The sequence below is a fragment of the Rhodococcoides corynebacterioides NBRC 14404 genome (assembly GCF_001894765.1).
Lineage (GTDB): Bacteria > Actinomycetota > Actinomycetes > Mycobacteriales > Mycobacteriaceae > Rhodococcoides > Rhodococcoides corynebacterioides.
The window spans coordinates 56454-113192 of the sequence record NZ_BCWV01000005.1; the positions used below are offsets into that span (position 1 = coordinate 56454).

Sequence of the window (56739 nt, forward strand, 5' to 3'; positions counted from 1 at the left end):
CCGCACTCCACGCGCGTGTTCGACGCCGTGGCCGCGGCGGGCGTGCCCCGCATCCACTTCGGCGTCGGCACCGGTGAACTGCTCGGCGCGATGGGGGAGGCCGGCGCGGACGTCGTCGGGGTCGACTGGCGCATTCCGCTCGACGTCGCCGCGACGCGGGTCGGCCCGGGCAAGGGTCTGCAGGGCAATCTCGACCCCGCGGTGCTGTTCGCGGGTCCCGACGCCGTTCGCCGTCAGGTCGAGCGCATCGTCGGCGAGGCCGACCGCGCGCTCGCGGCGGGAGCGACCGGGCACATCTTCAACCTCGGCCACGGCGTGCTCCCGGCCACCGATCCCGACGTGGTGACGTCGGTGGTGGAGTTGGTGCACTCGCTGTGACCACCGTGGCCGTTCTCGGCGCGGGCATCAGCGGCCTGGTCGCGGCCCACCGGTTGCGACGGATCCTCGGGCCGACGGCCCGCATCCTGCTGGTCGACGACGCCGAGCGGGACGGCGGCAAGCTGCGGACCGTGGACGTCGGGGACGTCCCCGTGGACGTCGGTGCGGAAGCGTTCGTCGCCCGCCGCCCCGAGATGCCGGCTCTGCTGGCCGAACTGGGTCTGAGCGACCTGCTCGTGCGCCCGTCGACGACCGCTCGTCCCCTGGTGCGGTCCGGCGGGTCCCTCCACGCGCTCCCCGTCGGGACGCTCATGGGCATTCCTGCCTCGGCGGAGTCGGTGGCGCACCTCGTCGACGAGGACACCGTCGCGCGGATCGAGGCGGAGGCGACAACGCCGCTCCGGTGGACGCCGGGCGACGACGCCTCCATCGGGGATCTGGTCTCGGAGCGGTTCGGGCCGCAGGTCACCGCACGCAGCGTCGATCCGCTCCTGGGCGGGGTGTATTCCGGCCTGTCCGTCACCACCGGCGTGCGCGCGGCTCTGCCCGGTCTCGCGGCGGCGCTCGACGCGGGGGCCACGAGTCTGACCGACGCGGTGCTGCGGGCGCGCCCCGCGCCGGCGCCGGGCCCGGTCTTCGGTGGGTTGCGCGGGGGCTATCGACCGGTCCTCGAGGCCCTGGCCGACGCGGCCGACGCCGAGCGCGTCGTCACGCGGGTGGGGTCCGTGACGTCGACCGGAGCGGGGTGGACCGTCGACGGCGTGGGCACGGTCGACGCCGTCGTCGTCGCTCTTCCCGCACCGGCCGCCGCCGCCGCTCTCGCGGCCTTCCCGGCCCTCGCGGGACACCTCGGCGCGATCGAGCTCGCGTCGTCCGCCGTCGTCGCACTGCGATTCGACGGGGTCGATCTGCCCGACAACTCCGGCGTCCTCGTCGCGACCGGCGAGCCGCGGCACGACGGGGAACCGTTGCGGGCCAAGGCCTTCACCCTGTCGAGCCGGAAGTGGCCGCACCTCGCCGACCGCGGCGGCGAGTTCGTGCGCGCGTCCTTCGGCCGCTACGGCGACGCCGCGATCGTGGACGAGCCGGACGACGTGCTGATCGATCTGGCGCGGCGCGATCTCGCCGACGTCCTCGGGGTGGACGCCGCCCCGACCGCCGCCGTCGTCCAGCGGTGGCACGGCGGGCTGCCGCAGTACCGTCCCGGCCATCTGCGCGTCGTGGCCGACGTCGAGGCCGCGGCGGCGGAGCTGCCCCGACTCGAACTCGCGGGCGCGTACCTCCACGGGGTCGGGGTGCCCGCGTGTGTCGCGGTGGCGAGCGCTGCGGCGCAGCGCACGGCCGCCGCACTCGCCTGACCGCGGGGTCAGCGCGTGAGGATGCGCTCGAGATCGTCGAGGACCGCCTGGCCGCCCTTCGGTCCGACGCCGGTGATCCACGTCGACTGATCCACCGGGTGAGGGTTCGGGAACACTGCCGGGTCGGCGACGATCGGCGCCGGCAGCGGCGTGTCCGCGCCGGGGTCGACGGTGGTGACCAGCACCAGGTCCGCCTCGGCCTGCGACACCAGTTCGGGGGAGAGGTCGACGCTGATCTCGTCGCTCCATTCGGGGCGGGCCGGGGTGGTGAAGCCGGCGCACTCGAGCGTGCTGCCGGCGAAGGACAGCGGGCCGTAGAGGGTGAGAACGTCGTCGCGCGGGCGGATCAACTGAGCCGTCCGGCCGGCGGTGTCGTGCGCGGCCGCGACCTCCGCGCACCGGGCGGTGTACTCGTCGAGTACCTCGTCCGCGCGGTTCTCGCGGCCGAGTGCACGGCCGACGAGGCGCACGTTGCCCTGCCACGGGTCGGATTGCGACGCCATGAAGACGGTCGGTGCGATCGCCGCGAGCCGGTCGTAGAAGTCCCCGTGCCGGGTGTCGGTGCCCAGGATCAGATCGGGCTCGAGGGCGGCGATGGCCTCGAGACGCGGTTCGGCCACCGTCCCCACCGTGGGGATCTGCTCCGCCTCCGGGCCGAGGTACGCCGGGACGCCGGTGGCCTCGCTCAGCACGGTGGTGCCGACGGGGATGACACCGAGGGCGACGGAGGTGTCGAGCTCGACGGGCTCGAGGGTGATCACGCGGACGGGATCGGCGGGCACCTCGGTGGCGCCGCGGGCGTGGTCGACGGTGCGGGTGGCGTCGGGTGCGCTCTCCTCGGCGCCGGGCGACGAGCATGCGGACAGCACGAGCGAGGCGGTCGCAACGGCCGCGATCACGAGGGCGACGGGGCGCACGGAACTCCTGACGGTCGAGGTGCTGGGCAAGGGCAGCCTAACCTCATGTCGGCCTCCGGTGGGCAGCACGGTCGGTGACACGCCTGACAGTTCGAGCATCGACGCCGGGTGGCACGATGAGGCCATGGCACGTCTCGACTTCGACAAGCTCAACTCGACCCTGCGGTACTCGATGCACTCGGTCTTCACCGCCACACCCGGAGCGCTCGGTGAGGACCGCGCCGAGGCGCTCGCGGAGGCGCGTGCCTTCTTCGACGAGTTGGCCGAGACGGACGTCGTGGTCCGCGGGATCTACGACGTGTCGGGGCTGCGTGCCGACGCCGACTTCATGATCTGGTGGCACGCGGAGAAGATCGAGGACCTGCAGGCCGCGTACGCCCGGTTCCGCCGCGCGACGCGACTCGGCCGCGCCAGCACCGCCTTCTGGAGCAACGCCGCCCTGCACCGTCCCGCGGAGTTCAACAAGTCGCACGTCCCGGCGTTCATCGCGAACGAGGAGCCCGGCGCCTACATCTGCGTGTACCCCTTCGTCCGGTCGCTCGACTGGTACCTGCTGCCCGACGAGGAACGGCGCACCATGCTCGCCGACCACGGCAAGGCGGCCCGCGGCTACAAGGACGTGCGCGCCAACACCGTGCCGTCGTTCGCGCTCGGCGACTACGAGTGGATCCTCGCGTTCGAGGCGCCGGCGCTCGATCGCATCGTCGACCTCATGCGCGACCTGCGCGCCACCGAGGCCAGACGGCATGTGCGCGAGGAGGTTCCGTTCTTCTCCGGCCCGCGCGTGAGCATCGAGCAGCTGGTCGAGTCCCTGCCGTGACGGGCGCACCGGACGCCGTTCTCTTCGACTTCTCCGGAACCCTCTTCCGGCTCGAGGAGGACGAGAGCTGGTTCGCCGACCTGCGTGTCGGTGACGACGAGGAGATCGACGGCCACTACCAGGCCGAGCTGATGCGTCGACTCACCCAACCCGTCGGCGCCACGGTCACGTTGGACGACGAGGGTCACCGGGCCTGGGAGCGTCGGGACCTCGACCCCGCCATGCACCGAGCGGCGTACCTGGCCGTACTGGCGGCGTCGGGCGTGCACCGCCGTGAGCACGCGGACGCGTTGTACGGACGCGTGATCGACCCGGACTCCTGGACCCCCTACCCGGACACCGCCCGGGTGTTGCGCGCACTGGCCGACCGCGGCATTCCCGTCGCGATCGTCAGCAACATCGCGTTCGACCTCCGTCCGGCGTTCGCCCGGCTCGGCGTCGACGACGCCGTCACGTCCTTCGTCCTGTCCTACGAGGTCGGGGCCATCAAGCCGGACCCCGACATCTTTCGGGCCGCTCTGGGCGATGTCGGCGTTCCGGCCGAGCGCGCCCTCATGGTGGGGGACAGTGAGGAGGCCGACGGCGGCGCGCGCGCGGTGGGCGCCGCCTTCGGGCTCGTCGACCCTCTCCCGACCGTCGACCGTCCCACCGCACTGCTCGACGTCCTGGCCGCACACGGACTCGACCTGCGGTGACCGCCCGCGCGACACCCCACGGCGACGACCGGTGCGTTCCGCACATGGCCCACTACGGGCGCTTCTCGGTCGAGACCGACGGCACCGACGTCGTCGCCGTGCGACCCGTCGCGGAGGACGGTGATCCGTCCCCGCTGATCGGCAACGTCCCGGGCTCGGTCACCCACCCGTCGCGCATCCGGCGACCGGCGGTGCGACGCGGGTGGCTCGAGCACGGACCGGGTCCGACGACACTGCGTGGCAACGACTCCTACGTCGAGATGGACTGGGACGAGTTCGTCCCGCTCCTCGCGGGTGAACTCCGCCGGGTGATCGACCGTCACGGCAACGAGGCGATCTACGGCGGCTCCTACGGGTGGGGGAGCGCGGGGCGGTTCCATCACGCGCAGAGTCAGGTGCACCGGTTCCTCGACACGATCGGCGGCTACACGCGGTCGGTGGGCAACTATTCGCTCGGCGCCACCAACGTGGTCATGCCGCACGTGATGGGCAGCCACTGGAAGCTGTTCTCACGCTCCACGTCCTGGGACGTGATCGCCGAGCACACCGATCTGCTGGTGGCGTTCGGCGGCGTGCCGATCAAGAACACCTTTGTCAATCACGGTGGGACGAGCCACCATCCGACCCGCGACGCCCTGCATCGACTGCGGGCGCGCGGTGGGCGGATCGTGTCCATCTCGCCACTGGCCGACGACCTCGAGGGCCCCGCCGAGCGCCTCGCGCCGCTCCCCGGGTCCGACGTCGCGCTCATGCTGGCGCTGGCGTACGTCCTGGCGTCGAACGGGTGGCACGACACGGACTTTCTCGCGCGGTACACGGTCGGGTACCACCGGTTCGAGGACTACCTGCTGGGGAGGGCCGACGGCGTTCCCAAGTCGCCGGAATGGGCCGAGGCCATCACCGGCATCCCCGCGTCGGTCACCGAGGACCTGGCTCGGCGTATGGCCCGCAGCACCACCATGATCACGGTGACGTTCTCGTTGCAGCGCACCCGCCACGGTGAGCAGGCCCCGTGGATGGGCATCACGCTGGCCGCCATGCTCGGCGGAATAGGCGTTCCGGGAGCCGGTTTCGGCCACGGCTACGGCTCGATGAACGAACCCGGCATCGGACCGGTGCCGTACCCGTTGCCGACGCTGCCGCAGGGCACCAATCCGGTGCCGACGTCGATTCCCGTCGCGGCCGTGTCCGACATGCTGTTGAACCCGGGTGCCCCGTACGACTACGACGGCGAGCAACGGGCGTTCCCCGACATCCGACTGGTCCACTGGGCGGGCGGCAACCCGTTCCACCATCATCAGGATCTCGGTCGACTGCGCGAAGCGCTGGGACGCCCGGACACCGTGATCGTCCACGATCCGTACTGGACGCCGATGGCCAAGCATGCGGACTTCGTCGTCCCGTCGACCACGTCGCTCGAGCGGGACGATCTGAGCTGCACGCGCAACGACCCGTGGCTGGTCGCCATGCCGGCCGCGGTGCCCCGCTTCGCCGACAGCCGGGACGACTACGAGACCTTCACGCTGCTGGCCCGCGAGCTCGGCGTCGAGCAGGAGTTCACGGAGGGGCGCACCGCGGCGGAGTGGCTCCGGCATCTGTACGAGCCGTGGCGCGGGTTCGCCGCCGCCGCCGGCCGGGTCACCCCGCCGACGTTCGACGAGTTCTGGCGGGACGGGGCGTTCCGAATGGACACCGAGGACGATCTGACGCTGCTCGAGGACTTCCGGAACGACCCCGAGCGGGCGCCGCTCCGCACCCCGAGCGGTCGCCTCGAGATCTTCTCCGAGACCATCGACGGCTTCGGTTACGACGACTGCGCCGGCCACCCCCGGTGGTACGAGCCTCGGGAGTGGCTGCGAGGAGAGCGCGCGGAGCGCTTCCCGCTGCATCTCGTGGCGAACCAGCCGAAGACCCGCCTGCACAGCCAGCTCGACCACGGTGCGGTCAGCCGGGCGTCGAAAGTCCAGGGACGCGAGCCGATCCGGATGCATCCCGACGACGCGCGGGCGCGCGGACTCGACGACGGCGACGTCGTGCGGGTGTTCAACGACCGCGGCGCATGCCTGGCGGGCCTACGGATCGACGACGGCCTGACGCCGCGGGTGGCACAGCTGTCGACGGGTGCCTGGTACGACCCGCTCGACCCTGCCGACCCGCGGTCGATGTGCGTGCACGGCAACGTGAACGTGCTCACCGAGGACCGCGGCACCAGTTCACTGGCGCAGGGCTGCACCGGCCAGCACGTCCTCGTCGAGATCGAGAAGTGGACGGAGGCACTGCCTCCCGTGCGCGCCCACCGACCGCCGGCGTTCGCGGAACGACCTCAGAAGTAGACGCGGGAGATGACCTGCGCGACCAGCGCGGGCTTGTCCACACCCTCGATCTCGACGGTGGAGTCCACGGTCATCTGCACGGCGCCGTCGGCCAGGGTGTCCGCCGAGCCGAGCACGGCGACCAGACGGATGCGCGACCCCACCGGCACAGGGTGGACGTACCGAACCTTGTTGCTGCCGTAGTTCACTCCCATCCGGGAGTTCTCGACGGCGTACGTCTGCCAGGACAGCATCGGCAGCAGGGACAGCGTCAGGTAGCCGTGGGCGATGGGTCCGCCGAACGGGCTCTCCTTCGTGGCCCGCTCGACGTCCACGTGGATCCACTGGTGGTCGCCCGTGGCATCGGCGAAGGTGTTCACCCGCTCCTGAGTGATCTCGAGCCAGTCGCTGGTCCCGATGGTCTCGCCGACCGCGCCGGTGATGTCGTCTGCCGAGGTGAAGGTACGCACCCCCCGGACCCTAGCGGCCCGGGGTGCGCGGGGTGTCACTTCGTGTCGGGGACCAGGGTCAGCGAGATCGAGTTGATGCAGTACCGCTGGTCGGTCGGGGTCGGGTACCCCTCGCCCTCGAAGACGTGTCCGAGGTGGCTGTGGCAGTTGCGGCACAGCACCTCGACGCGCTTCATGCCCATCGATCGGTCCTCGCGCAGGATGACCGCGTCGGTGTCGGCCGGGTCGTAGAAGGACGGCCAGCCGCAATGGGACTCGAACTTGGTCGTGCTGCGGAAGAGTTCGGCGTCGCACGCGCGGCAGCGGTACACGCCCTCGGTGGTGGTGTCGGTGTACTCACCGACATAGGGGCGCTCGGTACCGGCCTGGCGGAGCACGGCGTACTCGGCGGCGCTCAACTTCTCCCGCCACTGCTCGTCGGTGAGGTCGTAGGCCGGTCGATCGGTGTTCGTGTCACGAGCGGAAGTCATGCGACCACGCTAATGCGTGTCGGCCGCGCTCGCCGTCGTCGCAGGTGAGGCGGTGCGCACCGAGGGGCGAGCGGTGAGGAAGTCGGGGTCGATGCCGTCGGCGAGACGTCCCTCCCGCTTGGCGGTCAGGTACCGGTTCACCAGCACCGCGAAGACCACGACGATGAGCAGCGACCATCCCCACGTCACGCGCAGGTACTCGAGGGTGCGCCCGAACTCGGGGAACCGGCCCACCAGCCAGCTGTCGTAGCTGAGGAATCCGTACGCCGCGAGCCACGCCGGCCAGTTGCGCATCACCGAGTTGCGCAGCACCACCGACATCAGCAGCGGGAACAGCATCATCGAGTAGTACATCTGGCCGAGCGACGCCAGCAGGAACGAGGCCACCAGCAGCAGTCCGCCCGCAGTGACGACGAAGAAGAGTTCGTCGTGGCGGTAGTACTTCCACAGCAGCCAGAGCGAGACCGCGACCATGGCCGCGAACACCACCCGAAGACCGACGACGAGTCCGGCGGGGAGTCCGTAGTAGAGGCCGTTGCCCACGATCGAGCTGTTGAAGTAATCCCGCGTCTCGAGCAGGTAGGGCACGGTGTGCGAGACGAAGGCGAACGGATCGACCGACAGCGGCAGGGCCAGCAGGGTCAGGACCACCGGGACCCCGATCGCGGTGACGACGACGCGCCATTCCTTCCGCACGAGCGGGAGCAACAGCAGCGGTGCCAGGGTGGGTTTCACCGCGATCGTCAGCCCGATCGCCGCGCCCGCCCAGTACTGCCGCTTCCGCAGCAGCAACATCATGAAGAGCACTTCGCCGAGCAGGAGCAAGCCGTTGATGTTGGTGAAGATCAACGTGTTGGTGACCGTCTCCGTGGAGAACGCCGCCAGAAGAACCGCAGGGGCGGCGACGGACGTGACCGACAGATCGAAGAGGCGAAGCAGGAGGTACAGCGCGGCGACGACGGCGACGGCGTTGATGCCGATGTACAGCCAGCGGGCCTTCTCCGGATCGAGGACCGCGATGGGCGCGATCAGCAGCGTGCCGCTGGGCGGGTAGAGATAGTGCGGATCGACCGAGTCGAAGTTCGCCACGTAGACCTCACGCCGGTTGAGGAACGCCAGCGCGGCGTCGTAGACCGGTCGGAAGTCGTCGGTGATGTTGCCGTTGACGGCTTTGACGATCACCCGGTTGACGGCGGTGAGAATCGCGATGGGCCAGAGGGCGTAGGTGAGGACCTGCGCAGTGGTCCGCCCCGTCCTCGGTTCGAGGGCACCCAGTGCGGACGAGACCGGCGATTCACGGAAAGACACGAGGGGGACGGTACCGCGAGCCTCAGGCAGGACAGGCATTCCCGCCCGTCGGCACGTCGCCCGCGGAGAGGTACGTCGTCACCGCCGCGCGTCCGCAGGCCGAGCCCACCAGCACGGGGTGCCCGAGGCCGTCCCAGGTCACGGTGGCCGTCCGGGTTCCGGCCGAGCCGAGGGCACCGGTGACGGTGGGCAGCTGCTCGGTGCCCGAGACGGCGTCGCCCCGGCCGCTCAGGATCAGCACCGGGACGCCGGGTGCCGACGGCACCGGCGGGGGCGGCGACGACGGCCAGGCGGAGCACACCAGGAGCGAGCGGGCCGCCACGGCACCGAACGCGGGGTAGAGCGACGACCACGCCGACGACAACTCACGAACGCGATCCGGCCCCGGCCACTGCTGACCGTCGGTGCAGCGGCCGACGAACACGCCGTCGGTGGCGGTGAAGGAGCGCGCCAGGTCGACCTCGCGGGTCAGCGCGCTGGTGTCACCCGACCGGGCGGCCGCCAGGGTGTCCGACGCAGCGCGAAGGCGATCGACGGCGTCGGCGGTCCGGGGGTAGGAGAGCAGGGTCACGACGGCGTCGCGCACGGTCGCGCCGGACAGCGGCGCGAACTCACCGGCGTCCGCCCGCGCGAACAGGTCGACGACGGCGGACCGGGGGTCCGCACCCAACGAGCACGCCAACGCCGCGCAGCGCGTCGCGAACTCGGTCAACGCACTTTCCCGCGCGCGGACCACCTGCTCAGCGGCCGGCACGGCGTCGGTCACGACGTTCGCGGGGGAGTCCAGCACGAGGCGCGCGACGTGATCGCCGTAGGCCGAGGCGTAGGCCAGCGCGACGAGGGCGCCGTTGCCCGATCCCACGAGGGAGAGTGCGGTCACACCCCAGGCGCGGCGCAGTGCCTCGAGATCGTCCGCGCTGTTGGGGAGCGCGAACGCCAAGGCGTCGGGCTGCAGGAAGTCGGTACAGGCGATGGTCGCGTCACGAGCGAGCGCGGCGGTCGCCTCGACGGGATCGTCGCCGGGGGAGTACTGCCCGAGGTCGACGAGAGCGTTGCGGGTGGACGTCGCACCGGAGTAGCAGTCGAACGGCGCCGAGTTGCCCGTTCCCCTGCGGTCGACTCCCACCACCGGGTGTGCGGCCAGCAGTGCGGTGTCCGGCTGGGCGGCCAGGGCGGCGACGTCGGCGAACGACGGTCGATCCGTTCCCGACGTGTAGACCATGGGAACCGCGTCCGCGGGGGTGCTGGTGGTTCGCACGCGTGTCACCGCCAGCTCGAACGTGCCGTCCGAGGCCACCTCGGTGTCGATCGGCGTCGTGACGGTGGCGCACTCCACCACGGTGTTCGGCGCGGCCGTGACCCCGACGGTCGCGGTCAGGCGGGCGGTGCAGTCGCTCCAGTTCAGCTCGGTCACCGGAGCTTCCAGCGCCCGCGGTTCCGCAGGCGCGGTCGACGACGTGGGAGCCGTACCCCCGTCGGTCCCGCCGTCCACGGCCACGTCCGGTCGCGCGGACGGGCCCGCACCGCACGCGCCGAGCAGGACCGCAGCGACCAGCACCGAGCCGACGGAAGCGGGAAGCCGTCCGGCTCGGCGCGTCTGCATGCACACCAGCGTGCCAGAGACCCGTCCGGTCACCGGGTGCGGTCGCGGACCCACCGAATCAACACGGTGCCGTCGTCGTCCAGCAGAACGTGGGCGGGCGACATCGCGCGCGGTGTGGCGGTGTCGGAGGCCGCGATACGGCCGGCGTCGCCCGCCGCGACCATCGGGCTGGTCGTCAGACACACCTCGTCGACGACGTCGTCGGCGAGCAGGGTGGAGAACAGTCCGGGGCCGCCCTCGCACAGCACCCGACGCAGCCCGAGGCGGTCGAGTACGGCGACGACGCCGTCGCCCGTGACGTCGCCGTCCAGTTGCTCGACCCGAGCGCCCGCGTCGCGCAGGGCGCGCACCCGGTCGTCGTCGGCCGCGGCGGAGACGACGACGACCGGGGGGACCTCGGTGTCGGTGATGACCGACCACCCCGGTTCGACGGACGCCGACCCGCTCACGATCACCACGGGCGGCACCTCGGCCTGACCACGCTCGCGGCGCGCCGCGCGGGTCGACTCGTCCACCTTCACACCGCCGTAGTCCTCGGCGGACACCGTCGACGCCCCCACCAGGACGGCGTCGGTGAGGTCGCGCAGCGTGGTGAAGACGGCGTGGTCGGCGTCCGTGCCGAGGCCGCCGCTGCGCCCGTCGACGGACACGGCCCCGTCGATGCTCGAGACGAAGTTGACGCGGATGCGCACGCGATCGAGCGTGGCCGGATAGGCGTAGAGATCGACGAGGTCGTCGTCGGTCACTGTGAGGTAGGTCCCATTATCGATACGCTGCACAAAAGGCATCCCACCACGTCGTTAACCTCGTCGTCATGCCGATACGTCTGGTCGATCGCAATCCCGTGGTGCCCGCGGACCAGCTGATCGCCAACATGGTTCCGCCCACCATGTTCGACGATGTCAGTTTCGCCTCGTACATCCCCGATCCCGCCGAGCCCACGCAGGCCGAGGCCGTGGCCAAGGCGGAGGAGTTCGCCGGGAAGGTCGGCAAGATCCGATCGGGCGGCAAGCGCGGGCTGTTCGGCAAGAAGACGCAGGCCACCGGGGCCGGGCTCTACCTCGACGGCGGTTTCGGTGTCGGCAAGACCCACCTGCTGGCGTCGATCTACCACGCCACGCCGGAGCCCAAGGCGTTCGGCACGTTCGTCGAGCTCACGCACGTGGTGGGCGCACTCGGGTTCACCAAGGCCCTCGAGGAGTTCTCGAACCACAGCGTGCTGTGCATCGACGAGTTCGAGCTCGACGATCCGGGCGACACCATGCTCGTCTCCCGCCTGTTGACGGAGCTGTCCGGGCGCGGCGTGTCCATCGTCGCCACGTCCAACACGCTGCCGGGTCAGCTGGGCGAGGGACGGTTCGCCGCTCAGGACTTCCTCCGCGAGATCAAGAAGCTCGGCTCCATCTTCGAAGCGGTGCGCGTCGACGGTCCGGACTACCGGCATCGCGACCTGCCGCCGGCGCCGGACCCGTTGTCGGCCGAGGATCTCACCGCGGCGGCCGAGCGCATCGAGGGCGCCTCGTTGGACGACTTCGACGAGCTGGTCAAGCACCTGAGCACGCTGCACCCGTCGCGGTACGGCAAGTTGATCGAGGGCGTCGAGCAGGTCTTCGTCTCCGGCGTGCACGCGGCGCCCGATCAGTCGGTGGCGCTGCGCATCGTCGTGCTCGCGGACCGGCTGTACGACGCCGGCACTCCGGTCACCGTGTCCGGCGCCAAGCTCGACGAGTTGTTCACCGAGGAGATGCTGCAGGGCGGATACCGCAAGAAGTACCTGCGCGCCACGTCGCGACTGCTCGCACTGTCCCGCTTCGCGTCCGTCTGACGCGCGGCGCTCGCGCTACAGGACGCGCTCGTAGACGAAGTCCTCGTGCAGGACGTCGCCGAGGGCGAACCGGCGTTGTCCGACGGGGACGAACCCGCACTTGCGATAGAACGCCTGCGCCCGAGCGTTGACGTGGTTGACGCCGAGCCACAGCGACGCTCGACCTAGCTCGCGCGCGAGGTCCACCGCCGCCTGCATGAGGGCACCGGCCGCACCGCTGCCGTGCGCCGCGGGGTCGGCGTACATCTTGTTCACCTCGACGGCGGGAGTGTCGCGTACTGCGGCGCGCACGTCGGGGTCCTCGGACGGCCGGAGGCCCAGCATCGTGTACCCGACCAGAGTGCCGTCGCGCTCCGCGATAAGAACGCGGCGTTCGTCGTCCGCCAGATAGCCGCGAAAGGCGTTCTCCGACAGCGCCGTCGACACGAAGTGTCGAATGTCGGCATCCTCGGTGCCCGGTGGGCACGCGAGGGGGAAGGTGCGGGCCGCCAGGGCGGCGAGCTGGGGGATCTCCGACGGGTCGGCGGGGCGGACGGTGGCTGCGCCCGTCATGCCGCGCCGCGGTGCCGGGACTTGCGGGCGCCGTCCGTCATGGCGTCGACGGTGTCCTTGGCTTCGCGGAGCGGCATGCCGGTACGCCGACGCAGGAGCGCCATGGCTTCGGCGGTGCGGTGCTCGCCGACGAGGGCGGTGGCCTCCGTCCGCGTCTCGGCGTCGACGGCGTGACCTGGTTCAGGGTTGACCGCGGCGGCCGCGGATCGGTGTCGCAGGGCGAACCACGTGACGACGACGGCGAGGTCGACCACGACCAGGGCGACCACGAACCACACCCAGCTCGACATGGTCTCCAGTGAACCACCTGCAGGGGAGTGCCCGGCGCCGGTTCGGGCGATCGACCCCGACGCGCCGGTGTGAGTCCGCTTTCGTGGTGGGGTACAGGTGGCACAGGCGACAATCAGGCACGCCGACGAAGGAGTGAGATGACGGAGCGCATGACCGAGCAGTGGTTCCTGGCCCGCGCGGATCGGGTGAAGGCCGCGGTCCAGACGGCGGTCGACGAGGCCGGGGCGTACGGCAGCGACCAGCTCGTCGCCGACCACGAGTGGATTCGATACGTGCACGACCACGTGCACGTCGTCGAGGAGGACGGTCAGCGGGTGGTCGACGACCAGGCCACGACGCGCCGGCTCGAGGAGTTGGCTGAGCGTTATCGGGTGTGAACGGTCGTTTTTCTGTCGTCGCGACGCGGCCATAGCTTGAGACGGCCTGAGGGAACGAGGCCCATAGGGCGACTGATCATTTTGCGGGCTCATCCCAATCGGGGGTGTAGGAGTTGGGGTCTGAAGCCGCCGGTCTCGAGCAGGCTTCGGGCGATGTAGTTGGTCAGGTTGCGGAACCCGAGTGCGGAGCCGCGCAGGTGTTCGAGCCGTCCGTTGAGCGCCTCGGTCGGCCCGTTGCTGGTGCCAGGTCGTTCGAAGTAGGCGAGCACGTCGGCGGCTCGCTTCTTCAGGGTCCGGCCCAGGGTGGTGAGCTCGGTGAGCACCTTGGGGACGCCGGCGCTGAGGTCGGTGATCAGCTTCTCCATGAGCTCGCGGCCACGTTGCCGGTCCTCGTGGCGATAGGCGGCGATCATGCGCTGGCAGACACCCCAGGTCGCCTCGACCTCGACGTGAGCGTCATCAACGAACAGCGCGCGTAGCCTGTCGCTCTGCTTGTCGGTGAGCAGGTCCGCGCCGGTGTGCAGCGTGCGCCGTGACTTGTAGAGCGGGTCGTCCCTGAACCCACGGTGCCCGTGGATCGCGAGTTGGACCCGGCGCCGACACCTGTCGAGGGCGTCACCGGCCAGGCGCACGACGTGGAAGGGATCCATCATCGTGACCGCGTCCGGGATCTCCTCTGGCCTCCTCGTGATCGGCCCGTCGGGGATCGTCAACGTGGTGCGGGTGTCGAGGCGATCGGGTCCGACGGCTCGGCGGGGCGCGATCGTCTCGTGCGTTGGCGGACTACGGGAGCTTGGACGCGAGGACGTCGGCCGCCAGGATCTCGGGTGCTGCGCCGAGGAGGTGCTGGTTGGCCATCAGGGCTGCGACGATGGCGCCGTTGGCGTGGGCGTCGCGAGCGGCCTCGTCGGGGAATGCATCGAAGATCCAGAAGGTGTCGGCGTGGGTCCTAGCCGCGAACCAGACAATCGTTCCTACTTCTTCGTTGGCTAGTGCGACAGCGCCGGCGAGCAGATCGGCGAGCGCGTCGTGCTGTCCATCGGCCGCGACGATCTTGGCGACGAAGGCATACGGAAGTGATGCGGGTGTGGACATGAGGGGTTCTCCTTGAAGTCGGGGTTCTTCGTGGGGCGAGTTCAGCGTATGACGAGCGAGGGCCGGTGGGGAGTGGCGTATACGACAGTATTGCTATTGTTCGCGCCATGCGTATCGGACTGATCGCGATCGACGGCTGCTTCGGTTCGGCGGTCGCGTCGGTCATCGACATCGTGCGGGTGGCCGACGGAGCCCGCGGCGATGTCGACCCGCGGATCGACCCGATCGAACTCGCCATCCTCGGACCGAAACGGCGAGTGACCACGACGGCATCGATGACCCTGTCGGTGGACCACCCGCTGTCGGAGTCCGGAGAGTTCGACGTGGTCGTCGTCCCTGCGCTTGGAACCCTCACGGCCGCCGCGACCCACGACGCCCTCCAGAGCCGAGATGCACGTTCGGTCATCGCCTCACTCGGGCGCCTCGACGACGCGACCACCCGGATCGCCGCGGCGTGCACCGGCGTGTTCGCCGTCGCCGAGACCGGACGGATGCATCATCGGCGGGCGACGACCAGCTGGTTCCTGGGGCCGGAGTTCCTGAAGCGCTATCCGACCGTCGCCCTCGATCTCGACACCATGGTCGTGGTCGACGGGAACCTCGTCACCGCCGGCGCCGCGTTCGCCCACATCGACCTCGCGCTCTCACTCGTGCGATCGATCAGCCCCGACCTGGCCCAACATGTCGCCAAGCTCCTCATCATCGACGAGCGTCCGTCGCAGGCGGCCTTCGTCGCCTACGAACATCTCCGGCACGAGGACCCGATCGTCGTCGAGTTCGAACGCTTCGTGCGCGCCCGCCTGGACGAACCGTTCAACGTCGCCTTCGTCGCGCAGTCGCTCGGCACCAGTCGGCGCACCCTCGAACGACGAGTCCGTGCGGCGCTCAACCTCACTCCGCTCGGCTTCGTCCAACGGCTTCGCATCGAACGAGCTCGGCACCTCTCAGCAACCACGGACCTCACCTCCGAGGAGATCGCGCTACGGGTCGGCTACGCGAACGCCGAGACTCTGCGCTCCCTCCTGCGCAGGGAGCGACGCCGTTCCTGACCTATCGCCATGCCTGTAGCCGGTGTCCTAGCGCTCGGTTGGAACCACCTCTCAGCACGTCGCGTCGACGCTCCTGCGTCGCCCCTGGACGACCCACTCGACACGCCCGCAGCACAGGCCATGTGACGTGCCCCGGCTTCCCGGACGGTCGGGGTTGGGTGGCTGTGATGTCGCTGCGTTCTCGTCGAGGGGGTCAGCAGACCCGATCAGGGTCGATTGGGATGAGCCGCGAAGGCGGTCAGGTCAGGGCGGCCGAAGCCGGCCGGCGGGGTAGCGTCGGACACGTCGAGGTCTTTCGGATGGATGGCGTAGGAACCTCCATCGTCGGGAGACCTCGACGTCTATCTGCGGACCGACGCGCCCGGCCGACCTACACCCTCATCTGGGAAGAGCCCGTAAAGGCGTCCCCCAGGGTCCGACAATGCCATGGTCCACACCCGATGAACGGTGGCACAGTTCACGACGAGTTCTCGCAACAAGAAAGGCCCCCTCGAAAGGGGGCCTGACCTGTATTTACCGTGGTGCGCGATACTGGGATTGAACCAGTGACCTCTTCCGTGTCAGGGAAGCGCTCTCCCGCTGAGCTAATCGCGCGGAACCCGGTGGATCACGGACCGGGTAACGAGGTGGAGACGGGAATCGAACCCGTGTGCACGGCTTTGCAGGCCGTTGCCTCACCACTCGGCCACTCCACCGTGGTGACGGGATCCCTGAATCGGAATCTCGATACCCTCGAGCGGACGACGGGATTCGAACCCGCGACCCCAACCTTGGCAAGGTTGTGCGCTACCAGCTGCGCCACGTCCGCACGCTCCTCGGCGGCGTTTCCGCCTCCGTGGTGCGGTTCGAAACATTAGCCCACTGTGTCCGAGAGTCACAAATCGCCTGTTCACGCGGCGTGTGCGGCAGATTCGCGTCGCGTTCTCCCCGGTGCGCCGCGGACCGGGATTCGGGCGTTCGGCGCAGGCACCCGGCGCTTTGGGAGTGGCGATCGGTGCGTGCTAGTGTTCCTCCTCGTTCGAGCGTCCGGTTCCGGCCGGAGGCACGTGCGCGGTCCCGTGGCTCAGTGGAAGAGCGTCCCGTTCACACCGGGGAGGTCGCTGGTTCGAACCCAGCCGGGACCACCGCAGAAGTATCGACAGCAGGCCCGCACCGATCATCGGTGCGGGCCTGTTGCCGTTCGTCGGCCTCGACTCGTCCGGTCCGACGCCCGCGTCGGTACCCTGAACCCGTGAACAGCGACGACACGAGTGTGCGGTCCGCCCCTTCCGCATCCCGCCGCACCCGCGAGCCGAGCAAGTACCGCCGGTGGCGCGACGGTCTCGCGTCCCGCCCCACCGTGGACAGGGCGTACCGCATCGGTGTCGGCGTCGTCGGCACCCTCGTCCTCGCGGTCGGCATCGTCGCCATTCCCTATCCGGGCCCGGGTTGGCTCATCGTCTTCGCCGGACTGGGCATTCTCGCATCGGAGTTCGCGTGGGCCAAGAAGGTTCTCCACTGGGTGCGGGCGCGTTACGACGCATTCATGGCGTGGTTCGAGAAGCAGAACCTGGTGGTCAAGGGTATCGGTGTGCTGTTCACGGCCGCCGTGGTCGTCGCCACCCTGTGGGTGCTCGGCGCCCTCGAGCTCGTCGGGGGCTGGGTCGGCCTGGACTGGGCGTGGCTGCAGAGCCCGCTCTGATTCCGCCGTCGACCGAGCCCGGTGCGGTCGTCGCCGCTGCCGCACGGGCTCTGCCGTGGGCGGCGGCGTCGTTCCACGTTCCGCCCGGATCACCGTTCCTCGGGTCGCTCGACCTCGCCGACGTACTCGATCGCGCCGCCGTCCGGTGGCCGGACGTCTCTCCGGCGGTGCTGGCCACCCTCTGGTGGTACGGCTCCAGTTCGACGCTTGCGACGGTGTCGATCGCACAACTGGCCGTGACGGGCCGGTGCGTCGATCTCGCCCACGAGTCGGCCCGGGTCACGGTGGGGGAGACCGGGACCGTGGCGTCGTCGACCGCGGCGGTGACCGTCGGCGACACCGCCGCGGGGGCGTCGTTCGCCGACGCCGTCGACGCCCTGGTCGAGGCCGTCCGGCGTCGGGTCCCGTCCGTCTCCGGAGCGAGTCTGTGGGCGATCGCCTCGGACAGCGTCGCCAACCGCGCGCTCGACGTCGCGTGCGCGCTGGATCGTGTCGACGATGCGCCGCGCTGGGCGGCACTGCTCACGAGCGAGCGGCGTCGGCACCCCTTCCCGACTCCGCGATTCGTCGACGTCACGGCGAACGGACGGTCGCGGCGCTTCCTGCGCCGCAGTTCGTGTTGCCGCGTGGTCGACGCCGGCGAGGACCTCTGCACGAGTTGCCCACGGCGCACTCCGGCGGACCGCGCCGCGCGGTGGGCGGCCCTGGTCGGGCGCTGACCACCCGCTGCGCGACGCGCGGCGGAACCGGTGTCGCCCGGTGCCGATACGCTGTCACCGATCCATCCGTCCGCCTCCCAGTCCGTCAGTCGAGGAGCACATCACCGTGAGCATCACCGAGTCCGCTGGTCCCGCACCCCGCATCAGCGTGGCGGCCGGGACGACCGCCGGGACGGCGTTGCGTGACGCGGACCTCCCCAACAAGGGGCCGGGAGCCGTCGTGGTGGTCCGAGACGCCGAGGGGCGCCTGCGGGATCTGTCCTGGGCGCCGGAAACCGACACCGTCGTCGAGCCGGTGCGCGCCGACTCCGAGGACGGGCGCAGCGTCATCCGCCATTCCGCCGCACACGTGCTGGCCCAGGCGGTGCAGGAGCTGTTTCCGCAGGCGAAGCTCGGCATCGGCCCGCCCATCGAGAACGGCTTCTACTACGACTTCGACGTCCCCGAGCCCTTCACGCCGGAGGACCTGGCGAAGCTCGAGAAGAAGATGAAGCAGATCGTCAAGAGCGGTCAGCGGTTCTCGCGGCGGGTGTACGAGTCCCTGGACGCGGCGAAGGCCGAACTGCAGGACGAGCCGTACAAGCTCGAACTGGTCGACGACAAGGGCTCGGCGGACGACCCCGAGGTCATGGAGGTCGGCGGGGGAGAGCTCACCGCGTACGACAACCTCAACCCCCGCACGGGCGAGCGGGAGTGGGGCGACCTGTGCCGCGGCCCGCACGTTCCCACCACCAAGTACATCCCGGCGTTCACGCTCACCCGCAGCTCGGCCGCCTACTGGCGCGGCAACCAGGACAACGCCGGGTTGCAGCGGGTGTACGGCACGGCGTGGGAGTCGCAGGAGGCGCTCGACGCCTACCTCGAGCTGCTCGCCGAGGCGGAGCGTCGTGACCACCGCCGACTGGGGTCGGAGCTGGACCTGTTCAGTTTCCCGGACGAGCTGGGATCCGGTCTGCCGGTGTTCCACCCCAAGGGCGGCATCGTCCGCAAGGAGCTCGAGGACTACTCGCGCAGCCGGCACGTGGCCGAGGGCTACGAGTTCGTCTACTCCCCGCACATCACCAAGAGCACGCTGTACGAGGTGTCCGGTCACCTGGACTGGTACAAGGACGGCATGTTCCCGGCGATGCACCTGGACGCCGAGCTCGACGAGAACGGCGAGGTGCGCAAGCCCGGCCAGGACTACTACCTCAAGCCGATGAACTGCCCGATGCACAACCTGATCTTCGACTCGCGCGGGCGCTCCTACCGCGAACTTCCGTTGCGCCTGTTCGAGTTCGGGTCGGTGTACCGCTACGAGAAGTCGGGCGTCATCCACGGCCTCACCCGCGTGCGCGGTATGACGCAGGACGACGCGCACATCTACTGCACGCGCGACCAGATGCGGGACGAGCTCACCCGCACGCTGCAGTTCGTGCTGGGACTGCTGAAGGACTACGGCCTCGACGACTTCTACCTGGAGCTCTCCACCCGGAACCCGGAGAAGTCGGTGGGGTCCGACGCGGTCTGGGAGGAGGCTACGGCGACGCTCGCCGAGGTCGCCGAAGCATCGGGACTGCAGTTGGTTCCGGATCCGGGTGGCGCCGCGTTCTACGGCCCGAAGATCTCGGTGCAGGCCAAGGACGCGCTGGGCCGCACGTGGCAGATGTCGACCATCCAGCTCGACTTCAACCTGCCCGAGCGCTTCGAGCTCGAGTACACCGGACCGGACGGCACGAAGCAGCGGCCGGTCATGATCCACCGGGCGCTCTTCGGGTCGATCGAGCGCTTCTTCGGTGTGCTCACCGAGCACTACGCGGGTGCGTTCCCGGCGTGGCTCGCCCCCGTGCAGGTGGTCGGCATCCCCGTCGCCGAGGCGCACCAGGATCACCTGTTCACCGTCGTCGGCGCGTTGAAGGCCGCGGGCGTGCGCGCCGAGGTCGACGCGGGTGACGACCGGATGCAGAAGAAGATCCGCACGCACACCACGCAGAAGGTGCCGTTCATGCTCCTGGCCGGGGAGCGCGACGTCGAGGCCGGCGCGGTGTCCTTCCGATTCCGCGACGGCACTCAGGTCAACGGCGTCCCGGTGGACACGGCCGTCGCGGCCGTGAGCGCGTGGGTCGCGGAGCGACGCAACGAATCTCCCACGGCGGCACTGCTGTCGGACCTGGTTCCCGCGACGGAGTCGGCGTGAGCGGGCCCGACGACACGATCGTCGACCACGGAGTCGGCGACGAGGACCGCCTGCAACGGCTGTGGTCGCCGCACCGGATGTCGTACATCGCGACGGCACCGGGCAGTGGTGACGACAAGGCCGTGACGGAACCGTTCACCCACATCCCGACGCTCGCCGACGAGGACGGGCTGGTGGTCGCGCGCGGTGACCAGGTCTACGCGGTGCTCAACCTCTACCCGTACAACCCCGGCCATCTCATGGTGGTGCCGTACCGCAAGGTCGCGGCGTTGGAGGATCTGACCGACGCGGAGAGCATCGAGCTGATGCGCTTCACGCAGCACGCGATTCGCACCATCAAGAAGGTCTCGCGGCCGCACGGATTCAACGTCGGGCTCAATCTCGGTGCACCCGCCGGGGGTTCGCTGGCCGAACACCTGCACCAGCACGTCGTGCCCCGGTGGGGCGGCGACGCCAACTTCATCACCGTGATCGGTGGCGCGAAGGTGATGCCGCAGTTGTTGCGGGACACTCGAGCGCTCCTCGCCGACGCGTGGAAGGACTGACCACGTGCTGAGCATCTTCGGGCGGGCGTCGGCCAGCAAGGTCACCGCGCCGCTCGGCCGAGCCCTGAACAGCACCGGCCTGACCCCCGACTCGGTGACCATCATCGGCACCGTCGTCAGCGTGGTCGCGGCCGTCACGCTGTTCCCGAGCGACCACCTGTTCATCGGGACGCTGGTCATCTGGCTCTTCGTGATGTTCGACATGCTCGACGGCGCGATGGCCAGGGCGCGCGGCGGTGGCAGCAAGTACGGGGCGGTCCTCGACGCCACGTGCGACCGAGTGGCCGACGGCGCCATCTTCGCCGGGTTGTCCTGGTGGGCGATCTTCCACCAGAACGATCGACCACTGCTCGCCGCGATGCTGGTCTGCCTGGTGACCTCGCAGGTCATCTCCTACGCGAAGGCGCGCGCCGAGGCCAGTGGCCTGTCCGCCGACGGCGGGTGGATCGAGCGATCCGATCGACTGGTCATCGTGCTGGTCGGCTCGGGCCTGACCGGTATCGGTCAACTGGCGTCGTGGGACTGGCTGCAGTTCGCTCTCCCCGTGGCGACGTACTTCCTGGCCGCCGCCAGCATCGTCACCGTCTTCCAGCGAGTGCTGGCCGTGCGCAATTCCGCGGGGGCGCGTGACATCATCCCCATCCAGCCCGACCGGAACCGGATCGAACCGGGCCAGTCCTCGTGAGCCTCGGCGAGCAGCTCGGCGCCGCGGGTTACGTCGCCGGCTGGCGGGTGGTCAGGGCGTTGCCGGAGGGTGTGGCTCGCAGGCTGTTCGACGCCGGCGCGGACCTGGCCGCGCGTCGCGGTGGTGGCCCGGAGCAGTTGCGGCGCAACCTGGCTCGGGTGCTGGGGACGACGCCGGCGGACGTTCCGGACGAGCTGGTCCGGGCGTCGGTGCGGTCCTATGCCCGGTACTGGCGTGAGGCGTTCCGGCTGCCGTCGATGGATCTCGCCGCGCAGGCGCGCAGCATCGATGCCTCGGTGAGCGGCAAGGAGCACCTCGAGGCCGCTCTCGCCGCGGGACGCGGCGCCGTCCTGGCCCTCCCGCACAGCGGGAACTGGGACATGGCCGGGGTATGGCTCACACAGACCCACGGGCAGTTCACCACCGTCGCCGAACGGTTGCGGCCCGAGTCCCTCTACCGGCGATTCGTGGAATACCGCGAGTCGCTCGGGTTCGAGATCTTTCCGCTCAGCGGTGGTGAGCGGCCCCCGTTCGAGCAGTTGCGCGATCGACTCGAGGCGGGCCGCGTCGTGTGCCTGCTGGGGGAGCGGGACCTCGCGCGGCACGGGGTGCCGGTCACGTTCTTCGGGGAGCCCACGCGCATGCCCGCGGGACCGGCGCGGTTGGCCGTCGACACCGGTGCGGCGCTGCTCCCGGTGCACTGCTGGTTCACCGAGTCCGGGTGGGGTTTCTCGGTCGAGCCTCCCCTCGACGTGTCGGGTGGAGTCGAGGACGCGACGCAGCAGCTGGCCGATCGCTTCGCGGCCAACATCGCAGCGCACCCCGAGGACTGGCACATGCTGCAGCCGCTGTGGTGGGACGACCTCTCCGAGGCCCGTCGGGCCCGGATGACGGGGGACGCGCCGTGAAGATCGGCATCGTCTGCCCGTATTCCTTCGACGTTCCCGGCGGAGTTCAGGCGCACGTCGCGGAGCTCGCCGAGGTCCTGATCCAGCGCGGACACAAGGTCAGCGTGCTCGCCCCCGCGAGCGACGACACCGAGCTGCCGGATTTCGTGGTCTCCACCGGCAAGGCTCTGAGCTTCCCGTACAACGGGTCGGTGGCGCGGCTGGCGTTCGGCCCGGTCACCTACGGCCGGATCAAGTCGTGGATCGACAAGGGGGAGTTCGACGTCCTCCACATCCACGAGCCCAATGCACCCAGCCTGTCGATGCTCTCGCTCAAGATCGCGGACGGTCCCATCGTGGCGACCTTCCATGCGTCCACCACGAAGTCGTTGTTGCTCAGCACGTTCCAGGGTGTGCTCCGGCCGTACCACGAGAAGATCGCCGGCCGGGTCGCCGTGAGCGAACTCGCGCGCCGCTGGCAGGTCGAGGCGCTGGGTACCGACGCCGTCGAGATCCCCAACGGTGTCCACGTTCCGGCGTTCCGCGAAGCGCCGGTGCTCCCGGACTATCCGCGAGAAGGGCGGACCGTTCTGTTCATCGGTCGGTACGACGAACCGCGCAAGGGCATGGCGACCCTGCTCGGCGCGCTCGGCCGGATCGTCGCCGCGCACCCCGACGTCGAGGTGCTCGTGGTCGGACGAGGCGACGAGCAGAAGCTCCGTCAGGAGGCCGGCCCACTGGCCCGGCACTTCCGATTCCTCGGCCAGACCACCGATGCGGAGAAGGCGTCGGCGTTGCGCTCGGCGGACGTCTACTGCGCCCCGAACACCGGCGGTGAGAGCTTCGGCATCGTGCTGGTGGAGGCGATGGCGGCCGGCGCCCCCGTCGTCGCGTCCGACCTCGACGCGTTCCGTCGCGTGTTGCGCGGCGGTACGGCCGGGGCGTTGTTCCCGGTGGGCAACGCCGACGCCCTCGCCGACGAGGTGAACTCCCTGCTCGACGACGACGCACGCCGGACGGCGCTCGTCGCGGAGGCCTCGCGCGTCGTCGTGAACTACGACTGGCCGGTGGTCGCCGAGCAGATCGTGCGCGTCTACGAGGCCGTCGCCGTCCCCGGCCGGGTCGTGGGGGTGGCCGAATGACCACGACGCTCGTGGCGATCGGACTGCTGCTCGCCGTTCTCCTGGTGTTCGCGGCACTGTGGTCGTACTCGACCGCGCACCGACTGGACCGTCTGCACGTGCGGTACGACCGCGCGTGGCAGTCCCTCGAGGCGGCGTTGGCGCGGCGCTCCGTCGTGACGCGCGCGGTGGCCGCCACCCTGGACGGGCCGGACACACCCGCCCGGACGTTGACCTCGCTGGCCGATCGGGCCGAACGCGCGGACCGCGCCGACCGGGAGAGCGCCGAGAACGCGGTGTCGGTGGCCATCGGTCGCATCGACCTCACGCGGCTTCCCCCGCAACTGGTGTCGGAGCTGGCCGACGCCGAGGCCCGGGTGCAGATCGCCCGCCGCTTCCACAACGACGCGGTGCGGGACACGCTCGCGCTGCGTTCCCGCCGGCCCGTGCGATGGCTGAAGCTGGGGGGCACGGCTCCGATGCCGACGTACTTCGAGATCACCGAGCGCGACACGACCACGGCGCCGGTGGCCGCGGCGCGGACGCGCACGTCGGCGCGGGTGGTCCTGATGGACGATCGGGGGCGCGTCCTGCTGCTTCGCGGCCACGACCCCCGGGTGCCCGAGGTCCACTTCTGGTTCACGATCGGAGGCGAGGTCGAGGTCGGCGAGACGCTCCGCGACGCCGCCGTCCGGGAACTGCGCGAGGAAACGGGCCTGCAGGCGTCGGCCGACGATCTGCGCGGACCGATGTGGCGCCGGACGGCGACGTTCACCTTCGACGGCCGGGTCATCAAGTCCGAGGAATTGTTCTTCGCCCTCCGAGCCGAGGCGTTCGAGCCGGTCTCGACCGGTTTCACCGACCTCGAACGTCGAGTGGTCGTCGATCATCGGTGGTGCACGGCGGACGACATCCGTCGCGTCGCGGCGTCGGGCGAAGCGGTGTATCCCCGCGCGATGGCCGAGCTGCTCGACGAGGCGGACACGGTGCTCGCGATGCGAACCGATCCCGACGTGCGCGCCATCGCCTGAGCGGCGAGCAGGCCAGCCGACGGCGACTGGTTACTGCGAAGGGGTCCAGTCGGTCCTACTGTCGGTAGTGTTCCCGGCACTCGCGTGCCGCGTCGACGTGACAAGGAGTTCGTTCGTGACCACCGCAGCAGCCCCCGAGCGCAACGGATCGACCCACCGGGCCGACACCCCGGAGACCGGCACGGCCCGTGTGAAGCGCGGCATGGCGGAAATGCTCAAGGGCGGCGTCATCATGGACGTCGTGACCGCCGATCAGGCGAAGATCGCCGAGCAGGCCGGCGCCGTCGCCGTCATGGCCCTCGAGCGCGTCCCCGCCGACATCCGCGCGCAGGGCGGCGTCTCACGCATGAGCGACCCGGACATGATCGACGGCATCAAGGCCGCCGTGTCGATCCCCGTCATGGCGAAGGCCCGCATCGGCCACTTCGTCGAGGCGCAGGTCCTGCAGAGCCTCGGCGTCGACTACGTCGACGAGTCCGAGGTGCTGACTCCTGCGGACTACGCCCACCACATCGACAAGTGGCGCTTCACCGTGCCGTTCGTGTGCGGCGCCACCAACCTCGGCGAGGCCCTGCGCCGCATCACCGAGGGCGCGGCGATGATCCGCTCCAAGGGTGAGGCCGGCACCGGCGACGTCTCCAACGCGACCACGCACATGCGCACGCTGCGCGATCAGATCCGGCACCTGACCTCGCTGCCCGAGGACGAGCTCTACGTGGCGGCCAAGGAGCTGCAGGCGCCGTACGACCTCGTCGTCGAGGTGGCCCGTGCGGGCAAGCTCCCGGTGACGCTGTTCACCGCCGGCGGCATCGCCACCCCCGCGGACGCGGCGATGATGATGCAGCTGGGCGCGGAGGGCGTGTTCGTCGGCTCGGGCATCTTCAAGTCCGGCAATCCCGAACAGCGGGCGGCGGCGATCGTCAAGGCCACCACCTTCCACGACGATCCCGACGTCATCGCCGACGTCTCCCGCGGGCTGGGCGAGGCGATGGTCGGCATCAACGTCGACGACATCCCGCAGCCGCACCGGTTGGCCGAACGCGGCTGGTGACCCGCGCGACGCGCGTCAGGACTCACGCAACGCCGGGCGATCGGGGTGATCGACCTTCACCTCGACGTCCGGCGTGTCGTCGTGCCGATCGGCGTGGGTCACCAGCGCGTCGACGGTCCAGTGGTCCTCCTCGGGGGTGAGGCGGCGCAGGGCCGCCGGTGACAGGGTGAGCGCCACGGTGAGATCGGCGTGCAGGCCTCGGCCGAGCAGCATCGGGCCGGCGACGATCAGGACCTGATCCGGTCCGGCGTCGACCACCCGGAGCCGCGCCGAGCGGTCGGACTCCGCGTCCCAGATCGCGGGCAGCCACCGACCGCGGTCGCGGAGCGCCCCGACCACCTCGCGGGCCAGGCCGTCGTAGTCGAACCAGGCCGTGCGATAGGACATCTCGTCGGTGTGGCCGTATTCGAGACGGAGCGAGGCCGGCCGGACCCACCCGCCGAGATCGACGACGTCGGCGGCGCGGCCCTCGGTGTGCAGTCTCTCGGACACCCGAGCGGCGAGGTCGACCGGGCGGGCCGCGTCGGCTCCGTCGATCAGCACCACCCGACGACCTGCGAGCGATCGGAGTCGGTCGGTCACGGTCTCGGCGACGCCGTCGAGGGTGATGGGGGAGTAGGTCGGCATCGCCTCGATTGTTCCCCGGGACGGCGGCTCTGGGACACTGTCGCGACAAGCGCTCTTGGGACACTGCCGCGGCAAGCGCTCTGGGACACTGTCGCGGTGCGTCGGTCGGGTCCAGGGCCCGGCCGGTCCGATCGTCAGAAAGGCAGCCATGGCCGGCATCGAAGAGATCCTCGAACTCGAGCGCATCGAGAACGACATCTACCGGGGCAGTTCCATCCCCAGCGAACTTCAGCGGACCTTCGGCGGTCAGGTGGCGGGTCAGGCTCTGGTGTCGGCGGTCAAGACGGTCGACGCCGCCTTCCGGGTGCACTCGCTCCACGGGTACTTCCTGCGTCCGGGCAACCCGAACGAGCCGACGGTGTTCACCGTCGACCGCATCCGTGACGGCCGCTCGTTCGCCACGCGCCGAGTCACCGGCATCCAGGACGGCAAGGCGATCTTCACCATGTCCGCGTCGTTCCACGTCGAGGACGAGGGCATCGAGCATCAGGACCGGATGCCCACGGTGGTCGGGCCGGAGGAACTGCCCGATCTCGCCGACGACGAGTCGTCCGCCCGCAAGCTCTTCTTCCGCGAGTGGAGCCGGTGGGACGTCCGCCTGGTGCCGTCGGAGAAGCTCTCGCGGACCGCGAGTCTGGCCGCGCAGCAACAGGTCTGGATTCGCTACCGCGATCCGCTGCCGGACGATCAGGTGTTCCACGTCTGCGCCCTTGCGTACATGTCCGACATGACGCTGCTCGGCTCGGCGAAGGTTCCGCACGAGGACGTCGCCACGCAGACGGCGTCGCTCGACCACGCTCTGTGGTTCCTGCGCCCGTTCCGTGCCGACGAGTGGCTGCTCTACGACCAGACCTCGCCGTCGGCGGGACTCGGTCGTGCGCTCACCCAGGGGCGGATCTACGACCGGGAGGGCCGCATGGTCGCCGCCGTCACCCAGGAGGGCCTGATGCGCTTCGACCGCACCGCGGAGCACACGCCGGGTCTGGACGCCGGTCGGTGACCGATCCCGTCGTCGGTGTCCTCGCGCTGCAGGGCGACGTGCGCGAGCATCTGGCGGCGCTCACCGCGTCGGGTGCGCGGGCGGTGCCGGTTCGGCGCCCCGCCGAGCTCGCGGCGGTGGACGGCGTGGTGATCCCCGGCGGTGAATCCACCACGATGGGGTTGTTGCTGCGCACGTTCGATCTGCTGGAACCGCTGCGGGCGGCCGTCGCCGGCGGCCTGCCGACCTACGGTTCCTGTGCCGGGATGATCCTGCTCGCGTCCGAGATCCTCGACACGCGTCCGGACGCCGTGCACCTCGACGGGTTGAACGTGACCGTGCGGCGCAATGCCTTCGGCCGTCAGGTGGACTCCTTCGAGGCCGATCTCGACGTGACCGGACTGTCCGGACCGCCCGTGCATGCAGTCTTCATCCGGGCGCCCTGGGTGGAGCGCGTCGGTCCGGGTGTCGAGGTCCTCGCCACCGTTCCCGCGGGTCCGGCGGCGGGCCGCGTGGTCGCGGTACGCCAGAACTCGGTGCTCGCGACGTCGTTCCATCCCGAGGTGACCGGTGATCGACGCATCCACGCGATGTTCGTCGACATGGTGCGGACCGCGGTGCAGCGCCCGGAGTCGGCCGACGGCACGACGCGGGCGGACGGTCGGCCCCCGCTGTCCGCGTAAGCTGGGTCCGTTCTCCGCCGGTACGAAAGGGGCATTTGCCGATGAGCGGCCACTCCAAATGGGCTACGACCAAGCACAAGAAGGCCGTCATCGACGCCCGTCGTGGCAAGTCCTTCGCCAAGCTGATCAAGAACATCGAGGTCGCCGCACGGACCGGCGGTGGTGACCCGTCCGGCAACCCGACGCTCTACGACGCCATCCAGAAGGCGAAGAAGACCTCGGTGCCGAACGACAACATCGAGCGCGCGCGCAAACGCGGTGCCGGTGAAGAGGCGGGCGGCGCCGACTGGCAGACCATCATGTACGAGGGTTACGGGCCCAACGGCGTGGCGGTGCTCATCGAGTGCCTCACCGACAACCGCAACCGCGCCGCCGGCGAGGTGCGCGTCGCGATGACGCGCAACGGCGGCAACATGGCCGATCCCGGATCCGTGGCGTACCTGTTCTCGCGCAAGGGCGTGGTGACGCTCGAGAAGAACGGTCAGAGCGAGGACGACATCCTCATGGCCGTCCTCGACGCGGGCGCCGAGGAGGTCAAGGACAACGGCGACACCTTCGAGGTCGTCTCCGAGCCGACCGACCTGGTCGCCGTCCGGTCCGCGCTGCAGGAGGCGGGCATCGACTACGACTCCGCCGAGGCGAGCTTCCAGCCGTCCGTCAGCGTGCCGGTCGACGCCGACGGTGCGCGGAAGGTGTTCAAGCTGATCGACGCGCTCGAGGACAGCGACGACGTGCAGAACGTCTACTCCAACGTCGACATCAGCGACGAGGTCATGGCGGAGCTCGACTCCGACTGAGTCCGACCGCGCCGTGTCGCTCGCCGGTCACTCCCGCCCCGGGCGTTACAGTATCGAACAACAGTTCGTAGGCGCCCGGCTCGTGGTCGTCCCGGCAGAAGGAGTGCGGTCCGGTTGCGTGTGATGGGTGTCGATCCGGGCCTGACCCGGTGCGGCCTGAGCCTCGTCGAGGGTGGGGCGGGGCGCGCCGTGACCGCTCTCGACGTCGACGTCGTCCGCACGCCGGCCGACCTCGACCTCGCCGAGCGGCTGCTGCTGATCGCGGAGTCGGCGGAGTACTGGCTGGACACCCATCGACCGACCGTCGTCGCCGTCGAGCGGGTGTTCTCCCAGAACAACGTGCGGACCGCGATGGGCACCGCGCAGGCGGGCGGTGTCATCGCACTCGCCGCGGCCCGGCGGGGCATCCCGGTCGCGTTCCACACCCCGAGCGAGGTCAAGGCCGCGGTGACGGGCAACGGATCGGCCGACAAGGCGCAGGTGACCGCCATGGTGACCCGGATCCTGGGGATGCAGCGAGCGCCGCGACCGGCCGACGCCGCCGACGCGCTCGCCCTCGCCATCTGCCACTGCTGGCGGGCCCCGATGCTGGCGCGCATGGCCGCGGCGGAGAAGCAGGCCGCCGCCGCCAAGGCGTCGTACGAGAAGAAGCTGGCCCAGCAACGTGCCGCGCACCGGGCGCGCACCATCACCCCGGGAGCGACGCGTTAGATGATCTCCTCCGTTCGCGGCACCGTGTTGGACATCGCCCTCGACCACGTCGTCGTGGAGGCGGGCGGACTCGGCTACCGCGTCAACGTCACGCCGGCCACCCTCGCGTCCCTCACACGCGGGTCCGAGGCCACGCTGGTGACCTCGATGATCGTCCGCGAGGACTCGATGACCCTGTACGGCTTCACCGACGGCACGTCCCGTGACCTGTTCGGGCTGTTGCAGACCGTGTCGGGGGTCGGGCCACGACTCGCCATGGCGGTGCTGGCCGTGCTGGAGCCCGACGCACTGCGCATCGCTCTCGCCGACGGGAACACCGCTGCGTTGACGCGGGTGCCGGGCATCGGCAAGCGCGGCGCCGAACGGATGGTGGTCGAACTGCGCGACAAGATCGACGGCGTCGTCGCGGCACCGACCACCGCCGTCGGCCCCGCCGGGACGGGCGCGGTGCGAGATCAGGTCGTCGAGGCGCTCGTCGGCCTCGGCTTTCCGGTCAAGCAGGCCGAGAGCGCCGTCGACGCGGTGCTCGCGGACTCGCCCGACTCCACCACCTCCGTCGCTCTGCGGTCCGCGCTGTCGACGCTCGGACGGTCGCGATGACGGACGAGGACCGGCCGGAGGATCCCTCTCCCGTCACCGCCGAGGTCCGGCCCGACGACGGCGACCTCGACGCGAGCCTGCGGCCGAAATCGCTCGACGACTTCATCGGACAACCGCGAGTGCGCGAGCAGCTGCACCTGGTGCTCCAGGGCGCGACCCAGCGCGGCGGCACACCCGATCACATCCTGCTGTCCGGTCCGCCGGGCCTGGGCAAGACGTCGATGGCGATGATCATCGCCGCGGAACTGGGCAGTGCCCTGCGATTGACGTCCGGCCCGGCGCTCGAGCGGGCGGGCGATCTCGCGGCGATGCTCAGCAACCTGGTCGAGGGCGACGTCCTGTTCATCGACGAGATCCACCGCATCGCGCGGCCCGCCGAGGAGATGCTCTATCTCGCCATGGAGGACTTCCGCGTGGACGTCGTCGTCGGGAAGGGACCGGGCGCGACGTCCATTCCACTCGACGTCGCGCCGTTCACCCTCGTCGGCGCGACCACACGATCGGGCGCGCTGACCGGACCGTTGCGCGACCGTTTCGGCTTCACGGCGCACATGGACTTCTACGACCCGCAGGAGCTGCAGCGCATCCTCACGAGGTCGGCCGGAATTCTGGGGGTGCGCATCGACGTCGATGCAGCCGCCGAGATCGCGGGCCGCTCCCGCGGGACGCCGCGTATCGCGAACCGGCTACTGCGCCGGGTGCGCGACTACGCGGAGGTGCGAGCCGACGGGCGGGTCACCCTGGCCGTGGCGCGCGCGGCGCTCGACGTCTACGACGTGGACGAACTCGGACTGGACCGGCTGGACCGCGCGGTGCTCGGCGCACTGGTGCGCAGCTTCGGCGGCGGACCGGTGGGCGTGTCGACGCTCGCCGTGGCGGTGGGGGAGGAACCCGCCACCGTCGAGGAGGTGTGTGAGCCCTACCTGGTGCGCGCCGGCATGATCGCGCGGACCCCGCGGGGACGGGTGGCCACGGCGGCGGCCTGGGAACGGCTGGGCCTGGTACCCCCGCCCGACCTGGCCGTCGGCGGTATCGCCGTGCGCGTCAACGAGCCCCAACGGACCCTGTTCGACGAGTCCTGATCGCCCGAAACGGGCATCGGCGTGGCACACTGGACACGCGGTGGGCAGCCGTTACCCGGTCGAACCCGCCACCATTCACCCCCGATCACGAGGATTGACGTTTCCGATGGAACTGCTGTTTCCCCTTCTCATTCTTGCGCTCCTGGTGCCCATGTTCATGGGTATCCGCCGACAGAAGAAGGAGATGGCGAAGGTCTCCGAGCTGCAGCAGTCGCTGAGCGTCGGTGACCGCGTGATCACCACCGCCGGTCTGCACGGCCTGGTCGACGACCTGACCGAGGACACCGTCGATCTGGAGATCGCCCCCGGCATCATCACCACCTGGTCGCGCGTCGTCGTGCGCGAGGTCGTCGCCGATCAGGACGAGACCGACGAGCTCGACGAGACCACCGCCACCGACTACGACGAGACGGTCGACGCCGGCGCCCGCGTCGACGCGCTGGAGAACGGTCGCACCGCGGACACGGACGCCGCGGCGCCTCGCCTGACCAAGGACTGAGCGGCCCCCACCGACACCACCCACCGCCCCCGAGGACGTCCTCGGGGGCGGTGGCGTGTCCGCGAGAGGGTACGGTCGATCGGGCTTCGGACCGACGTCCGTGTGCCGATCGACCCGAACGACCCGACCGACCATCCCGACCGAACGTCCGAGGAGAAGCAGCAATCGTGGCATCGTCCAGCGGATCGTCGTATCCGGTGCGGTATCTCGCCCTGTTCGGGGCGTTGGTCGCACTGGTTTACGGCCTGGTGTTCCTCACCGGTGACAAGTCGCCCACTCCCAAGCTGGGGATCGATCTGCAGGGCGGTACCCGCGTCACGCTGACCGCTCGGACCCCGGACGGCAGCGCGCCGAGCCAGGACAGCCTGCGTCAGGCGCAGCAGATCATCGAGACGCGCGTCAACGGTCTCGGTGTGTCCGGCTCCGAGGTGGTCATCGACGGCCAGAACCTGGTCATCACGGTGCCCGGTGACGACTCGTCGCAGGCGCGGACGCTGGGACAGACGGCCCGCCTGTACATCCGGCCCGTCATCCAGGCGACGTCCCCGACGCCGCCCGGCACACCCGCGGCCACGGATCCCGCTGCGCCGGTCGATCCTGCTGCGCCGGTCGATCCTGCTGCGCCGGTCGATCCTGCTGCGCCGGTCGATCCCGCCCCGCAGAACCGTCCGTTCCCCGCGCAGGACCCGACCGATCCGGCCGAGCCGACCGACACCGCCCCGACGGAGACGGCGCCGACCGAGGAGCCGAGCGAGCAGGACGCCGGCTCCGAACCGGGCACCGCACCCACGGAAGCGACCCCCGACGAGACCGCTGATGCGATCGCCGAGGCCAAGGCCCTGCGTCAGAGCGAGGACCCGACCGTCCAGCAGCAGGCCGCGGCGACCATCGACTGCTCGGCGCCGGATCCCCTGCAGGGCAACGACGATCCCGCTCTCCCGCTCGTGGCGTGCTCGACCGACGGCACCGCCGTGTACGTCCTCGGCCCCTCGATCATCGACGGCCAGCAGATCGCCGACGCGTCCTCCCAGTTCGACACGCAACAGTCCCGCAACGTGGTCTCCCTCAGCTTCGACACCGCCGGTGGCGACACCTGGGCACAGTTCACGGCGGCCAACATCGGCCAGCAGGCCGCGTTCACCCTCGACTCCAAGGTCGTCAGCGCGCCGGTGATCCAGGGCGCGACGCCGTCGGGCAGCGCCACCCAGATCACCGGAAACTTCACCGCCGACAGCGCGCGGGAACTCGCGAACACCCTCAAGTACGGCTCGCTGCCGCTGTCCTTCGCCGCGTCCGAGGCGGAGACGGTGTCCGCCACCCTCGGCCTCGCCTCGCTCGAAGCCGGGCTCGTCGCGGGCGCGGTCGGCCTGGTGTTGGTCCTGCTGTACTGCCTTCTCTACTACCGCATGCTCGGCATCCTGACCGCGCTGTCGCTGGTGCTGTCCATGGCCGCGATCTACGGGATCCTGGTGCTGCTCGGCCGATGGATCGACTTCACGCTCGACCTCGCGGGCATCGCCGGCCTCATCATCGGTATCGGCATGACGGCGGACTCGTTCGTCGTCTTCTTCGAACGCATCAAGGACGAGATCCGCGAAGGACGCAGCTTCCGGTCCGCCGTGCCGCGAGGGTGGGCCCGCGCCCGGCGCACCATCCTCTCCGGCAACGCGGTCAGCTTCATCGCCGCCGCCGTGCTCTACGTCCTCGCCGTCGGACAAGTGCGGGGCTTCGCCTTCACGCTCGGACTGTCCACGCTGCTCGACATCGTCATCGTGGTGCTGGTGACGTGGCCGCTGGTCAACCTCGCGTCCCGGTCCGAGTTCTGGTCCCGGCCCTCGATCAACGGGTTGGGCGCCGTGCAGGAGATCGCCCGCGCCCGCAAGCGTGCCGCCGCCGCCAAGACCGCCGCCGTCGCCGGCGCCGAGAAGGAGGCCTGAACCATGGCCGACACCACCACCCTCACCGACACCGCGCCCGAGCCCGCCGAGCAGGGACGCGGCCTGCTCTCCCGGCTGTACACCGGCACCGGAGCGTTCGACATCATCGGTCGTCGCCGGCTCTGGTACATCGTCACCGGCGTCATCGTCGCGGTCTCGCTGCTCTCGATTCTCGTCCGCGGCTTCACCCTCGGCATCGACTTCGAGGGCGGCACCCGCGTGCAGTTCCCCGCGGCCGACGGGGTCGAGACCTCCCAGGTCGAGCAGATCTACACCGACACCCTCGGGGCGGATCCCGTGGCCGTGCAGACGGTGGGGTCCGGCGCCGGAGCCACCATCCAGATCCGTTCCGAGACACTCGACGCCGGGCAGGCCTCATCCCTCCAGACCGCACTCTTCGACGCCTTCGCGCCGCAGAACTCTGCGGGCGAGGCCACGCCGGACGCCGTGACGTTCACCGACGTCAGCGAGACGTGGGGCTCGCAGATCACCGAGAAAGCACTGATCGCACTCGCGGTCTTCCTGGTGCTGGTGAGCATCTACATCGCGATCCGGTACGAACGCGACATGGCGATCGCCGGCATCACGGCGCTCTTCTTCGACATCCTGGTGACCGCCGGCGTCTACTCCCTCGTGGGTTTCGAGGTGACACCGGCCACGGTCATCGGCCTGCTCACCATTCTCGGCTTCTCGCTCTACGACTCCGTCGTGGTGTTCGACAAGGTCGAGGAGAACACCCGCGGCATCCTGCATCTGAACCGGCGCACCTACGCAGAACAGGCCAACCTCGCCGTCAATCAGACCCTCATGCGCTCGATCAACACCACCGTGATCAGCGTGCTGCCGGTCCTCGCTCTCATGGTGATCGCCGTCTGGCTTCTCGGCGTGGGCACTCTCAAGGATCTCGCGCTGGTGCAGCTGGTCGGCATCATCGTGGGCGCGTACTCGTCGATCTTCTTCGCGACGCCGCTGGTGGTCTCGCTCAAGGAACGGTGGGGACCGGTCGCCGCCCACACCCGCAAGGTGCACGCGAAGCGAGCCGAGGCGGCCGAGCGCCGCGCAGCCTCGTCGGGCGACGCCGCCCCCTCGGGTGCCGTGTCGGTCACGAAGGACCGGCCGGAATCCGCGGCCGGGCCGCGCGCGGGCGCGAGGAGCGGCGCCGATGGGCCTCGCGCGGGCGCGCGGAGCGGCGCCGATGGGCCTCGCGCGGGCGCGAGGCCGACGGGCAAGCGGGCCAAGAAGAGGCGCTGACATGACGCGCGGAACGACACGCCTGGTCGCCGGCGCCGCCACGGTCCTCGTCGCGGTGTCCGCGGCGGCCTGCAGCACCGAGAAGGATCGCGTCCCGTCCATCGGCTACGCCGTGAACGGGCCGATCACCACCTACAACGCAGGCACCACCGAGGGCGCGTACTCCGCGGCGCGGCAGGCCTTCTCCCGCGTCCTCCCGGGTTTCACCATGGTCGGGCCCGGGGGAACGGCGGTCGCGGACACCGACATCGGCACCGTCACCGAGGTGCCGGGTCAGCAACAGGTCCTGACCTACGCGTTCGCCCCGGCCGCCGTCTGGTCCGACGGGGTCCCCATGACGTGTGACGACCTCGTGCTCGCCTGGGCCGCGCGGCGCGGGAACACCGAGACGTCGGCTACCGCGTTCGACGCTGCCGAGACCGCCGGGTACACCGACATCGAACGCATCGACTGCGTGCCCTCGCAGAAGGAGGCCACGGTCACCTTCCGCGCCGACCGACCTCTCGTCGACCGCGAATCCCTGTTCGGCCCCGGCACCATCCTCCCGGCGCACGTCGCCGCCCGGACCGCGGGTGTTCCGGACGTCACCTCGACCCTCGCGGGCGGCGACCCCGACGCCGTCGGTCGCCTCGCCGAGGCATGGAACAGCGGATGGACCCTGCCCACCGGCGCGGTCGACCCGGCAGTCTTCGCTGCGTCCGGTCCGTTCCGCGTCGAATCGTTCTCCGCGGACGACGGCCTGGTCCTCGTGCCCAACGACGCGTGGTGGGGCGTGCCGCCCCAGACCGACCGGGTCGTGGTCTGGCCGTCCGGGATCGATCTGGCCGCGAAGGCGAGCACCGGGGACGTCGAGGTCGCGGACCTGCTCGGCGGCGCTGCGGTGCCCGACGGGTTCGCCGCGGCCGCCCAGCCGAGCTTCGGCGTCGAACAGTTGATCTTCGCGACGTCCGGGGTCTTCGTCGACCCGGCCGCTCGCCGCGCCGTCGCGTCGTGCGTTCCCCGCACGGCGTTGTTCGACGCCCACGGACACCCCGGCTACGAGGCCGAGACCGGCCGCGGATCCGGAGTCGTCGACAGCCGGGTCATGCTGCCCGGCACGCTGCCGTACCGCAGCGTCGCCTCGGTGGCGGCCGACCGCTACCGCACCACCGACGTCGCCGCCGTGACCGCCGGTCTCGCACAGGCCGGGCTCACCGAGCCCACGGTGCGCATCGGCTACCGCGGACCCGACGCGCGTCGGGCCGCGATCGTCGCCGACATCGCGGCCGCGTGCGGACCGCTGGGGATCGACGTCGTCGATGCCTCCTCGGACACCCTCTCGCCGCTCGCCCTGCGCGCCGGGGAGGTCGACGTGCTGCTCGCCGGCACTGCCGGCGGGTTCGGCCCGACCGGCACCGCGACGCCCGGGTCCGCCCGGACTGCACTGCTCGGCGGTCAGAACGTGAACCTCGGCGGATACGCGAACGGGCGCGTCGACGAGCTGGTGACTCGTCTCGCCGTGGACGGCTCGGACGCCACGGCGCTGTCGGCCGGAACGGACGTCGAGCGGATCCTCTGGGACGACCTGCCGACGTTGCCGTTGTGGAACGTGCCCGTCGTCACCGCGACGGCGTCCGGCATGCGTGGGGTCGACGCCAATCCGAGCGTCGCCGGAGCAGGATGGAACATGGACAAGTGGGTCTTCGTCCGATGAGTGACGCTGCCGTCTCGCCCGCCGGTCTCGCGGTGGAACGTCTCACCCGGTGGGCCGACGACTTCCCGACGCCCGGCGTCCGGTTCGCCGATCTCACCCCGGTGTTCGCGGACGCGGAGGGATTGCGCCTCGTCATCGACGCGCTGGCGGAAGCCGGTCGCGACGCCGACGTGGTCGCCGGGATCGACGCACGCGGTTTCCTCCTGGGAGCCGGGGTGGCGCTGGCGCTGGACACGGGGGTGATCGCCGTCCGGAAGGCGGGCAAGCTGCCACCGCCCGTCCATCGGCAGTCGTATGCGCTCGAGTACGGCACCGCCGAACTCGAGATCTCGGCCGACGGCATCGCCCTGGCCGGGCGTCGTGTGCTCGTCGTCGACGACGTGCTCGCCACCGGTGGAACACTGGAAGCAGCAGCGGAACTGCTCACCCGGTGCGGCGCCGAGGTGGTGGGCGCGGCCGTGGTTCTCGAGGTGGAAGCTCTGGGCGGCCGGACGCGTTGGAACCACGGACCGCTCACCGCACTGGGCTCCGTCCAGTGAGTTCCGTCTAGGCTGAGCGGGCCGGAACTGCGGGAGGTGCTCGAGATGACGCGCTACATCGGACAAACGCCGACGGACGCCGAGCCCGAGGCTGTCCCGGACACGCCCGTCGCGACGGAGCAGGACCGCGTGGACGCCGACGCACCCGCTGCGACACCGGCCGAGACCTCGCAGGCACCGGCGCCGCAGGCGCCGACCCCGCAGGCGCCGTCGTCCGCCTCGCGGCGAGTCCGCGCCCGGCTCGCCCGTCGTATCACCGCGCAGCGCAGCACGGCGGTCAAGACCGTCCTCGAGCCGCTGGCCGGGACGCACCGCACGCTGTACCCGAAGGCGGACCTCGGACTGCTCCAGCGCGCCTACGACGTGGCCGAGGAACGTCACGCCTCGCAGATGCGCAAGTCCGGGGACCCGTACATCACGCACCCGCTGGCCGTCGCCAACATCCTCGCGGAACTGGGGATGGACACCACGACCCTGGTGGCGGCACTCCTGCACGACACCGTCGAGGACACGGGCTACTCCCTCGACCAACTGCGCGCCGAGTTCGGCGACGAGGTCGCCCACCTCGTCGACGGCGTCACCAAGCTCGACAAGGTGGCTCTGGGCACCGCGGCCGAGGGCGAGACCATCCGCAAGATGATCATCGCGATGGCTCGTGACCCGAGAGTGCTGGTCATCAAGGTCGCCGACCGGTTGCACAACATGCGGACCATGCGTTTCCTCCCGCCGGAGAAGCAGGCGCGCAAGGCCAAGGAGACGCTCGAGGTCATCGCGCCACTGGCCCACCGCCTCGGCATGGCGACCGTCAAGTGGGAGCTCGAGGACCTCGCGTTCGCGATCCTGCACCCCAAGAAGTACGACGAGATCGTGCGGCTCGTCGCCGACCGCGCCCCCTCGCGCGACACCTACCTGGCGAAGGTGCGGGCCGAGATCAACAGCACGCTCGCGGCGTCGCGCATCGGCGCCGTCGTCGAGGGTCGCCCCAAGCACTACTGGTCGATCTACCAGAAGATGATCGTCAAGGGCCGCGACTTCGACGACATCCACGACCTGGTCGGCGTCCGCGTCCTCTGCGACGAGATCCGCGACTGTTACGCGGCCGTCGGCGTCGTGCACTCGTTGTGGCAGCCGATGGCCGGACGGTTCAAGGACTACATCGCGCAGCCGCGCTACGGCGTCTACCAGTCGCTGCACACCACCGTGGTGGGTCCGGAGGGCAAGCCCCTCGAGGTGCAGATCCGCACGCGGGACATGCACCGCACGGCGGAGTTCGGCATCGCGGCCCACTGGCGGTACAAGGAGACCCGCGGCAAGCACTCCGGCGACGCCGCCGAGGTCGACGACATGGCGTGGATGCGTCAGCTGCTCGACTGGCAACGTGAGGCGGCCGACCCGGGGGAGTTCCTGGAGTCGTTGCGCTACGACCTGGCGGTGAAGGAGATCTTCGTCTTCACCCCCAAGGGCGACGTGGTCACTCTGCCGGCCGGCTCGTGTCCGGTGGACTTCGCGTACGCCGTCCACACCGAGGTCGGACACCGCTGCATCGGGGCCCGGGTCAACGGTCGGCTGGTTGCGCTCGAGCGGCGGCTCGAGAACGGCGAAGTCGTGGAGGTCTTCACCTCGAAGGCACCCACGGCGGGTCCGAGCCGGGACTGGCAGACGTTCGTCGCGTCTCCGCGGGCGAAGACGAAGATCCGCCAGTGGTTCGCCAAGGAACGGCGTGAGGAAGCCCTCGACGCCGGCAAGGATGCCATCGCAAAGGAAGTGCGACGCGGCGGACTTCCGTTGCAGCGCTTGATGAACGGCGAATCCATGTCGGCCATCGCGCACGAGCTCCGGTACGTCGACGTCTCCGCGCTCTACACCGCGGTGGGGGAGAACCACGTCTCCGCACAGCACGTCGTGCAGCGGTTGGTGGCGCATCTCGGCGGCGTCGGCGACGTCGAGGAGGAACTGGCCGAGCGGTCGACGCCGTCGACCATCCCCACCCGGCCACGCCGCGTCGGCGACGCGGGCGTCCTGGTGGCCGGGGCGGACGGTGTGGTGGCCAAGCTCGCCAAGTGCTGCACGCCGGTCCCGGGCGACGACATTCTGGGGTTCGTCACGCGCGGCGGTTCCGTCAGCGTCCACCGCACGGACTGCACCAACGCCACCTCGCTGCAGCAGCAGTCCGAACGGCTCATCGAGGTGGAGTGGGCGCCGTCGCCGTCCTCGGTGTTCCTGGTCGCCATTCAGATCGAGGCGCTCGATCGGCATCGCTTGCTGTCCGACGTCACCAAGGCCCTGGCGGACGAGAAGGTCAACATTCTCTCGGCGTCGGTCACCACCTCCGGTGATCGGGTGGCGATCTCGAAGTTCACGTTCGAGATGGGCGACCCCAAGCATCTGGGGCACGTGCTCAACGTCGTCCGCAACGTCGAGGGCGTCTACGACGTCTACCGACTGACGTCGGCGGCGTGACCGACCAGCAAGCCAGGTTCTCGGTCGCGCCGGCCGACCCCGCCGCGGCATGGTGCTGCGGCCGGGACGACGCCGGCGATCGAGCCGTGGTGGGTCCGCTGGTGCTGACGGCGGGGTAGCTCGGCCTCAGACCAGGTCGAGTTGCACGGTGTTCAGCGTCGTGGCGGCCGCGGGCGGGCCGTCCTGGCCGCCGCCCTCGACACCGGCCGCCGCGACCTTGTCCAGCGTCGCGAGCCCCGTCTCGTCGATGGTGCCGAAGACGGTGTAGTTCGGCGGCAACTGGGAGTCTCCGTAGACCAGGAAGAACTGGCTGCCGTTGGTGTCGGCGCCGGCGTTGGCCATGGCGATCGTGCCGCGCGGGTAGAGCACGGGCGACTGCAGGCCGGCGGGATCGTCGCCGTACTGATCGGTGGGGAACTCGTTGGCGTACTGGTAGCCGGGACCACCGGTGCCGGTGCCCGTGGGGTCACCGCACTGCAGCACCTTCAGGCTGTCCGCGGTGGTGAGTCGGTGGCAGGTGGTCCCGTCGAAGTACTGCTGCCCCGCGAGCGAGGCGAAGCTGTTCACCGTGCAGGGGGACTCGGTGGCGTTCAGCGACAGCCCGATGTTGCCCTGCGTGGTCTCCATGCTGACGCTGACGTTCTCGTCCGTCGTGGGAACGTTCTCCGTCTGCGGCGGGGTGTTGGGCTTCGCGGCCTGGCCTGCTGTCGGATACGCGCAGCTCACGGTCTCCGCCAGCGGGGTGGACCGACCGGCGGGCAGCTGGCCCTCGGGCGTCGGGGCGGACGAGGTCTCGGCGGCCTGCGTGGTGGCGTCGTCTCCGCCGCGCGTCACCCCCACCGCGACGGCGATGCCACCGAGGACGACGACCGCCGCCACGGCGATCCCGGCGATCGTGGTCTGCTTGCGGCGGCGGGCGCGGGCGGCGCGATTGGCCAGCTGGCGGTCGAGCTTGCGCTTGGCGGCTTCACGACGCTGTTCGTTGGTCGGCACGAGGCGCGGTCCTACTCTCGTCTGGGGAACGGTCGGGGCAGCAAGAGTCTGCCAAACCCACCTGAGAAGAGCCCGAGGCGGTGCTGAGCCTAGAGTGGAACGACCTCCGTCGCCGACATCAGGAGTCCTGCTCGTGCGCGTCACCGGATTCCCCGCCGGTCTCTTCCAGACCAACTGCTACGTCGTGGCCCTCGACGGGTCGAGCGACTGCCTCGTCGTCGATCCCGGTCAGGACGCGGCGGGTCCGCTGATCGATTTTCTCGCCGAGTCCGCGTTGACCCCGGCGGCGGTGCTGTTGACGCACGGGCACCTGGACCACATGTGGGATGCCACGCCGATCTGCGAGCGCTACGACGCTCCGCTGTACGTGCATCCGGGGGACCGGCACCTGCTCACCGACCCGGCCGCGGGGATCGGGCCGACTCTGTCGCCGCTGATCGCGGGTGTGCAGTTCACCGAGCCGACCGTGGTGCACGAGCTCGAGCACGGCCGCGACGTCGAGGCGGCGGGTATCGCGGTGTCCGTCACGCACACCCCGGGTCATACGCAGGGATCGGTGGTCTTCGGGGTCGACGCCGGCTCTCAGCGCCTCGTGTTCTCGGGCGACACGCTCTTCGCCGGCTCCATCGGCCGCACCGATCTCCCAGGCGGTGATCACGGACAGTTGCTGCGGTCCATCGCGGACCGGCTCCTGCCGCTGGCCGACGACGTCGCCGTTCTGCCCGGGCACGGCGAGGCGACCAGCATCGGCGCCGAGCGCGCGGGGAACCCGTTCCTGATCGGATTGCGGACCGAGCACGCGTGAGCGTGAACCGTTCTCCGCGCCCCCGGCGCACCGCACCGACGCGCCCCCGGCGCACCGCACCGACGCGCCCCCGGCGCACCGCACCGACGCGCCCCCGGCACACCGCACCGACACGAGGACACCGATGAGCAAGAACGACCGGACCTTTGCCGCCCCGAAAGGCGTACCGGACTACCTCCCCCCGGACTCGGCCACCTTCGTGGCCGTGCGCGACGGCCTCACCGCCGCGGCACGGGCCGCCGGCTACGGGCACGTCGAGTTGCCGGTGTTCGAGGACACCGCCCTGTTCGCACGCGGCGTCGGCGAGTCGACCGATGTGGTCAGCAAGGAGATGTACACCTTCGCCGACAAGGGTGATCGCAGCGTCACTCTCCGGCCGGAGGGGACCGCGGGGGTCATGCGCGCGGTCATCGAGCACGGCCTCGACCGCGGGGCCCTGCCGGTGAAGGTCGCCTACTCGGGCCCGTTCTTCCGCTACGAACGGCCTCAGGCCGGCCGGTACCGCCAGCTGCAACAGGTCGGGGTGGAGGCGATCGGTGTCGACGACCCGGCGCTCGACGCCGAGGTCATCGCCGTGGCGGACGCGGGGTTCCGGAGCCTCGGACTCACCGGGTTCCGGCTCGAGGTCACCTCGCTGGGCGACGACACCTGCCGGCCGCAGTACCGAGAGCTGTTGCAGCAGTTCCTGTTCGACCTGCCGTTGGACGAGGAGACCCGTCGGCGGGCGGAGATCAATCCGCTGCGGGTGCTCGACGACAAGCGTCCGCACGTGCGCGAGATGACCGCCGATGCACCGCTCATGGTCGACCACCTGTCGGACTCCGCGCGCGAGCACTTCGACACCGTGCTCGCCCACCTCGACGCGATGGGTGTCCCGTACACGCGGAACCCGCGCATGGTGCGCGGGCTCGACTACTACACCAAGACCACCTTCGAATTCGTGCACGACGGCCTCGGTGCGCAGTCGGGCATCGGCGGCGGCGGCCGCTACGACGGGCTCATGGCCCAACTGGGCGGGCAACCGCTGTCCGGCATCGGGTTCGGCCTCGGCGTCGACCGCACGGTGCTCGCCCTCGCGGCGGAGGGCGTCACGCCGGTGGACACCGCCCGGTGCGAGGTCTACGGCGTGCCGCTCGGCAGCGAGGCGAAGGTGCGCCTGGCCGTGCTCGCGCAGCGACTCCGCGCGACCGGAGTGTCGGTCGATCTGGCCTACGGCGACCGCGGAATGAAGAGCGCGATGAAGGGTGCCGACCGGTCCGGCGCACGGGTCGCGCTCGTCCTCGGCGACCGCGACATCGAGGCCGACGAGGTCGGAGTGAAGAACCTCGCCACCGGGGAGCAGGAGGCCGTTCCGACCACGGACGTCGTCGCCCGCGTGACGGCCCTGCTCGGCCGAGGCGCCTGAGCGCCGTGCCGGACCGGAGCGCGGTCGCCCTCGACCTGGTGCCGCCCGAGTTGATCCTGCCGCGTCTGCGGGTCGCCGCCGGCATCTTCGCGGGATTCGGGCTCGTGCTCGGGCTCGTCGCGGCGATCCTGCTGACCCCGGAGGTCGGTCTCGCGCTGGCGCTCGCCCTCGTCGCATCGGCGGTGTGGGCGGTGATCTCCGGTGGCCGTCGACGGCTGTGGATCGACCACGGCGTGGTCTCCCGGCGTGGGGCGCTGCGCACCCGGCGGGTGAACGTCACCGACGCGACGACCGTGGAACTGGTGGTCCGGGTCGCTCGGGTCAGTCAGGTGGTGCTGCGGGTGGGCGACGACGGCACCACGGTGACGGTGCCCCTCGCGCTCTACACCGGCGACAGCGGACGCGAACTGGGGCCGGTGGCCCTCCGCGCGATCGCCGACGCGTTGGCGCGGTCCTCGACGGCCCCCGCGGTCGCGATGGCGTCGGTGCTGATCACGCAACTGCGCGCCGAGGCCCGCGACGCCGGAGCCGCCGAGCGGCCGTTGCATCGCGCCGTCGGTGTCATCGAGCGGGCCGGCCGTACCCCGCTCGGAACCCTCACCGACGCCGAGGTCGCTCGTCTCGTCGACTGACCCACCGCGACCGACCCTGCCTACGTGGCCGGGTAGCTGCCTACGTGGCCAGGTAGGCGTCGAACACCGTGTCGGAGCCGTGCCGTGCACCGGAGGTGACCACGAGAGCGCGGTTCAGATATCCCAGGGTGCGTGACGCCGTCGACACGTCGAGGGTCCCGCGAAAGTAGTAGGTGGCCGAGTCCACCTCGTCGCCGCGATCGAGAGCGCCGATCACCTCGGCGGTGCCGAAGAGGAACCCCCGCAGCGTCAGGCGCATCACCTCGCTGCCCTCCTCGGCCGCGGCGACGAGATCGATGGCGTAGGAACTCGAGCCGTCCGCTCGCACGAGGCGGGACTCGGTACCGACGGGCTGTACCACCGCATCGATGCCGGGTCCCGTCAGCAGCCCGCCGGACACGGCGGCCACCGTGTGCGCACCGGACGGTGTCTCACCCACGGACACCGGATCCGCGGTGCGGATCACGAGGCGGAACAGCGGTTCGAGGGTGGGGGAGACGGGATCGAGCGGCGAGGGGGCGTCGGCTGTGGTCACGCGCCCGACGCTAGCGGACCTCGATGGCTGCGGCGCCACGCGCTGAAGGAACGCACCGACTCGGTGCTCGGCCGGACGAGCCAGGGCCAGGGATGGACCTCGACGGGCGCGAGCGTCGCGGCACGTCGCGCGAATCCGGGCACCGGCGCGTGCGTGACGGCCAGGGACCGCCCGGCCAGTTCGTCGGTCACCGCGCCGCGCCGCACCTCCAGCGGGCGGGTGTCGCCCAGTTCGCCCAGCGTCTCGGCGAGGAACACCAGCCGCTTACCGGACAGGCGCAGCCGACGGAGCAGCGGTTCGTCGAAGACGAACACCGCCGGACGGGCGTCGTCCGCGGCGAGCGCGGGGTCCTGCTCACCCAACGATTCCGCGGTGAGCCACACCTGCTCGGCGGAGCCCCCGTCCACCTCGGCCGGACCGGCCGGCACCGGACCCGACCCGAGATCGGGCCCGTCGACGCGCGGACCGGCGTCGGCGTCGGGCCAGTCCTCCACGGGGCAGGCGGCGTTCAGGGCGCAGTCCCGACACAGCGACGGGGCCCGTTTGCGCACCTGCCAGCGACTGAACCCGTAGACCTTGCCGCCGCCGGTGCCCACCGTCCACTGCCAGCCCAACCGGTTGGCGGCGCGGGATCCGTCGAGCAGGTGCGAGAACATGCGGTCCTCGCCGTCACGCCAGTCCGCACCCGCTCGCACGGCCCACTGCGACGCCAACCACATGCGGGTCTGATTGACCAGCCACCCGTCGTCGTGCAGCTCGCGCACGGTCTCGTCCATGCAGCGCATCTCGGTCGGCCAGGGATCGTCCGCCCACACGTCCGTCGGCCGACGCGGCGGGCGGGGTTGCTCGCGAACCAGCGTCGAGCCCAGCGTGGTGCCCACTCGGGCGTAGAGATGCCGGGCGAATTCCTGCCACAGCAGCTCGTCCCGGTACTTGCCGCGATCGCGCGCCGGGGCGTCCGCGACGGCGTCCCACACCTCCCGCAGGGAGAGCAGTCCGTGCCGGATGTAGGGCGACAGACGGCTCGCACCGCGACGGGCCCGCGGGAGCACGGTGCTCCGATCGCGGGCGTAGCCGGTGACATCGAGCAGCGCGAGGGCGGAGTCCGCCGCGCTCTGCCCGCCACGGGCGACCCCCGCCGCGATGTCGGACGGATCCTCGAGGGCGAGGTCGCCGAGGTGCTCGGCCACCCACCGGACGACATCGGCGGGCTCCGCACCGGCAGCGAGGCTCGGTGGGGTGGGAAGGCGCGTCATGACTCGACAGTACGGGTCGGCCGACGACGGCGAACGAACATCTGTTCGACGTCGTCGGGGGATGCGAGGTAGGGTTCGCTTCGACCATATGTTCGGACGGGAGGGCTCGGATGCGGTGGGACGCGCAGACGCTCGACGCCCCCGACGGTGCACTGCCGGGGCTGGAGCGCTCCGGCCTGGTGCGCGCGGGCCTGATCCGCACCGTGCGCACCCCGCAGTTCGAGGGCATGACCTTCCACGAGGTGCTGTGCAAGAGCGCCCTGAACCGGGTGCCGGAGCAGTCCCGGTTGCCATACTCGTGGACCGTCAACCCGTTCCGCGGATGCACGCACGCCTGCGCCTACTGCTTCGCTCGGCCCACGCACGAATACCTCGAACTGAACGCGGGACGGGACTTCGACTCGCAGATCGTGGTGAAGACCAACGTGGTCACCGTGCTGCGCCGCGAACTCGCGCGAGCGTCCTGGAAGCGCGAACCGGTGGCGCTGGGCACGAACACCGACCCCTATCAGCGCGCCGAGGGTCGGTACGAGCTGATGCCCGGCATCGTGCGCGCCCTCACCGAGTCCGGCACACCGTTCTCGATCCTCACCAAGGGCACGATGCTGCGGCGGGACCTGCCTCTGCTGGCCCTCGCCGCGCAACAGGTCGACGTCCGGGTCAGCGTGAGTCTGGCCGTCCGAGACCCGGATCTGCAGTCGTCGCTCGAGCCGGGCACGCCGTCCCCCCGAGCGCGTCTGGATCTGGTGCGGGCCATCACCGAGGCGGGGCTCGGGTGCCACGTGCTCATCGCCCCCGTCGTGCCGTTCCTCACGGACAGTCCCGCGCACCTCGACGCGCTCATGGCGGACCTGCGCGACGCCGGCGCGACCGGCGCGACGGTGATGCCGCTGTACCTGCGGTCGAGCACGCGCGAGGTGTTCCTGGCCTGGTTGGGGGAGAACCACCCCGCCCTGCTGCGGCGGTACCGGACGCTCTACGGGCGCGGCGCCTATGTCAGCGACGAGTACACGACATGGCTCCGCGGCAAGGTCGAGCCGTTACGCCGCAAGCATCACCTGACCGGGGTCGATCCACTGGCGGCCCGGCCGAGGCCGGCTCCGCGCCGGGCGGCCGACACACCGCAACCCACCTTGTTCTGACCGGTGGCGCCGCGCGGTCGGGCGTCAGAAGTCGGGCGTCAGACCGAGGTGTTCGAGGTACCGCCGGGCGGAGCGCACCACGGCGCCGCGACCGTCGGACTCGACCACCTTGCCCCACCAGGCGCCGTGGACGGTCTCGAACTCGAGGTCCCGCAACAGGCGGACGGTGCGGCGCACCGTGTCGGGATGCTCGGGAATCAGGTTGGGGTAGCTGTACATGAACGACACCCACCGCCGGTCCGCGACCACCTGCACGATGTCGCCGGAGCAGAGATCCCCACGTCCGTCCGGGCCCGGCCAGTGCAGGACGGTGCCGCCCGCGAAGTGCACCCGCGTGTTGATCAGCGTGCGGCCCGGCAGGATCTCGAGGGTGTCCCCGTCCCAGGTCCGGACGGATCCGCGGCGAGGGATCCACTGCCGGTCGCCGGCGTGGACGTAGATCGGAGCGCCGTCGAAAGCGTCGCTCCACTCCACCATGGCGCTGTAGTAGTGCGGGTGGGACAGGGCGATCGCGGCGACGCCGCCCAGCTCGGTCACGCGGGCGACCGCGGCATCGTCGATGCTGGACACGCTGTCCCACAACACGTTTCCGCCCTCGCCGGGGACGAGGAGGGCGCGCTGGCCGATGGCGAAGCCGGGCTCGCTGCCGATGCCGGTGAGGCCGGTGGTCTCCTGTCGCACCACCGTGCGGTGCTCGGCGGAGATCTCGGCGACGGTGGTCCACCGCTGTCCGCCCGCACCCACGTACTGCCGATCGTCGGTGCAGATCGGGCAGACCTCCGGGTCCACCTCGTCGTACTGGACCCCGCACGTGACGCAGACGGGCAGGCCCTCGCGGGTGGAGTCGCCCGGCGGCGTCATCGGATGGACGACGGGTCGTCGAGGTCTCGTGCGGAGTAGGTGTCGCACGCGGCGACCTGCCCGGTGCGGTAGCCGGCGGTGAACCACGCCTGCCGCTGCGCGGACGAGCCGTGCGTCCATCCCTCGGGGTTGACCCGGCCCGACGACGCCTGCTGGATCCGGTCGTCGCCCACCGACGACGCGGCGGACAGCGCATCCGCGACGTCGCGATCGGTGAGCGGCTCGAGCAGCGGTTCCGAGCCGCCCGGTGCGGGCTCGTCGTCCGCGCGGTTGGCCCACACACCGGCGTAGCAGTCCGCCTGCAACTCCGTACGGACGGCGCCCGACTCGGCACCGGCGGGATCCGCCTGAGCGCGGCCGATGTCGCCGAGCTGGTTCTGGATGTGGTGTCCGAACTCGTGCGCGACCACGTACTCCTGCGCCAGGGGACCGCCGCTCGAGCCGAACCGGTCGACGAGCACCTGGAAGAAGTCGGTGTCGAAGTACGCCGTGGAGTCCGCCGGACAATAGAACGGACCCACCTCCGAGGTGGCGTTCCCGCAGCCGGTGGAGACGGACCCACGGAAGATCTGCACCTCGGGCTGCACGTAGGCGACGCCGGTCTGTGCGGCGAGCTGGGCGTCCCACACCTGGTCGAGACTCTGCACGGTGGCCGTGACGCGGCAGTCGACGTTCGCGTTGGCGTCGGCACCGGTCTCGCAGTTCTCGATCGCTCCGGCCGCTCCGGCGTCCTGCGTCGTGCCGGCGTCGCCCCCGAGTCCACCGAGGACCTGCGACGGGTCACCGCCGAGCAGCAGCGCGATCACCACGACGACGATGCCGCCGAGCCCGCCGCCCACGGCGATGCCCTTGCCGCGACCGCCGGAGGACCGCTGGACACGGGAGGAATCGATCCGCGCATCGGGGTCGAAGGTCATCGGTCACCACTTTCTCGAGGCGTGTGCGAGTCACAGCTTCGCACGTGACCTCCACCGACACGGTGCCGTTTCCCGCGGCGCCGTTTCTCCCGGCGTCGAGGTCACCGCGCGTGGTCCGTAGGATCGTCCCCTGTTCCCGTTCATCCCCGGAAGGACTCCAGTGCTGCGCACGCACCTCGCCGGCTCGCTTCGAGCCGAGCATGCGGACCGACAGGTCACACTCACCGGATGGGTCGCGCGTCGCCGCGACCACGGCGGGGTGATCTTCATCGATCTCCGCGACGCGTCGGGTGTGGTGCAGGCCGTGTTCCGCGACGGCCCCGCGGCCGAGCAGTCGCATCGCCTGCGCGCCGAGTTCTGCGTCCGCATCACCGGCACCGTCGAGATCCGCCCCGAGGGCAACCAGAACTACGAGATTCCCACCGGCGCCGTCGAGGTGAACGTCACCGAGCTCGAGGTGCTCGGCGAGAGTGCGCCGCTGCCGTTCCAGCTCGACGAGAACCCGGGCGAGGAGGCGCGTCTGAGGTACCGCTACCTCGACCTGCGCCGAGAGGGGCCGGGCAAGGCCATCCGGTTGCGCTCGAAGGTCAACGCCGCCGCCCGGGAGGTGCTGGCGCACCACAGCTTCGTCGAGGTCGAGACGCCGACGCTCACGCGGTCCACGCCCGAGGGTGCCCGTGACTTCCTGGTCCCCGCCCGCCTGCAGCCGGGCAGCTTCTACGCGTTGCCGCAGAGCCCGCAGCTGTTCAAGCAACTGTTGATGGTCGGTGGCATCGAGCGGTACTACCAGATCGCGCGCTGCTACCGCGACGAGGACTTCCGTGCCGACCGGCAGCCGGAGTTCACCCAGCTCGACGTCGAGATGTCGTTCGTCACCCAGGACGACGTGATCCTCCTGGCCGAGGAGATCCTCACCGCGCTGTGGAACCTGGTGGGTCACGAGATCGACGGTCCGATTCCGCGCATGACCTACCACGAGGCGATGCGCCGCTTCGGCTCCGACAAGCCCGACCTGCGATTCGGGGTCGAGCTCGTGGAATGCACGGAGTACTTCGCCGACACGCCGTTCCGGGTGTTCCAGGCGCCCTACGTCGGGGCGGTGGTCATGCCCGGCGGCGCCGCGCAGCCGCGTCGGCAGCTCGACGCGTGGCAGGAGTGGGCCAAGCAGCGCGGCGCGAAGGGACTGGCGTACGTCCTGATCCAGGAGGACGGCACCCTGGGTGGACCCGTCGCCAAGAACCTGTCCGACGCCGAACGCGATGGGCTGGCCGCGCACGTCGGCGCGCAACCGGGCGACTGCGTGTTCTTCGCCGCCGGTCCCGCCAAGGCGCAGCGAGCCCTGCTCGGCGCGGCGCGCGGCGAGATCGCCCGCAAGCAGGGCCTGATCGACGAGAACGACTGGGCATTCGTCTGGATCGTCGACGCGCCGCTGTTCGAGCCGACGTCCGAGGCCACCGCCAGCGGCGACGTCGCCGTCGGGTCCGGGTCCTGGACCGCCGTGCACCACGCGTTCACCTCGCCGAAGCCGGAGTCGATCGACACCTTCGACACCGACCCGGGGTCCGCCCTGGCCTACGCCTACGACATCGTCTGCAACGGCAACGAGATCGGTGGCGGCTCCATCCGTATCCACCGCAAGGACGTCCAGGAACGCGTGTTCGCGATGATGGGCATCGATGCGGAGCAGGCGCAGGAGAAGTTCGGGTTCCTGCTCGACGCGTTCGCCTTCGGAGCGCCCCCGCACGGCGGCATCGCCTTCGGCTGGGACCGCATCACCGCGCTGCTCGCCGGGGTCGACTCCATTCGCGAGGTCATCGCCTTCCCGAAGTCCGGCGGCGGCGTCGATCCGCTCACCGACGCTCCGGCGCCGATCACCGCGCAGCAGCGCACGGAATCCGGCATCGATGCGAAGCCCGTCGTTCGCGGCGAGAAGGGCACCGCCGCCACGTAGGGTGCGGCATGCAGAACCTCCGGGTGACCAGTCCCGCCGACCGCACTCCGGACGTGCTCCGGACGCTCGACGACACCGCGGGCGTGGCGACCGTCTCGGTGATGCGCGGCGCGTCCGTCACGCCCGCCGGCGACGTCGTCGACGTCCTGCTCGCCCGCGAATGCACCGACGGGGTGATCGCCGCACTGCGTCGACTCGGCCTCACCCACGATGGTGCCATCTCGTTGACCTCGGCCGAGACGGTGCTGGCCGACGCGGCCCGGGAGGCCGAGAGACGAGCTCCCGGCGAACCCGACGACGCGATCGTCTGGGACGAGTTGATCGCCCGCACTCGTGAGGAATCGAGTCTCAACGCCACCTTCCTGGCGTTCCTCACCATCGCGTGTCTGCTGTCGGCGATCGGGGTGGTTCTCGACTCCCCGGTCACCATCGTCGGCGCGGTCGTCGTCGGCCCGGAGTTCGGCCCGCTGGCCGCCCTCGCCGTCGGGCTGGTGCGCCGGCGAGGGTCCATGATTCGGCGGTCGCTTCTCGCCCTGACGGTGGGCTTCCCGGTGGCCATGGTGGTGACCGCTCTGGGTGCGCTGGCCGCGGAGGCCGTCGGGTGGGTGCGTTCGGAGTCGATCGACGACCTCGAGCAGGTCGACTTCATCTATCAGGTGGGGCCGTTCTCGCTGGTGGTCGCGCTGCTGGCGGGCGCGGCAGGAATGCTCGCCCTCGTCTCGTCGAAGTCCGCCGCCCTGGTGGGTGTCTTCATCTCGGTGACCACCGTCCCGGCGGCGGGATTCGCGGTCGTGGCGGCGACGGTGGGGTCGTGGCGCATCGCCATGCTCTCGGCGGGGCAGCTCGGCATCAACCTGGTGGGCATCGTGGTGGCGGCGTCGCTCGTGTTGTTGCTCCATCGACGATCTCGTCGACTGCGAGTCAATTAACATGCGGGCATGGACGCCGTGCCGAAGCGCATTCTGGGGACCGCGGTCGCCGTGGCCCGCCTCTATCACCGGATGGAGACCGATCGACGTGCACCGCTTCCTGCCGGCCCGGTTCTCTTCGTCGCCAACCACGGGTTCGGCGGCGTGTTCGATCTCAACGTCCTCGCGTTCTACTCCGCCTACGAGCGCATCGGTGGTCGCCGCACGGTGACCGTCCTGACGCACCAGATCGCGTGGACCCTGAAGGTGGGACGGCTGGTCGAATCGTTCGACGCCACCCCGGCCAACCATCGCAACGCCGTGAACGCCTTGCGATCGGGCAGCCACGTGTTGGTGTTCCCGGGCGGTGACATCGACGGCTTCAAGCGGTGGAGCGACCGCAACCGGGTGTTGTTCGAGGGTCGCACGGGTTACGCGCGGGTGGCCGTCGAGGCGGGGGTGCCCATCGTTCCGGTGGTGACCGCCGGGGCCGGGGAGTCGCTCGTCGTGCTCGCGGAGGGCAGGCGTCTGGCCCGGTGGACGCGCGCGGACAAGGTGCTCCGAGTCAAGACCCTCGCCACCTCGGTGTCGATTCCGTGGGGACTGAACGTGGGGCTCGTCGGTCTGCTGCCGTACCTCCCCTTGCCGTCGAAGATCTCCACGACCGTGTTGCCACCGATGGAGCCGGCCGACGGCGAATCCGTCGAGGCGTTCGCCGCCCGCGTCCACCGTGCCATGGACGACGAACTGCAGGCGATGACGACGGAGAGGACCCCGATCGTGGGTTGACCCACGCCCGGTAGGTTCCTCTGTCGTGGACCGAGCAGCCGGGAACGCGACCGAGCACCCGTTCGCGACCCACGACGATGCACGCCTGCGCGCCGCGCAGGCGCGGGTCACGCGCGCCGTCGACGAACTCGGGGTGACGTTCGGGGGCGGGGACTCGGCCCCCGTGGGTCGGTGGGAGCTCGACACCGTCCCCCTGGTCCTGGACGCCGACGAGTGGACTCGGCTCGACGCGGGCGTCACCCAGCGGTCGCGACTGCTCGACGCGGTGCTGACGGACCTCTACGGCGAGCGCACCGTGCTCCGGCGCGGTCTCGTGCCACCGGAGGTGGTGTTCCGGCATCGCGGGTATCTCCGCGCCGCCCACGGCGTGACCGTGCCCGGACCCCATCGGCTGTTCTTCCACGCCGTCGACCTGGTCCGGGACGCCGAAGGTGACGTCCGAGTCCTGTCCGATCGCACGCAGGCGCCGTCGGGGGCGGGATATGCGCTGGCCGATCGGTCGATCCTCGCGCGCGCGGTGCCGGGCGAGTTCCGCGCGGTGAACCCGCGGCCCGTGGGCACCTACGTCGGCGCCGTCCGCGTCGCGTTGGTGGAGGCGGCGCCACCGGCGGCAGAGGATCCGACCGTGGTGGTGCTGAGTCCGGGGGCCGGCTCCGAGACGGCCTTCGATCAGGCCCACCTCGCGTCGGTCCTGGGGTTCCCGCTGGTGGAGTCCGCGGACCTGGTGGTGCAGGACGGCGCGGTCTGGATGCGGTCGCTCGGGCGACTGCGTCGTGTCCACGTGGTGGTGCGGCGCGTGGACGACGATCACGTCGATCCGCTCGATCTGCGGCCGGAGTCCCGACTGGGCGTGGTGGGACTGCTGGACGTGGCGCGCCGCGGCGCGGTCACCGTGGTGAACACCGTCGGCAGCGGCGTGCTCGAGAACCCCGCCCTGGCGGCGGCGGTGCCCGATCTCATGCGCGCGCTGCTGGGGGAGGAGCCGCTGCTGCCGAACGTCCCGACGTACTGGGCGGGAACGGACGCGATGCGATCCCATCTGCACGCTCGGGTGTCGAGCCTGGTCTTCCACGAGGCGACCACGGGAGCGACGGTGGTCGGCGCCCGCCTCACCGCCGCCGAGTCCGCGGACCTGCTCGCACGCGTCGACGCCGACCCGACGGCATGGTCGGCCCGGGAGATTCCGGATCTCGCGGCCTCCCCGGTCGGACCGGCCGGACACCGTCGCCCGGGCGTCGGCCTCGACGCGCGTCCGGTGGGACTGCGAGTGTTCGACGTCGCCACCCGCGCCGGCTACGTCACCATGACCGGCGGTCTCGGCCAGGTCCTCGTCACCGACCCGCTGACCGAGCCGATGACCAGTACCGCCGCCCGGGACGTCTGGGTGTCGCCCGGTCGCCGCGACTTCGACACCGCGACGCCGGTGCGTCGGGACGACGCCGCCCGCAGCGTGCGCCGTCGGCAGACCGCCGACCCGGTGTCCAGCCCCCGCGTGCTGAACGATCTGTTCTGGATGGGGCGCTACGCCGAGCGGGCCGAGAGCATCGGCCGGATGCTCGTCGCCGGCAACGGGTGCGTGCGGGAGTACGGCGTCGACTCGCCCGCGACCGGCGTGGTCCTCACGGCCGTGACGAGGGTGTCGGGCACCGACCCCGGGTTCTCGGCGGCGCACACCCGGGCCGAGGTCATCGCCGAGTTCCGATCGTTGACGGTGGACCCGCGCCGCCTCGGGTCGGCGGCGCAGTCGGTGGCCGCTCTGGCGCGCTGCGCGCGAGCGGTGCGGGACCAGCTCGGTCAGGACACGTGGGCGGTGCTGTATCGAGTCGATCAGGTGTTGGCCGAGGCCGCCGCCGCCTCCGTCGCCGACGAGGCCGCGCTCTGGGCGACCCAGAGTCGCGTCGTCGGTTCGATGCTGGCCGTGGCGGGACTGACCGCCGAGTCGATGGTCCGCGACCCGGGCTGGCACCTCATGGACCTGGGGCGACGGATCGAGCGCGCTGCCGGGATCACCGCGCTGGCCGCCGCGGCGATCGAAGGGGACCACCCGCCCGACGTCACCGAGATCGTCCTGTCCGCGGTGCTGTCCGCCGCGGACTCCTCGGTGACCTACCGGCGTCGGTACCGGGGCGCTCCGACGCTGGGCGCGGTGATCGATCTGGTGCTCGCGGACCCGATCAACCCGCGGTCCATCGTGTTCCAGATCGACCGCATCGCCGCCGATCTCGCCGCTCTGCCGGGGGCGGAGGTGACGTCCCGTCCGGTGCGGGCGCTCGACGTCCTCCGGACCACCGTGCGCCGCCTCGAACCGGGCGACGTCGACACCGAGAGCGGTCGAGCGGACCTGCGCGTGGTGCTGGACACCGTGCTCGACGATCTGGGCCGGCTGGCCGCCGCCGTCGTCGAGACACATCTCTCCGGCCCGGGCGGCACCCAGCCGTTGTCGGGCCACGGTGCCGGACGGGTGCTGTCGTGACCGCGACGGCGCCGTCGCACCCCGACGTGCGGTGGTACGCGATCACCCACATCACGGACTACCACTACTCGGCCCCGGTCACGTCGTCGTACGGGCGGGGGCACCTGTTCCCGCGCACCACCGAGACGCAGCGGTGTCTCGACGCCACGGTGACCGTGTCGCCGACGCCGACGGACGCGTCGTCGGGGGTGGACGTCCAGGGCAACGAGACCGTCTTCTTCCACGTGACGACGCCCCACGAGCACCTGCGGGTCACGGCGCGGTCGCTGGTCGCGGTGATCGCACCGGACGCGGCGCTGCGCACCACCGGCGCCGCCGCGGCGGCGTGGGAACGATCGCGGCCGGGCGGTCGACCCGACGCCGCACTGGACGTCGAGTTCGCGCTGGACCTGCATCCGCCCGAGATCACCGCCGAGGTGCGGGAGTACGCCGCCGTGTCGTTCCGGCCGGGGCGTCCGTTCGCGGAGGCGGTGTTCGACCTCCAGCACCGCATCCACGAGGACTTCACGTACCGGTCGGGATCGACCACGACGACCACCACCGTCGCGCACGTCATGGCCACCCGGACCGGCGTGTGCCAGGACTTCGCGCGAGTGGCGGCGGCGTGCCTGCGCTCGCAGGGGCTCGCCGCGCGCTACGTCTCGGGCTACCTCTCGACGAGCCCGCCCCCCGGCAAGGAGCGGATGGTCGGTGTCGACGCCAGCCACGCCTGGGTGTCGGTGCGATCGGCGGACGGGCGCTGGTTCGACGTCGACCCGACCAACGACCTGTGGTGCGACGATCGCTACGTCACCGTCGCCCGCGGCCGCGACTACGACGACGTTCCGCCGCTGCGCGGGATCATCTACACCGAGTCCGCTCGCAGCCGGATCGACGTCTCCGTGGACGTCGCCCCGGTGACACCCCCCGTGCGATAGGGTCGAGGAAACAGCACGAACGGGTTGTTTTCACGCGCCCGTTTCGGGGAACGCCCGAGTGTTCGAGCGCGGTCCGACCGCGCTCGTCGAGAACGGCGGCAGTCGCCGCACCAGACGACGGAAACGAGGAATGGCCCGGTGGGTTCCCCGAGGGACCGACCGGTCGACACACCGATGACGGCAATGCTGGCAGACCCGATCACCGAGGCCGTCGCCGCGGCGACGGCGCTTCTCACCCGCCGCACCGGAGCCCCGGTCACCCTGGCCGACCCCGTGGATCTCGGGGGCAGTGGCCGCACGGTCGTCCTGCGGGTGCGCGTCGCGGAGAATCCGTTCCTGCTGCCGCGCACGCTCGTGATCAAGCAGGTGCGCGAGAGCGCCCACGAGTCTCCCGCCCGCACCGGGCTCGGTGCCGGGGACGATTCGGCGTTCGTGCGCGAGGCTGCGTCGTACCAGTTCGCCACCGCGCTGGCCACCGATTCCCGCCCGGGCCCGTCCCTCATCGCGTACGACCTGACCGAGCGGCTTCTCGTGCTCAGCGATCTCGGCGACAGCGCGCCGTTCACCACGCTGCTCGGCCAACCGGACCCGGCCGCGGTCACCAACTCGCTGATGGCCCTCGCGCAGGCCCTGGGCCGGATGCACGCGGCCACGGTCGGTCGCGAGGAGGACTTCGGTGCCCTGCTCGCCCGTGCCGGCGTCACGCAGACCGGGGCAGGTCTGGGCGATCAGGTCAGCGCGGCGGAGACCGCCGTGCCGGCCCTCCTGGCCGACCTCGGAGTGGACGTTCCCCCGGCGGTGACCGACGCGGTCGGCCGCGCGGGCCGTCTGTTCGGTAGCGGAGGGCTGCGGGCCTTCTCGCCGTCGGACCTGTGCCCGGACAACATCATCGTCAACGACGAGGGCGTGCGGTTCCTGGACTACGAGTGGGGCGGTTTCCGGGACGCCACCCTGGACATCGCCTACACGGTGATGTCGTACCCCGGGTGTCTCTGTCGGCTCGAGCTGTCGCCGGAGCGCGCCGAAGCGATGGTGGAGGCCTGGCGTGCCGAGGTGGTCGGGATGTGGCCGCACCTCGCGGACGATGCCGTGCTGCACGCGAAACTGCTCGACGCCCAACTGATCTGGGCGTGGCTCACCACCTTCTGGTTCGTCCCGGACGACGACGCGCGCAACGCCGCCCTGCGCCGACACAACCTGTCCGTGCCGCGATCGGTCGCGCTGACCACGCGCTGGACCATCCTGGCCGACTACGCGCGGTCGGTGGGTCACGTCGACCTGGCCGACTTCGCCGACGACGTTCGAGACGCCCTGGGATCGCGGTGGGCGACGTCCTGAGCCCGGACGGTGCCCCGGACGACGGAGGGTTGTTCGAGCCCGCCGGCGTGTCGAGCGACGACGGGCCACCGACGGTGATCTCGGCACCGGCCGCCGGCCAGGGCGGCCCGTTGCCCGTCCGGATGCGCCCGGCCACCCTCGACGAGGTCGTCGGTCAACAGCACCTCCTCACACCGGGGGCACCGCTGCGTCGTCTCGTCGAGGGGTCCGGTGCGGCCTCGGTGCTGCTGTACGGCCCACCGGGCACCGGCAAGACGACGCTCGCCTCGCTGATCTCCGGGGCCACCGGCCGCCGGTTCGAGGCGTTGTCGGCGCTCTCGGCGGGTGTCAAGGACGTTCGCGCGGTCATCGACCTCGCACGTCGACGGGCGGCGCACGGTGAGCAGACGGTGCTCTTCATCGACGAGGTCCATCGGTTCTCCAAGACGCAGCAGGACGCTCTGCTGGCCGCGGTGGAGAACCGCATCGTCCTGCTGGTCGCCGCGACCACCGAGAATCCGTCGTTCTCCGTCGTCTCCCCGTTGTTGTCCCGGTCGCTGGTGC

Annotated in this window: 56 protein-coding genes, 4 tRNA genes and 1 pseudogene (2 of these 61 running past the window's edge); 42 read left to right on the top strand and 19 right to left on the bottom strand. The window is 70.7% G+C overall.

Going from position 1 to position 56739, the window contains the following annotated elements; translation table 11 throughout:
* Positions 1–378: the 3' portion of a uroporphyrinogen decarboxylase gene (hemE, locus tag RC2_RS12750; protein WP_068152446.1), read on the top strand. 705 nt of this gene lie to the left of the window's left edge; 378 of the gene's 1083 nt are visible here — the last part of the coding sequence; its start codon lies beyond the left edge, outside the window; the stop codon is at positions 376–378.
* Positions 375–1736: a protoporphyrinogen oxidase gene (locus tag RC2_RS12755; RefSeq protein WP_068152449.1), complete on the top strand. Its 1362-nt coding sequence runs from the start codon at positions 375–377 to the stop codon at positions 1734–1736. Before hemE ends, RC2_RS12755 begins: the two co-directional genes overlap by 4 nt.
* 8 nt (positions 1737–1744) lie before the next feature.
* On the opposite strand, the gene RC2_RS12760 is transcribed toward RC2_RS12755, so the two are convergent.
* Positions 1745–2653, bottom strand: coding sequence for an ABC transporter substrate-binding protein (locus RC2_RS12760; RefSeq protein ID WP_245811108.1), 909 nt, complete (start codon positions 2651–2653; stop codon positions 1745–1747).
* A 124-nt stretch (positions 2654–2777) separates the two neighbouring features.
* Here RC2_RS12760 and hemQ point away from each other — a divergent pair, with 124 nt between their 5' ends.
* The 3 genes from hemQ to RC2_RS12775 are packed head-to-tail and all read left to right on the top strand — an operon-like array spanning position 2778 to position 6501.
* Complete coding sequence (gene hemQ, locus RC2_RS12765) at positions 2778–3473, top strand: hydrogen peroxide-dependent heme synthase (protein WP_068152455.1); 696 nt, start codon at positions 2778–2780, stop codon at positions 3471–3473.
* On the top strand, positions 3470–4168 hold the full coding sequence (locus RC2_RS12770; protein ID WP_068152457.1) for an HAD family hydrolase: 699 nt from the start codon (positions 3470–3472) through the stop codon (positions 4166–4168). Before hemQ ends, RC2_RS12770 begins: the two co-directional genes overlap by 4 nt.
* A gap of 44 nt (positions 4169–4212) precedes the next feature.
* A complete protein-coding gene (locus RC2_RS12775; RefSeq protein ID WP_068152535.1) occupies positions 4213–6501 on the top strand; it encodes a molybdopterin-dependent oxidoreductase in 2289 nt (762 codons plus the stop codon).
* On the opposite strand, the gene RC2_RS12780 is transcribed toward RC2_RS12775, so the two are convergent.
* From RC2_RS12780 to RC2_RS12800, 5 genes are read right to left on the bottom strand one after another with little or no spacing between them, the layout of a single operon-like run.
* Positions 6492–6950 carry a MaoC family dehydratase gene (locus tag RC2_RS12780; protein WP_068152459.1) on the bottom strand — a complete coding sequence of 153 codons (459 nt, stop codon included), beginning with the start codon at positions 6948–6950 and terminating at the stop codon, positions 6492–6494. The genes RC2_RS12775 and RC2_RS12780 overlap by 10 nt on opposite strands.
* Positions 6951–6985: 35 nt before the next feature.
* On the bottom strand, positions 6986–7420 hold the full coding sequence (gene msrB / locus RC2_RS12785; protein WP_068152463.1) for a peptide-methionine (R)-S-oxide reductase MsrB: 435 nt from the start codon (positions 7418–7420) through the stop codon (positions 6986–6988).
* Between the two features lie 9 nt (positions 7421–7429).
* The gene (locus RC2_RS12790) at positions 7430–8728 is read right to left on the bottom strand and encodes a glycosyltransferase family 87 protein (protein WP_068152466.1); all 1299 of its coding nucleotides are present in this window, start codon (positions 8726–8728) and stop codon (positions 7430–7432) included.
* 22 nt (positions 8729–8750) lie between these two features.
* Positions 8751–10331 carry an alpha/beta hydrolase gene (locus RC2_RS12795; protein WP_068152536.1) on the bottom strand — a complete coding sequence of 527 codons (1581 nt, stop codon included), beginning with the start codon at positions 10329–10331 and terminating at the stop codon, positions 8751–8753.
* Between the two features lie 29 nt (positions 10332–10360).
* Entirely contained in the window at positions 10361–11119 is a 759-nt protein-coding gene (locus tag RC2_RS12800) for a pyrimidine reductase family protein (protein ID WP_082895731.1), read from the bottom strand.
* A 26-nt stretch (positions 11120–11145) separates the two neighbouring features.
* Between RC2_RS12800 and zapE the strand changes: the two genes are divergently transcribed.
* Positions 11146–12156, top strand: coding sequence for a cell division protein ZapE (gene zapE, locus RC2_RS12805; protein WP_068152469.1), 1011 nt, complete (start codon positions 11146–11148; stop codon positions 12154–12156).
* Positions 12157–12171: 15 nt separating this feature from the next.
* Here the strand turns inward: zapE and RC2_RS12810 are convergent, their stop codons facing one another.
* Both RC2_RS12810 and RC2_RS12815 read right to left on the bottom strand, forming a co-directional pair.
* Positions 12172–12708, bottom strand: a complete 537-nt coding sequence (locus RC2_RS12810; protein ID WP_068152471.1) for a GNAT family N-acetyltransferase — start codon at positions 12706–12708, stop codon at positions 12172–12174.
* The gene (locus RC2_RS12815; protein WP_139277388.1) at positions 12705–12998 is read right to left on the bottom strand and encodes a hypothetical protein; all 294 of its coding nucleotides are present in this window, start codon (positions 12996–12998) and stop codon (positions 12705–12707) included. Before RC2_RS12815 ends, RC2_RS12810 begins: the two co-directional genes overlap by 4 nt.
* Positions 12999–13136: 138 nt before the next feature.
* Here RC2_RS12815 and RC2_RS12820 point away from each other — a divergent pair, with 138 nt between their 5' ends.
* Positions 13137–13376: a hypothetical protein gene (locus tag RC2_RS12820; RefSeq protein WP_068152476.1), complete on the top strand. Its 240-nt coding sequence runs from the start codon at positions 13137–13139 to the stop codon at positions 13374–13376.
* An 89-nt stretch (positions 13377–13465) separates the two neighbouring features.
* Here RC2_RS12820 and RC2_RS12825 read toward each other — a convergent pair.
* Both RC2_RS12825 and RC2_RS12830 read right to left on the bottom strand, forming a co-directional pair.
* A pseudogene (locus RC2_RS12825) lies at positions 13466–14065 on the bottom strand (transposase); the annotation flags it as partial.
* Between the two features lie 94 nt (positions 14066–14159).
* Complete coding sequence (locus RC2_RS12830; RefSeq protein WP_006247389.1) at positions 14160–14471, bottom strand: putative quinol monooxygenase; 312 nt, start codon at positions 14469–14471, stop codon at positions 14160–14162.
* Between the two features lie 107 nt (positions 14472–14578).
* Between RC2_RS12830 and RC2_RS12835 the strand changes: the two genes are divergently transcribed.
* On the top strand, positions 14579–15520 hold the full coding sequence (locus tag RC2_RS12835) for a GlxA family transcriptional regulator (protein WP_068152479.1): 942 nt from the start codon (positions 14579–14581) through the stop codon (positions 15518–15520).
* Positions 15521–16039: 519 nt separating this feature from the next.
* Here the strand turns inward: RC2_RS12835 and RC2_RS12845 are convergent.
* The 3 genes from RC2_RS12845 to RC2_RS12855 form a co-directional block, all read right to left on the bottom strand.
* Positions 16040–16114 (bottom strand) — tRNA-Val (locus tag RC2_RS12845).
* A 30-nt stretch (positions 16115–16144) separates the two neighbouring features.
* Positions 16145–16215: transfer RNA gene (locus tag RC2_RS12850), tRNA-Cys, on the bottom strand.
* 40 nt (positions 16216–16255) lie between these two features.
* Positions 16256–16328, bottom strand: a tRNA-Gly gene (locus tag RC2_RS12855).
* Between the two features lie 244 nt (positions 16329–16572).
* On the opposite strand from RC2_RS12855, the gene RC2_RS12860 reads away from it, so the two are divergent.
* From RC2_RS12860 to pdxS, 10 genes are all read left to right on the top strand, one after another.
* A tRNA-Val gene (locus RC2_RS12860) sits at positions 16573–16644 on the top strand.
* A 107-nt stretch (positions 16645–16751) separates the two neighbouring features.
* Positions 16752–17201 carry a TIGR02611 family protein gene (locus RC2_RS12865; RefSeq protein WP_072681486.1) on the top strand — a complete coding sequence of 150 codons (450 nt, stop codon included), beginning with the start codon at positions 16752–16754 and terminating at the stop codon, positions 17199–17201.
* Entirely contained in the window at positions 17180–17920 is a 741-nt protein-coding gene (locus tag RC2_RS12870; protein ID WP_068152482.1) for a hypothetical protein, read from the top strand. The genes RC2_RS12865 and RC2_RS12870 overlap by 22 nt, the downstream gene beginning before the upstream one ends.
* Positions 17921–18026: 106 nt before the next feature.
* The gene (gene thrS / locus RC2_RS12875; RefSeq protein WP_068152484.1) at positions 18027–20096 is read left to right on the top strand and encodes a threonine--tRNA ligase; all 2070 of its coding nucleotides are present in this window, start codon (positions 18027–18029) and stop codon (positions 20094–20096) included.
* Entirely contained in the window at positions 20093–20641 is a 549-nt protein-coding gene (locus RC2_RS12880; RefSeq protein WP_068152487.1) for an ATP adenylyltransferase, read from the top strand. Before thrS ends, RC2_RS12880 begins: the two co-directional genes overlap by 4 nt.
* A 4-nt stretch (positions 20642–20645) precedes the next feature.
* Positions 20646–21326, top strand: a complete 681-nt coding sequence (gene pgsA / locus RC2_RS12885) for a phosphatidylinositol phosphate synthase (protein WP_068152490.1) — start codon at positions 20646–20648, stop codon at positions 21324–21326.
* On the top strand, positions 21323–22234 hold the full coding sequence (locus RC2_RS12890; protein WP_068152493.1) for a phosphatidylinositol mannoside acyltransferase: 912 nt from the start codon (positions 21323–21325) through the stop codon (positions 22232–22234). Before pgsA ends, RC2_RS12890 begins: the two co-directional genes overlap by 4 nt.
* Positions 22231–23355, top strand: coding sequence for a glycosyltransferase family 4 protein (locus RC2_RS12895; RefSeq protein ID WP_068152496.1), 1125 nt, complete (start codon positions 22231–22233; stop codon positions 23353–23355). Before RC2_RS12890 ends, RC2_RS12895 begins: the two co-directional genes overlap by 4 nt.
* Entirely contained in the window at positions 23352–24365 is a 1014-nt protein-coding gene (locus tag RC2_RS12900) for an NUDIX hydrolase (protein ID WP_068152498.1), read from the top strand. Before RC2_RS12895 ends, RC2_RS12900 begins: the two co-directional genes overlap by 4 nt.
* Positions 24366–24480: 115 nt before the next feature.
* Positions 24481–25416 carry a pyridoxal 5'-phosphate synthase lyase subunit PdxS gene (pdxS, locus tag RC2_RS12905; RefSeq protein ID WP_072681488.1) on the top strand — a complete coding sequence of 312 codons (936 nt, stop codon included), beginning with the start codon at positions 24481–24483 and terminating at the stop codon, positions 25414–25416.
* A 15-nt stretch (positions 25417–25431) separates the two neighbouring features.
* Here pdxS and RC2_RS12910 read toward each other — a convergent pair whose 3' ends face one another.
* A complete protein-coding gene (locus RC2_RS12910) occupies positions 25432–26043 on the bottom strand; it encodes a nucleoside/nucleotide kinase family protein (protein ID WP_068152501.1) in 612 nt (203 codons plus the stop codon).
* Between the two features lie 148 nt (positions 26044–26191).
* Between RC2_RS12910 and RC2_RS12915 the strand changes: the two genes are divergently transcribed.
* From RC2_RS12915 to RC2_RS19300, 13 genes are all read left to right on the top strand, one after another.
* Complete coding sequence (locus RC2_RS12915) at positions 26192–27043, top strand: acyl-CoA thioesterase (protein ID WP_068152504.1); 852 nt, start codon at positions 26192–26194, stop codon at positions 27041–27043.
* Complete coding sequence (gene pdxT, locus RC2_RS12920; protein ID WP_068152507.1) at positions 27040–27705, top strand: pyridoxal 5'-phosphate synthase glutaminase subunit PdxT; 666 nt, start codon at positions 27040–27042, stop codon at positions 27703–27705. The genes RC2_RS12915 and pdxT overlap by 4 nt, the downstream gene beginning before the upstream one ends.
* 41 nt (positions 27706–27746) lie before the next feature.
* Positions 27747–28502 (top strand): YebC/PmpR family DNA-binding transcriptional regulator, encoded by a 756-nt coding sequence (locus tag RC2_RS12925; RefSeq protein ID WP_068152510.1) that lies wholly within the window; start codon positions 27747–27749, stop codon positions 28500–28502.
* 114 nt (positions 28503–28616) lie between these two features.
* Positions 28617–29213 (top strand): crossover junction endodeoxyribonuclease RuvC, encoded by a 597-nt coding sequence (ruvC, locus tag RC2_RS12930; RefSeq protein WP_068152512.1) that lies wholly within the window; start codon positions 28617–28619, stop codon positions 29211–29213.
* The gene (gene ruvA / locus RC2_RS12935; RefSeq protein WP_068152515.1) at positions 29214–29813 is read left to right on the top strand and encodes a Holliday junction branch migration protein RuvA; all 600 of its coding nucleotides are present in this window, start codon (positions 29214–29216) and stop codon (positions 29811–29813) included. It abuts the gene before it with no gap.
* On the top strand, positions 29810–30895 hold the full coding sequence (ruvB, locus tag RC2_RS12940) for a Holliday junction branch migration DNA helicase RuvB (RefSeq protein WP_068152516.1): 1086 nt from the start codon (positions 29810–29812) through the stop codon (positions 30893–30895). The genes ruvA and ruvB overlap by 4 nt, the downstream gene beginning before the upstream one ends.
* Before the next feature lie 106 nt (positions 30896–31001).
* Complete coding sequence (yajC, locus tag RC2_RS18450) at positions 31002–31394, top strand: preprotein translocase subunit YajC (RefSeq protein ID WP_082895733.1); 393 nt, start codon at positions 31002–31004, stop codon at positions 31392–31394.
* Positions 31395–31561: 167 nt separating this feature from the next.
* Positions 31562–33331, top strand: a complete 1770-nt coding sequence (secD, locus tag RC2_RS12950; RefSeq protein ID WP_072681490.1) for a protein translocase subunit SecD — start codon at positions 31562–31564, stop codon at positions 33329–33331.
* A gap of 3 nt (positions 33332–33334) precedes the next feature.
* Positions 33335–34582 (top strand): protein translocase subunit SecF, encoded by a 1248-nt coding sequence (secF, locus tag RC2_RS12955; RefSeq protein ID WP_072681492.1) that lies wholly within the window; start codon positions 33335–33337, stop codon positions 34580–34582.
* Between the two features lies 1 nt (position 34583).
* A complete protein-coding gene (locus RC2_RS12960; protein ID WP_072681494.1) occupies positions 34584–36275 on the top strand; it encodes an ABC transporter substrate-binding protein in 1692 nt (563 codons plus the stop codon).
* Positions 36272–36814 carry an adenine phosphoribosyltransferase gene (locus tag RC2_RS12965; RefSeq protein ID WP_068150410.1) on the top strand — a complete coding sequence of 181 codons (543 nt, stop codon included), beginning with the start codon at positions 36272–36274 and terminating at the stop codon, positions 36812–36814. Before RC2_RS12960 ends, RC2_RS12965 begins: the two co-directional genes overlap by 4 nt.
* 45 nt (positions 36815–36859) lie before the next feature.
* Entirely contained in the window at positions 36860–39274 is a 2415-nt protein-coding gene (locus RC2_RS12970; protein ID WP_245811109.1) for a RelA/SpoT family protein, read from the top strand.
* On the top strand, positions 39271–39393 hold the full coding sequence (locus RC2_RS19300) for a hypothetical protein (RefSeq protein ID WP_261767550.1): 123 nt from the start codon (positions 39271–39273) through the stop codon (positions 39391–39393). The genes RC2_RS12970 and RC2_RS19300 overlap by 4 nt, the downstream gene beginning before the upstream one ends.
* A gap of 7 nt (positions 39394–39400) precedes the next feature.
* On the opposite strand, the gene RC2_RS12975 is transcribed toward RC2_RS19300, so the two are convergent.
* The gene (locus tag RC2_RS12975; RefSeq protein WP_068150413.1) at positions 39401–40267 is read right to left on the bottom strand and encodes a peptidylprolyl isomerase; all 867 of its coding nucleotides are present in this window, start codon (positions 40265–40267) and stop codon (positions 39401–39403) included.
* Positions 40268–40400: 133 nt separating this feature from the next.
* Between RC2_RS12975 and RC2_RS12980 the strand changes: the two genes are divergently transcribed.
* The 3 genes from RC2_RS12980 to RC2_RS12990 all read left to right on the top strand — a co-directional run bounded on the left by RC2_RS12980 (position 40401) and on the right by RC2_RS12990 (position 43109).
* Positions 40401–41072 carry an MBL fold metallo-hydrolase gene (locus RC2_RS12980; RefSeq protein ID WP_068150416.1) on the top strand — a complete coding sequence of 224 codons (672 nt, stop codon included), beginning with the start codon at positions 40401–40403 and terminating at the stop codon, positions 41070–41072.
* A gap of 124 nt (positions 41073–41196) precedes the next feature.
* Complete coding sequence (hisS, locus tag RC2_RS12985; RefSeq protein WP_068150419.1) at positions 41197–42477, top strand: histidine--tRNA ligase; 1281 nt, start codon at positions 41197–41199, stop codon at positions 42475–42477.
* Positions 42478–42482: 5 nt separating this feature from the next.
* Entirely contained in the window at positions 42483–43109 is a 627-nt protein-coding gene (locus RC2_RS12990; protein WP_068150422.1) for a hypothetical protein, read from the top strand.
* A gap of 40 nt (positions 43110–43149) precedes the next feature.
* Here the strand turns inward: RC2_RS12990 and RC2_RS12995 are convergent, their stop codons facing one another.
* Entirely contained in the window at positions 43150–43644 is a 495-nt protein-coding gene (locus RC2_RS12995) for a DUF3237 family protein (RefSeq protein ID WP_068150424.1), read from the bottom strand.
* Complete coding sequence (locus tag RC2_RS13000) at positions 43641–44900, bottom strand: FAD-binding domain-containing protein (protein WP_068150427.1); 1260 nt, start codon at positions 44898–44900, stop codon at positions 43641–43643. Before RC2_RS13000 ends, RC2_RS12995 begins: the two co-directional genes overlap by 4 nt.
* A 110-nt stretch (positions 44901–45010) precedes the next feature.
* Here RC2_RS13000 and RC2_RS13005 point away from each other — a divergent pair, with 110 nt between their 5' ends.
* Positions 45011–46042, top strand: coding sequence for an Rv2578c family radical SAM protein (locus RC2_RS13005; protein WP_068150430.1), 1032 nt, complete (start codon positions 45011–45013; stop codon positions 46040–46042).
* Positions 46043–46066: 24 nt separating this feature from the next.
* Here the strand turns inward: RC2_RS13005 and RC2_RS13010 are convergent, their stop codons facing one another.
* The gene (locus tag RC2_RS13010) at positions 46067–46903 is read right to left on the bottom strand and encodes an MBL fold metallo-hydrolase (protein ID WP_068150433.1); all 837 of its coding nucleotides are present in this window, start codon (positions 46901–46903) and stop codon (positions 46067–46069) included.
* On the bottom strand, positions 46900–47820 hold the full coding sequence (gene ypfJ, locus RC2_RS13015) for a KPN_02809 family neutral zinc metallopeptidase (RefSeq protein ID WP_068150435.1): 921 nt from the start codon (positions 47818–47820) through the stop codon (positions 46900–46902). Before ypfJ ends, RC2_RS13010 begins: the two co-directional genes overlap by 4 nt.
* A 160-nt stretch (positions 47821–47980) precedes the next feature.
* Here ypfJ and aspS point away from each other — a divergent pair, with 160 nt between their 5' ends.
* The 7 genes from aspS to RC2_RS13050 all read left to right on the top strand — a co-directional run.
* The gene (aspS, locus tag RC2_RS13020) at positions 47981–49771 is read left to right on the top strand and encodes an aspartate--tRNA ligase (RefSeq protein ID WP_068150439.1); all 1791 of its coding nucleotides are present in this window, start codon (positions 47981–47983) and stop codon (positions 49769–49771) included.
* Positions 49772–49779: 8 nt separating this feature from the next.
* Complete coding sequence (locus RC2_RS13025) at positions 49780–50700, top strand: DUF389 domain-containing protein (RefSeq protein ID WP_068150441.1); 921 nt, start codon at positions 49780–49782, stop codon at positions 50698–50700.
* Between the two features lie 9 nt (positions 50701–50709).
* Complete coding sequence (locus RC2_RS13030) at positions 50710–51468, top strand: 1-acyl-sn-glycerol-3-phosphate acyltransferase (RefSeq protein ID WP_068150444.1); 759 nt, start codon at positions 50710–50712, stop codon at positions 51466–51468.
* A 25-nt stretch (positions 51469–51493) separates the two neighbouring features.
* Entirely contained in the window at positions 51494–53941 is a 2448-nt protein-coding gene (locus RC2_RS13035) for a circularly permuted type 2 ATP-grasp protein (RefSeq protein ID WP_068150446.1), read from the top strand.
* A complete protein-coding gene (locus tag RC2_RS13040; protein WP_068150449.1) occupies positions 53938–54858 on the top strand; it encodes a transglutaminase family protein in 921 nt (306 codons plus the stop codon). Before RC2_RS13035 ends, RC2_RS13040 begins: the two co-directional genes overlap by 4 nt.
* 174 nt (positions 54859–55032) lie before the next feature.
* Positions 55033–56196, top strand: a complete 1164-nt coding sequence (locus RC2_RS13045) for a phosphotransferase family protein (RefSeq protein WP_068150452.1) — start codon at positions 55033–55035, stop codon at positions 56194–56196.
* Positions 56197–56243: 47 nt separating this feature from the next.
* Positions 56244–56739, top strand: the start of a protein-coding gene (locus RC2_RS13050) for a replication-associated recombination protein A (protein ID WP_371828698.1). 848 nt of this gene lie beyond the right edge of the window; the window shows 496 of its 1344 coding nt (coding positions 1–496); it begins with the start codon at positions 56244–56246; its stop codon lies off the right edge, out of view.

Coding starts and splice junctions, on each gene's coding strand:
- hemQ (WP_068152455.1), top strand. CDS start 2,778: ATGGCACGTCTCGACTTCGACAAGCTCAACTCGACCCTGCGGTACTCG.
- RC2_RS12775 (WP_068152535.1), top strand. CDS start 4,213: ATGGCCCACTACGGGCGCTTCTCGGTCGAGACCGACGGCACCGACGTC.
- msrB (WP_068152463.1), bottom strand. CDS start 7,420: ATGACTTCCGCTCGTGACACGAACACCGATCGACCGGCCTACGACCTC.
- RC2_RS12795 (WP_068152536.1), bottom strand. CDS start 10,331: ATGCAGACGCGCCGAGCCGGACGGCTTCCCGCTTCCGTCGGCTCGGTG.
- RC2_RS12800 (WP_082895731.1), bottom strand. CDS start 11,119: ATGCCTTTTGTGCAGCGTATCGATAATGGGACCTACCTCACAGTGACC.
- zapE (WP_068152469.1), top strand. CDS start 11,146: ATGCCGATACGTCTGGTCGATCGCAATCCCGTGGTGCCCGCGGACCAG.
- RC2_RS12810 (WP_068152471.1), bottom strand. CDS start 12,708: ATGACGGGCGCAGCCACCGTCCGCCCCGCCGACCCGTCGGAGATCCCC.
- RC2_RS12815 (WP_139277388.1), bottom strand. CDS start 12,998: ATGTCGAGCTGGGTGTGGTTCGTGGTCGCCCTGGTCGTGGTCGACCTC.
- RC2_RS12820 (WP_068152476.1), top strand. CDS start 13,137: ATGACGGAGCGCATGACCGAGCAGTGGTTCCTGGCCCGCGCGGATCGG.
- RC2_RS12830 (WP_006247389.1), bottom strand. CDS start 14,471: ATGTCCACACCCGCATCACTTCCGTATGCCTTCGTCGCCAAGATCGTC.
- RC2_RS12835 (WP_068152479.1), top strand. CDS start 14,579: ATGCGTATCGGACTGATCGCGATCGACGGCTGCTTCGGTTCGGCGGTC.
- RC2_RS12900 (WP_068152498.1), top strand. CDS start 23,352: ATGACCACGACGCTCGTGGCGATCGGACTGCTGCTCGCCGTTCTCCTG.
- RC2_RS12910 (WP_068152501.1), bottom strand. CDS start 26,043: ATGCCGACCTACTCCCCCATCACCCTCGACGGCGTCGCCGAGACCGTG.
- RC2_RS12915 (WP_068152504.1), top strand. CDS start 26,192: ATGGCCGGCATCGAAGAGATCCTCGAACTCGAGCGCATCGAGAACGAC.
- RC2_RS12925 (WP_068152510.1), top strand. CDS start 27,747: ATGAGCGGCCACTCCAAATGGGCTACGACCAAGCACAAGAAGGCCGTC.
- ruvA (WP_068152515.1), top strand. CDS start 29,214: ATGATCTCCTCCGTTCGCGGCACCGTGTTGGACATCGCCCTCGACCAC.
- ruvB (WP_068152516.1), top strand. CDS start 29,810: ATGACGGACGAGGACCGGCCGGAGGATCCCTCTCCCGTCACCGCCGAG.
- yajC (WP_082895733.1), top strand. CDS start 31,002: ATGGAACTGCTGTTTCCCCTTCTCATTCTTGCGCTCCTGGTGCCCATG.
- secF (WP_072681492.1), top strand. CDS start 33,335: ATGGCCGACACCACCACCCTCACCGACACCGCGCCCGAGCCCGCCGAG.
- RC2_RS12960 (WP_072681494.1), top strand. CDS start 34,584: ATGACGCGCGGAACGACACGCCTGGTCGCCGGCGCCGCCACGGTCCTC.
- RC2_RS12965 (WP_068150410.1), top strand. CDS start 36,272: ATGAGTGACGCTGCCGTCTCGCCCGCCGGTCTCGCGGTGGAACGTCTC.
- RC2_RS12970 (WP_245811109.1), top strand. CDS start 36,860: ATGACGCGCTACATCGGACAAACGCCGACGGACGCCGAGCCCGAGGCT.
- hisS (WP_068150419.1), top strand. CDS start 41,197: ATGAGCAAGAACGACCGGACCTTTGCCGCCCCGAAAGGCGTACCGGAC.
- RC2_RS13000 (WP_068150427.1), bottom strand. CDS start 44,900: ATGACGCGCCTTCCCACCCCACCGAGCCTCGCTGCCGGTGCGGAGCCC.
- RC2_RS13005 (WP_068150430.1), top strand. CDS start 45,011: ATGCGGTGGGACGCGCAGACGCTCGACGCCCCCGACGGTGCACTGCCG.
- RC2_RS13010 (WP_068150433.1), bottom strand. CDS start 46,903: ATGACGCCGCCGGGCGACTCCACCCGCGAGGGCCTGCCCGTCTGCGTC.
- ypfJ (WP_068150435.1), bottom strand. CDS start 47,820: ATGACCTTCGACCCCGATGCGCGGATCGATTCCTCCCGTGTCCAGCGG.
- RC2_RS13025 (WP_068150441.1), top strand. CDS start 49,780: ATGCAGAACCTCCGGGTGACCAGTCCCGCCGACCGCACTCCGGACGTG.
- RC2_RS13030 (WP_068150444.1), top strand. CDS start 50,710: ATGGACGCCGTGCCGAAGCGCATTCTGGGGACCGCGGTCGCCGTGGCC.
- RC2_RS13045 (WP_068150452.1), top strand. CDS start 55,033: ATGACGGCAATGCTGGCAGACCCGATCACCGAGGCCGTCGCCGCGGCG.